The sequence below is a fragment of the Achromobacter sp. GD03932 genome (assembly GCF_029839485.1).
GTDB classification, from domain to species: Bacteria; Pseudomonadota; Gammaproteobacteria; order Burkholderiales; family Burkholderiaceae_B; genus Achromobacter; species Achromobacter bronchisepticus_A.
Map to the genome: position 1 here is coordinate 1 of NZ_JAOCAT010000030.1, position 55,266 is coordinate 55,266.

General features: G+C 66.6%; 57 protein-coding genes and 1 pseudogene (1 of these 58 only partly in view). 8 read left to right on the top strand and 50 right to left on the bottom strand.

Annotation, left to right across the window (positions count from 1 at the left end):
- Together N5C88_RS24285 and N5C88_RS24290 are read left to right on the top strand one after the other, a co-directional pair.
- Window positions 1–480: pseudogene (locus N5C88_RS24285) on the top strand (biotin/lipoate A/B protein ligase family protein); the annotation flags it as partial.
- Window positions 481–514: 34 nt separating this feature from the next.
- Entirely contained in the window at window positions 515–1,333 is an 819-nt protein-coding gene (locus N5C88_RS24290; protein WP_059380305.1) for an RsiV family protein, read from the top strand.
- 197 nt (window positions 1,334–1,530) lie between these two features.
- Here N5C88_RS24290 and N5C88_RS24295 read toward each other — a convergent pair whose 3' ends face one another.
- The 17 genes from N5C88_RS24295 to gabT form a co-directional block, all read right to left on the bottom strand.
- Window positions 1,531–2,640, bottom strand: coding sequence for a porin (locus tag N5C88_RS24295; RefSeq protein ID WP_059380306.1), 1,110 nt, complete (start codon window positions 2,638–2,640; stop codon window positions 1,531–1,533).
- A 346-nt stretch (window positions 2,641–2,986) separates the two neighbouring features.
- Window positions 2,987–4,276 (bottom strand): Glu/Leu/Phe/Val dehydrogenase, encoded by a 1,290-nt coding sequence (locus tag N5C88_RS24300; RefSeq protein WP_059380307.1) that lies wholly within the window; start codon window positions 4,274–4,276, stop codon window positions 2,987–2,989.
- Window positions 4,277–4,573: 297 nt separating this feature from the next.
- Complete coding sequence (gene hutG / locus N5C88_RS24305) at window positions 4,574–5,521, bottom strand: formimidoylglutamase (protein WP_059380308.1); 948 nt, start codon at window positions 5,519–5,521, stop codon at window positions 4,574–4,576.
- Complete coding sequence (locus N5C88_RS24310) at window positions 5,518–6,327, bottom strand: amino acid ABC transporter ATP-binding protein (RefSeq protein ID WP_059380309.1); 810 nt, start codon at window positions 6,325–6,327, stop codon at window positions 5,518–5,520. Before N5C88_RS24310 ends, hutG begins: the two co-directional genes overlap by 4 nt.
- The gene (locus tag N5C88_RS24315) at window positions 6,324–6,992 is read right to left on the bottom strand and encodes an amino acid ABC transporter permease (protein ID WP_013393489.1); all 669 of its coding nucleotides are present in this window, start codon (window positions 6,990–6,992) and stop codon (window positions 6,324–6,326) included. The genes N5C88_RS24310 and N5C88_RS24315 overlap by 4 nt, the downstream gene beginning before the upstream one ends.
- The gene (locus N5C88_RS24320; RefSeq protein WP_013393488.1) at window positions 6,989–7,732 is read right to left on the bottom strand and encodes a transporter substrate-binding domain-containing protein; all 744 of its coding nucleotides are present in this window, start codon (window positions 7,730–7,732) and stop codon (window positions 6,989–6,991) included. The genes N5C88_RS24315 and N5C88_RS24320 overlap by 4 nt, the downstream gene beginning before the upstream one ends.
- Before the next feature lie 74 nt (window positions 7,733–7,806).
- On the bottom strand, window positions 7,807–8,553 hold the full coding sequence (locus tag N5C88_RS24325; RefSeq protein ID WP_059380310.1) for an IclR family transcriptional regulator: 747 nt from the start codon (window positions 8,551–8,553) through the stop codon (window positions 7,807–7,809).
- A 184-nt stretch (window positions 8,554–8,737) separates the two neighbouring features.
- Window positions 8,738–10,090, bottom strand: a complete 1,353-nt coding sequence (locus N5C88_RS24330; protein WP_280016406.1) for an amidase — start codon at window positions 10,088–10,090, stop codon at window positions 8,738–8,740.
- A gap of 81 nt (window positions 10,091–10,171) precedes the next feature.
- The gene (locus N5C88_RS24335) at window positions 10,172–10,918 is read right to left on the bottom strand and encodes an ABC transporter ATP-binding protein (protein ID WP_059380312.1); all 747 of its coding nucleotides are present in this window, start codon (window positions 10,916–10,918) and stop codon (window positions 10,172–10,174) included.
- Complete coding sequence (locus tag N5C88_RS24340) at window positions 10,915–11,676, bottom strand: ABC transporter ATP-binding protein (protein WP_054456759.1); 762 nt, start codon at window positions 11,674–11,676, stop codon at window positions 10,915–10,917. Before N5C88_RS24340 ends, N5C88_RS24335 begins: the two co-directional genes overlap by 4 nt.
- Window positions 11,673–12,575, bottom strand: coding sequence for a branched-chain amino acid ABC transporter permease (locus N5C88_RS24345; protein WP_054456758.1), 903 nt, complete (start codon window positions 12,573–12,575; stop codon window positions 11,673–11,675). Before N5C88_RS24345 ends, N5C88_RS24340 begins: the two co-directional genes overlap by 4 nt.
- A gap of 4 nt (window positions 12,576–12,579) precedes the next feature.
- The gene (locus N5C88_RS24350; protein ID WP_059380313.1) at window positions 12,580–13,455 is read right to left on the bottom strand and encodes a branched-chain amino acid ABC transporter permease; all 876 of its coding nucleotides are present in this window, start codon (window positions 13,453–13,455) and stop codon (window positions 12,580–12,582) included.
- A 27-nt stretch (window positions 13,456–13,482) separates the two neighbouring features.
- Entirely contained in the window at window positions 13,483–14,718 is a 1,236-nt protein-coding gene (locus tag N5C88_RS24355; protein WP_223283476.1) for an ABC transporter substrate-binding protein, read from the bottom strand.
- 119 nt (window positions 14,719–14,837) lie between these two features.
- Window positions 14,838–16,037 (bottom strand): CoA transferase, encoded by a 1,200-nt coding sequence (locus N5C88_RS24360; RefSeq protein WP_059380315.1) that lies wholly within the window; start codon window positions 16,035–16,037, stop codon window positions 14,838–14,840.
- 29 nt (window positions 16,038–16,066) lie between these two features.
- Window positions 16,067–16,840, bottom strand: a complete 774-nt coding sequence (locus N5C88_RS24365) for an enoyl-CoA hydratase-related protein (protein ID WP_059380316.1) — start codon at window positions 16,838–16,840, stop codon at window positions 16,067–16,069.
- Complete coding sequence (locus N5C88_RS24370) at window positions 16,837–17,817, bottom strand: hypothetical protein (RefSeq protein WP_280016407.1); 981 nt, start codon at window positions 17,815–17,817, stop codon at window positions 16,837–16,839. Before N5C88_RS24370 ends, N5C88_RS24365 begins: the two co-directional genes overlap by 4 nt.
- Before the next feature lie 10 nt (window positions 17,818–17,827).
- On the bottom strand, window positions 17,828–19,186 hold the full coding sequence (gene gabT, locus N5C88_RS24375) for a 4-aminobutyrate--2-oxoglutarate transaminase (protein WP_280016408.1): 1,359 nt from the start codon (window positions 19,184–19,186) through the stop codon (window positions 17,828–17,830).
- A gap of 164 nt (window positions 19,187–19,350) precedes the next feature.
- Here gabT and N5C88_RS24380 point away from each other — a divergent pair, with 164 nt between their 5' ends.
- Complete coding sequence (locus tag N5C88_RS24380; protein ID WP_059380318.1) at window positions 19,351–20,049, top strand: GntR family transcriptional regulator; 699 nt, start codon at window positions 19,351–19,353, stop codon at window positions 20,047–20,049.
- A 44-nt stretch (window positions 20,050–20,093) separates the two neighbouring features.
- Here N5C88_RS24380 and N5C88_RS24385 read toward each other — a convergent pair whose 3' ends face one another.
- From N5C88_RS24385 to mltG, 5 genes are all read right to left on the bottom strand, one after another.
- Window positions 20,094–20,924 (bottom strand): ankyrin repeat domain-containing protein, encoded by an 831-nt coding sequence (locus N5C88_RS24385; RefSeq protein WP_262422104.1) that lies wholly within the window; start codon window positions 20,922–20,924, stop codon window positions 20,094–20,096.
- A gap of 110 nt (window positions 20,925–21,034) precedes the next feature.
- Complete coding sequence (locus tag N5C88_RS24390; RefSeq protein WP_059380320.1) at window positions 21,035–21,805, bottom strand: TatD family hydrolase; 771 nt, start codon at window positions 21,803–21,805, stop codon at window positions 21,035–21,037.
- 68 nt (window positions 21,806–21,873) lie between these two features.
- Complete coding sequence (holB, locus tag N5C88_RS24395) at window positions 21,874–22,965, bottom strand: DNA polymerase III subunit delta' (protein WP_118935232.1); 1,092 nt, start codon at window positions 22,963–22,965, stop codon at window positions 21,874–21,876.
- Complete coding sequence (tmk, locus tag N5C88_RS24400; RefSeq protein ID WP_059380322.1) at window positions 22,962–23,585, bottom strand: dTMP kinase; 624 nt, start codon at window positions 23,583–23,585, stop codon at window positions 22,962–22,964. The genes holB and tmk overlap by 4 nt, the downstream gene beginning before the upstream one ends.
- A complete protein-coding gene (gene mltG / locus N5C88_RS24405) occupies window positions 23,582–24,751 on the bottom strand; it encodes an endolytic transglycosylase MltG (protein ID WP_118935234.1) in 1,170 nt (389 codons plus the stop codon). Before mltG ends, tmk begins: the two co-directional genes overlap by 4 nt.
- Window positions 24,752–24,903: 152 nt before the next feature.
- Here mltG and N5C88_RS24410 point away from each other — a divergent pair, with 152 nt between their 5' ends.
- Window positions 24,904–25,902 carry a folate-binding protein gene (locus N5C88_RS24410; protein ID WP_280016409.1) on the top strand — a complete coding sequence of 333 codons (999 nt, stop codon included), beginning with the start codon at window positions 24,904–24,906 and terminating at the stop codon, window positions 25,900–25,902.
- Between the two features lie 30 nt (window positions 25,903–25,932).
- On the opposite strand, the gene N5C88_RS24415 is transcribed toward N5C88_RS24410, so the two are convergent.
- From N5C88_RS24415 to N5C88_RS24445, 7 genes are all read right to left on the bottom strand, one after another.
- The gene (locus tag N5C88_RS24415; protein WP_280016410.1) at window positions 25,933–26,622 is read right to left on the bottom strand and encodes a VIT family protein; all 690 of its coding nucleotides are present in this window, start codon (window positions 26,620–26,622) and stop codon (window positions 25,933–25,935) included.
- Window positions 26,623–26,695: 73 nt separating this feature from the next.
- Window positions 26,696–27,133 (bottom strand): PaaI family thioesterase, encoded by a 438-nt coding sequence (locus N5C88_RS24420; protein WP_059380326.1) that lies wholly within the window; start codon window positions 27,131–27,133, stop codon window positions 26,696–26,698.
- 1 nt (window position 27,134) lies between these two features.
- Window positions 27,135–28,025, bottom strand: coding sequence for a 3-hydroxyisobutyrate dehydrogenase (gene mmsB / locus N5C88_RS24425; RefSeq protein ID WP_059380327.1), 891 nt, complete (start codon window positions 28,023–28,025; stop codon window positions 27,135–27,137).
- Between the two features lie 100 nt (window positions 28,026–28,125).
- Window positions 28,126–29,301, bottom strand: a complete 1,176-nt coding sequence (locus N5C88_RS24430; RefSeq protein WP_280016411.1) for an enoyl-CoA hydratase/isomerase family protein — start codon at window positions 29,299–29,301, stop codon at window positions 28,126–28,128.
- Window positions 29,298–30,452 (bottom strand): acyl-CoA dehydrogenase family protein, encoded by a 1,155-nt coding sequence (locus N5C88_RS24435; RefSeq protein WP_059380329.1) that lies wholly within the window; start codon window positions 30,450–30,452, stop codon window positions 29,298–29,300. Before N5C88_RS24435 ends, N5C88_RS24430 begins: the two co-directional genes overlap by 4 nt.
- Before the next feature lie 195 nt (window positions 30,453–30,647).
- Complete coding sequence (locus N5C88_RS24440; RefSeq protein WP_059380330.1) at window positions 30,648–30,995, bottom strand: RnfH family protein; 348 nt, start codon at window positions 30,993–30,995, stop codon at window positions 30,648–30,650.
- A complete protein-coding gene (locus N5C88_RS24445) occupies window positions 30,985–31,419 on the bottom strand; it encodes a type II toxin-antitoxin system RatA family toxin (protein ID WP_042793335.1) in 435 nt (144 codons plus the stop codon). The genes N5C88_RS24440 and N5C88_RS24445 overlap by 11 nt, the downstream gene beginning before the upstream one ends.
- A gap of 106 nt (window positions 31,420–31,525) precedes the next feature.
- On the opposite strand from N5C88_RS24445, the gene smpB reads away from it, so the two are divergent.
- Window positions 31,526–31,999 (top strand): SsrA-binding protein SmpB, encoded by a 474-nt coding sequence (gene smpB, locus N5C88_RS24450; protein ID WP_059380331.1) that lies wholly within the window; start codon window positions 31,526–31,528, stop codon window positions 31,997–31,999.
- Here the strand turns inward: smpB and N5C88_RS24455 are convergent, their stop codons facing one another.
- From N5C88_RS24455 to N5C88_RS24465, 3 genes are all read right to left on the bottom strand, one after another.
- The gene (locus N5C88_RS24455) at window positions 32,000–33,187 is read right to left on the bottom strand and encodes a GGDEF domain-containing protein (RefSeq protein ID WP_280016412.1); all 1,188 of its coding nucleotides are present in this window, start codon (window positions 33,185–33,187) and stop codon (window positions 32,000–32,002) included.
- 25 nt (window positions 33,188–33,212) lie between these two features.
- Window positions 33,213–34,139, bottom strand: a complete 927-nt coding sequence (locus N5C88_RS24460) for an SPFH domain-containing protein (RefSeq protein ID WP_059380386.1) — start codon at window positions 34,137–34,139, stop codon at window positions 33,213–33,215.
- Window positions 34,140–34,208: 69 nt separating this feature from the next.
- Window positions 34,209–34,643 carry an NfeD family protein gene (locus tag N5C88_RS24465; RefSeq protein ID WP_059380333.1) on the bottom strand — a complete coding sequence of 145 codons (435 nt, stop codon included), beginning with the start codon at window positions 34,641–34,643 and terminating at the stop codon, window positions 34,209–34,211.
- A 169-nt stretch (window positions 34,644–34,812) separates the two neighbouring features.
- On the opposite strand from N5C88_RS24465, the gene N5C88_RS24470 reads away from it, so the two are divergent.
- Window positions 34,813–35,550 carry a glutamine amidotransferase gene (locus tag N5C88_RS24470; protein WP_059380334.1) on the top strand — a complete coding sequence of 246 codons (738 nt, stop codon included), beginning with the start codon at window positions 34,813–34,815 and terminating at the stop codon, window positions 35,548–35,550.
- A 101-nt stretch (window positions 35,551–35,651) separates the two neighbouring features.
- A complete protein-coding gene (locus tag N5C88_RS24475) occupies window positions 35,652–36,494 on the top strand; it encodes a methylated-DNA--[protein]-cysteine S-methyltransferase (RefSeq protein WP_118933674.1) in 843 nt (280 codons plus the stop codon).
- A 72-nt stretch (window positions 36,495–36,566) separates the two neighbouring features.
- Here N5C88_RS24475 and ppsA read toward each other — a convergent pair whose 3' ends face one another.
- Window positions 36,567–38,933 carry a phosphoenolpyruvate synthase gene (gene ppsA / locus N5C88_RS24480; RefSeq protein WP_059380336.1) on the bottom strand — a complete coding sequence of 789 codons (2,367 nt, stop codon included), beginning with the start codon at window positions 38,931–38,933 and terminating at the stop codon, window positions 36,567–36,569.
- Window positions 38,934–39,125: 192 nt separating this feature from the next.
- Here ppsA and N5C88_RS24485 point away from each other — a divergent pair, with 192 nt between their 5' ends.
- On the top strand, window positions 39,126–39,953 hold the full coding sequence (locus tag N5C88_RS24485) for a pyruvate, water dikinase regulatory protein (RefSeq protein WP_059380337.1): 828 nt from the start codon (window positions 39,126–39,128) through the stop codon (window positions 39,951–39,953).
- Between the two features lie 51 nt (window positions 39,954–40,004).
- On the opposite strand, the gene N5C88_RS24490 is transcribed toward N5C88_RS24485, so the two are convergent.
- From N5C88_RS24490 to tsf, 17 genes are all read right to left on the bottom strand, one after another.
- Window positions 40,005–40,484, bottom strand: coding sequence for a DUF2846 domain-containing protein (locus N5C88_RS24490; RefSeq protein ID WP_251880463.1), 480 nt, complete (start codon window positions 40,482–40,484; stop codon window positions 40,005–40,007).
- 95 nt (window positions 40,485–40,579) lie between these two features.
- Window positions 40,580–41,050, bottom strand: coding sequence for a DUF2846 domain-containing protein (locus N5C88_RS24495; RefSeq protein WP_059380339.1), 471 nt, complete (start codon window positions 41,048–41,050; stop codon window positions 40,580–40,582).
- A 133-nt stretch (window positions 41,051–41,183) separates the two neighbouring features.
- Window positions 41,184–41,972, bottom strand: a complete 789-nt coding sequence (locus tag N5C88_RS24500) for an RNA methyltransferase (protein ID WP_280016413.1) — start codon at window positions 41,970–41,972, stop codon at window positions 41,184–41,186.
- Window positions 41,969–42,535, bottom strand: a complete 567-nt coding sequence (gene rnhB / locus N5C88_RS24505) for a ribonuclease HII (protein ID WP_280016429.1) — start codon at window positions 42,533–42,535, stop codon at window positions 41,969–41,971. The genes N5C88_RS24500 and rnhB overlap by 4 nt, the downstream gene beginning before the upstream one ends.
- 28 nt (window positions 42,536–42,563) lie before the next feature.
- Window positions 42,564–43,760, bottom strand: coding sequence for a lipid-A-disaccharide synthase (gene lpxB / locus N5C88_RS24510; protein ID WP_280016414.1), 1,197 nt, complete (start codon window positions 43,758–43,760; stop codon window positions 42,564–42,566).
- The gene (gene lpxA / locus N5C88_RS24515) at window positions 43,757–44,551 is read right to left on the bottom strand and encodes an acyl-ACP--UDP-N-acetylglucosamine O-acyltransferase (protein WP_280016415.1); all 795 of its coding nucleotides are present in this window, start codon (window positions 44,549–44,551) and stop codon (window positions 43,757–43,759) included. Before lpxA ends, lpxB begins: the two co-directional genes overlap by 4 nt.
- Window positions 44,552–45,007 carry a 3-hydroxyacyl-ACP dehydratase FabZ gene (gene fabZ / locus N5C88_RS24520; protein ID WP_008167730.1) on the bottom strand — a complete coding sequence of 152 codons (456 nt, stop codon included), beginning with the start codon at window positions 45,005–45,007 and terminating at the stop codon, window positions 44,552–44,554.
- 70 nt (window positions 45,008–45,077) lie between these two features.
- Window positions 45,078–46,175 carry a UDP-3-O-(3-hydroxymyristoyl)glucosamine N-acyltransferase gene (gene lpxD, locus N5C88_RS24525; RefSeq protein ID WP_118933669.1) on the bottom strand — a complete coding sequence of 366 codons (1,098 nt, stop codon included), beginning with the start codon at window positions 46,173–46,175 and terminating at the stop codon, window positions 45,078–45,080.
- A 17-nt stretch (window positions 46,176–46,192) separates the two neighbouring features.
- A complete protein-coding gene (locus N5C88_RS24530; RefSeq protein WP_059380345.1) occupies window positions 46,193–46,753 on the bottom strand; it encodes an OmpH family outer membrane protein in 561 nt (186 codons plus the stop codon).
- Window positions 46,754–46,862: 109 nt separating this feature from the next.
- Window positions 46,863–49,196 carry an outer membrane protein assembly factor BamA gene (gene bamA, locus N5C88_RS24535; RefSeq protein ID WP_059380346.1) on the bottom strand — a complete coding sequence of 778 codons (2,334 nt, stop codon included), beginning with the start codon at window positions 49,194–49,196 and terminating at the stop codon, window positions 46,863–46,865.
- A gap of 53 nt (window positions 49,197–49,249) precedes the next feature.
- Window positions 49,250–50,581, bottom strand: a complete 1,332-nt coding sequence (rseP, locus tag N5C88_RS24540; protein WP_118933668.1) for an RIP metalloprotease RseP — start codon at window positions 50,579–50,581, stop codon at window positions 49,250–49,252.
- Between the two features lie 58 nt (window positions 50,582–50,639).
- Window positions 50,640–51,839, bottom strand: a complete 1,200-nt coding sequence (locus N5C88_RS24545) for a 1-deoxy-D-xylulose-5-phosphate reductoisomerase (protein ID WP_280016416.1) — start codon at window positions 51,837–51,839, stop codon at window positions 50,640–50,642.
- The gene (locus tag N5C88_RS24550; RefSeq protein ID WP_118933666.1) at window positions 51,836–52,693 is read right to left on the bottom strand and encodes a phosphatidate cytidylyltransferase; all 858 of its coding nucleotides are present in this window, start codon (window positions 52,691–52,693) and stop codon (window positions 51,836–51,838) included. Before N5C88_RS24550 ends, N5C88_RS24545 begins: the two co-directional genes overlap by 4 nt.
- Before the next feature lie 56 nt (window positions 52,694–52,749).
- Window positions 52,750–53,511 (bottom strand): polyprenyl diphosphate synthase, encoded by a 762-nt coding sequence (uppS, locus tag N5C88_RS24555; protein WP_118933665.1) that lies wholly within the window; start codon window positions 53,509–53,511, stop codon window positions 52,750–52,752.
- Window positions 53,512–53,690: 179 nt separating this feature from the next.
- Complete coding sequence (gene frr, locus N5C88_RS24560; RefSeq protein WP_059380351.1) at window positions 53,691–54,251, bottom strand: ribosome recycling factor; 561 nt, start codon at window positions 54,249–54,251, stop codon at window positions 53,691–53,693.
- A 15-nt stretch (window positions 54,252–54,266) separates the two neighbouring features.
- Entirely contained in the window at window positions 54,267–54,983 is a 717-nt protein-coding gene (gene pyrH / locus N5C88_RS24565) for a UMP kinase (protein WP_013393440.1), read from the bottom strand.
- Between the two features lie 97 nt (window positions 54,984–55,080).
- On the bottom strand, window positions 55,081–55,266 hold the final stretch of the coding sequence (tsf, locus tag N5C88_RS24570; protein ID WP_059380352.1) for a translation elongation factor Ts. 693 nt of this gene lie beyond the right edge of the window; the window shows 186 of its 879 coding nt (coding positions 694–879); its start codon lies off the right edge, out of view; the stop codon is at window positions 55,081–55,083.

A 55,266-nucleotide genomic window follows, 5' to 3' on the forward strand; every position in this document is an offset into this window, starting at 1 on the left:
CTCAGCGCCCCGCAGGCGCTGGTGCACGGCATGAGCTTCCAGGAGTCCTACGCCTTCCTGGACGCCTGGGTGCTGACCGCCTTGCAGGGCCTGGGCATCAAGGCCTGGTACCAGCCGCTCAACGACATCGCCTCGGACATCGGCAAGATCGGCGGCGCGGCGCAGGCCCGCCGCGGCGGCGCGGTGCTGCACCACGTCACCATGTCCTACGACATCGACGCGGATAAAATGGTCGAGGTCCTGCGCATCGGCCGCGAAAAACTGTCGGACAAAGGCACCACCAGCGCCAAGAAGCGCGTCGATCCCTTGCGCACCCAGACCGGGCTGGCGCGGGAAGTGATCATTGACCGCATGGTGGAAACTTTTGCCGGCCTGCACCGTCTCACCCCCGGGCAGATAGGCAGCGACACGCTGGCGCGCGCGCAAGCGCAGGCGGCCGAGAAGTTCTCCACGCCCGAATGGACCGGCGTGGTGCCCTGAACGGCCGCGCCCCGATTTTCTGGAGGTAGTTTCAATGCGTCGCACATTCACGCCGCAAGGCGCGATAAGCGGTCTCATCCTGGGCGCGGCCCTGCTGGCGCTGGCGGGCTGCGGCAGCACGCCGCCCGCCGACATCACCCTGGCCACGCAGGCGCCGGCCTCGGCGTCCACGCCGGAAAAAGTCGGCGACCTGTCCACCGAGCGCATCAAGTGGGCATCCAGCAAACCGGGCTGCGAGGGCGATTGCCCCCGCATCGAAATCGACAGCGTCGCGTTTCCGGGCATACCCAAGCTGACCGCGCTGGTGGACCACGTGCTGGCCTACATGACCGGCACCGACGCCAACCGCCGCGGCCCTTACGACACGCTGTCCGAATACACGCAGTATTTCTGGTCGGTCGCGCGTCCGCGCGACGCCACCTATTTCAAGGCCAGCGTGAAGGACACGGTGGGTGACGTCGTGGCCGTGGAACTGCACACCGAACAATTCATCACCGGCGCCGCGCACGGCATTCCGGCCACCCAGTACCTGAACTGGGAACGCAGCCGCGGCCGCGTGATGAGCCTGGAAGAAGCCTTGATACCGGGGCGCCATCCGCAATACGTGGCGGCGCTGCGCCAGGCGCACGCCAAGTGGCTGGCCGGCAATCCGGACGCGCGCCGCGATCCGGCGGCCTACAACAAGATGTGGCCGTTCCAGGAAAGCGACAACTACGCGCTGACGCGCGACGGCATCGTGGTCAAGTACGACGCCTATTCCATCGCGCCGTATTCGCACGGCGAACCCGAGCTGAGCATTCCCTATGCGGAACTGCGCGGGATCCTGAAGCCGGAACTGCTGCCGGCTTCGTAGGCCGCCCCCGGAAGCGCCCGCGGCCTGCGCGGGCGCTCCCTGCGGCAGCGAACCGGGGTTCGGTTGAGCGGACTGAGGATGGAGCTAGGGAGGTGGCCGCTTTTTTCGCGTCTGTGGCCGGGTAAGACGCCCAGTCCGCTCAGTGCAACCGCGGCGGCAGGGCGGCGTCCACGCGCCGCCCTTGCGCGCCTCTCGTCTTAGAAGCGGTGACGCACGCCCACCATGGCAACCGTGCTCTTCACGCCGTCGGTGAACGCGAAGTTGGTGGCATACGAACCCAAGGCGTACAGGTTGGTGCGCTTGGACAGGTTGTAGGTGTAGCCCAGGCTGTAGATGTTCATGGTGGCGTCGTCGCCGGTCAGCTTGGTGCTGTCCGTGTCGGCGCGCTGCCACGACGCCAGGAGGTTGCTGGCGCCGCCGATCGGCACGCTCAGGCCCACCAGGTAGGAATTGGCCTTGAAGCCCGACACCGCAACGTTGGTGCCAAAACCCTTGGCCGTGGGGCTGCCGCTGCCGAAGGCATTGGCGCCCTGGCCGGTGAACCAGCCGTCACGCGTCTGGCCGTAGGCCAGCGCCAGCTTCAGCACTTCGAAATCGTACGAACCGCCGATCATCCACGACTTGGGCGTGGCGTCGGCGTTCAACTGGTTCGCCGGGTTCAGCTGGTCATACGTCAGCGCCACATTCACCGGGCCGCTGACATAGCGCAGGCCGGTGGTGATGGCGCGGGTGTTGTCGGCGGTCTTGAAGCCGGTCTGCGTGGAAGTCGTGTCGGAGGCGTTGAACGAGTAGCCGATGCCGAACTGCAGGCCGCTGAACGACGGCGTCGAGTACTGCACCATGTTGTCGTAGCGGACCGTGTTGGCGGCGCTGAAGGCCACGCCGACGTTGGCCTGGCCGTAGCTGCCGCCGAACGGATCGATCGCGGCGAAGTACTTCGAGGCGATGTTGGTCTGACGGCCCAGTTCCAGAAGGCCCCACGAGGTGCTCTTCAGGCCGATGGTGGCTTGGCGGCCGAACAGGCGGCTGTTCTGGCCCGACGTGCCGTTGGCCGAGTTGAAGCCGCTTTCCAGCGTGAACACGGCGCTCAGGCCGTCGCCCAGGTCCTCGGCGCCGCGCAGGCCCCAGCGCGAACCGCTGGACACGCCATTGACCATGCCAACCTTGGACTCATGGTAACCGTCGCCCTTGATGCGCTGGTAGCCGATACCCGTATCGATCAGGCCGTAGAGCGTCACCGAGGTTTCCGCTTGCGCCGTTGCGCCGAAGGCAGCCAGCATCGCGGTGACGAACAAAGTCTTTTTCATTGCAAATTCCCATTGATTGAACAGACATGCGCATCCGGGCTGGCACGCATCGCGTGCGGCGCGCTCGGCGCATGGCAGGAACGAATTCTAGGGACGCAATGTGTCAGTTCTGGTTACGCAAGCTGGGAAAATCCCTAGGCTGCAAAAAAGCGCCCGGGATGTGGCGCACCGCCGACATCCCGCATGCCATCGCGCGGCGCCCGCAAGCCTGCAATACCGGTGTGCTATTCGTGCGCGTTGCGCTTGCGGACGCGCAAATGGAAATCGCCCCTTGCGGGGCGATTTCCGTTTTTGTCTCCCTGCCCTCCTCGGCGCGGCGTCCGGGGACGCCCCGCCGTATCCGGTATCAGGGGTACAGGCCGCGCACCTGGCGCGCTTGCAGGATGCGCGTGCAAGCGACGATGAACGCCGCCGTGCGCAGCGTGACCTTGTGTTCCTTGGCCACTTGCGACACCGACGCGTAGGCTTCGCGCATCAGGCGCTCCAGGCGCTGGTTGATCTCGTCCTCGCTCCAGAAGAAGCTGGAGAAGTCCTGCACCCATTCGAAGTAGCTGACCGTCACGCCGCCGGCGTTGGCCAGCACGTCCGGCACCACGTACACGCCGTGTTCGGCCAGGATGTCGTCCGCTTCCGGCGTGGTCGGGCCGTTGGCGCCTTCCACCACGATCTTCGCGCGCACCTTGGCGGCGTTGTCGGCGGTGATCTGGCTTTCCAGGGCGGCCGGGATCAGGAATTCGGTTTCCAGCGTCCAGAATTCAGCCTTGTCCATGGCCTGGCCGCCGGAGAAGCCGCCCACGCCGCCATGCTGCGACACATAGGACAGCAGCTTGTGCACGTCCAGGCCCGCCGGATTGTGGACGGTGCCGGTGTGGTCCTGCGCGGCGATGACCTTGGCGCCGGCTTCATGGAACAGACGGGCGGCGGTGCCGCCCACGTTGCCGAAGCCCTGCACCACCACGCGCGCCTTGGACACGTCGATGTTGAGGTCGCGCGCGGCTTCGCAGCCCACCACGAACACGCCGCGGCCGGTGGCCTCGACGCGGCCCAGGCTGCCGCCCAGCGCGATCGGCTTGCCGGTGACCACGCCCGTGGCGGTGGCGCCTTCGTTCATGGAGTACGTGTCCATCATCCAGGCCATGGTCTGGGCGTTGGTGTTCACGTCGGGCGCCGGGATGTCCTTGGACGGTCCGATGATGACGCCGATTTCCGAGGTGTAGCGGCGCGTCATGCGCTCGAGTTCGGAGGCCGACAGCTTGCGCGGATCGACGCGCACGCCGCCCTTGGCGCCGCCGTAGGGCAGGTTCACCGCGGCGTTCTTGATCGACATCCAGGCCGCCAGCGCCATCACTTCGGAGAGCGTGACGTCCTGGTGGAAACGCACGCCGCCCTTGCCGGGGCCGCGCGAGGTGTTGTGCTGGACGCGGTAGCCCTCGAAGTGGGCGATGCTGCCGTTGTCGAGTTCGATCGGCACGTCGACGATCAGGGAACGCTTCGGGCGCTTCAGGGTCTCGACCCAACGCGCCAGCGAACCAAGATACGGGGTGACCCGGTCGACTTGTTGCAGGTAGTTGCCCCAGGGACCGAGGTCCTCGGCGTTCAGATAAGACGGCAATGCGTGGGTGGGAGTTTGAGACATGAGCTGGCTCTCCTGACAAAGTTGCGCCATTTTATCCACGAAAGTTATAGCGTCCCCATTTAAAACGAAAATATTTTAATTAGGGACATATAACTGTTGCGGCGGTTGAACGGGCCGCAAACCCAAGCCTGATGCTGCCCTTATCCTAAGCCGCCAAATCGGCAGCGTCCAGCCTGCCAGCCATAAGCCGCAAGCCCTGCCGCCCGCCATAAGGGGGATGAAAAACGGGGCGGTTTCCTCCCAGGAAACCGCCCCGCCCGATCCTGCCCACATCCGAAGGATGAGGCGCCGGTCCGCTCAATCGTTCAACAACTGCCAGGCCAGGCGGGCGGCCGCCCGCGCGCCATGGCCGTCCTGGTCGAAACGCGGGTTGAACTCCGCCATGTCGGCCAGGCGCAGCTTGCCGCTGGCCTTGACCCGCAGCACGATTTCCTCGATCACCGGCAGCGGCACCCCATAGGGCGCCGGCGCCGATACCCCGGGCATGACCGCCGCGGGCAGCACGTCCAGGTCGATGGTCAGGTAGACGTGGCGCGCCCGGGCCAGCAAGGCGTCGACGTTGGCCAGGCGCGCCGCCAGGTGGCGCTCCTGCATGTCGCGGTCCTCGACCCAGACGGCGCCGACTTCAGCGGCGCGCGCATACAGCGCCGGCGTGTTGGCCAGCCGCGATACGCCCAGGCAGGCGTATTGCAGGGCCCGCCCGCGTTCCTCGCAATAGCGCGAAATCTGGTCGAACGGCGTGCCGGAGCTGCCGGGCCGTCCGGTGCGCAGGTCGAAGTGCGCGTCCAGGTTCAGCACCAGCACGGGCTCCGTGTCGCCGCGGGCGTCCAGCCAGCGCGCCAGCCCCTGGAAGCTGCCCCAGGCGATCTCGTGGCCGCCGCCCAGCACCAGCGGGCGGGCGCCCTGCTCCATCAGTTCCGCCACGCGCAGGCCCAGCTGTTCCTGGGCGTCTTCGAGCCGGTCGCCTTCGCAGGCCACGTCGCCCGCGTCCAGCAGGCGCGTGAGGCCGTGGGCCGGCAGGCCCGCCAGGAACTTGCGGATGGCCGACGGGCCTTCAGCCGCGCCGATGCGGCCCTGGTTGCGGGCCACGCCGGCGTCGCAGGCAAAGCCCAGCAGCACCGCCTCGCCTTTGCGGGCTTGGCCGGCGGCCGCTTCGACGATATGCGCCAGGCGGCGCGTGTCGCCTTGTTCGGCGCTGTCGTCGCGGGCCTTCCACAAGCTTCGGTCGAATTGCGCCACGCTCATGCCGCCCCCTGCCCCGCGTTCAGCACCGCCTGCAGGAACTCGCGGGTGCGCGGCTCCCGCGGTTGGGTGAAGATCACGTCGGGCGAGCCGGATTCCAGGATCACGCCGCCGTCCATCACCGCCACCACGTCGGCCACGTCGCGGGCGAAACCCATTTCGTGCGTGACCACCATCATGGTCATGCCTTCCTTGGCCAGCAGCTTCATGACCTGCAGCACTTCACCCACCAGCTCCGGGTCCAGCGCCGAGGTGGGCTCGTCGAACAGCATGACCTTGGGCTGCATGGCCAGCGCGCGCGCGATGGCGACGCGCTGCTTCTGCCCGCCGGACAGGCTGGCCGGCATGGCCGACATCTTCTGGCCCAGGCCGACCTTGTCCAGCAGGTCCGCCGCCAGCGCGTGGGCTTCTTCGCGGCCCATGCCGCGCAGCTTGCGCGGACCGACCGTCACGTTGTCCAGCACCGACAGGTGCGGGAACAGGTTGAAGCCCTGGAACACCATGCCCACCTGCATGCGCAGCTGGTTGAGCTCGGCCTCGGGCAACAGCTTGCCGTGGTCCAGCAAGGTCTGGCCGCAGATGTCGATGGTGCCGGTCTGCGCCACTTCCAGCCCGTTGCAGCAGCGCAGCAAGGTGCTCTTGCCCGAACCGCTGGGCCCGATCACCACCACCACCTGGGACGGCAGCACGTCGAAGTCGATGCCGCGCAGGACTTCGTGGTCGCCATAGGACTTGCGCAGGCCGCGGATGCGGATCATTTCTTGCGGGTCCGCGGCCCGGGTCGTAGCGGAGTTCATTGCGGAGTTCATTGCACCATCCCTCCCGCGCGCAGGCGGTGTTCAACCTTGCGCAGCACCAGCATGGTGGCCGTGGTCAGGATCAGATAAATCAGCGCCACCACCAGATAGGTTTCCAGCGAGCGATAGGACACGCTGATGATCTTCTGGCCTTCATGCATCAGGTCGTGGATCGTCAAGAGCGACACCAGGGCCGAGTTCTTGATCAGCGCGATGAATTCATTGCCCAGCGGCGGGATCATGCGCACCACCGCCTGCGGCAGCACGATGATGCGCATGGCCTGGCCGGACGACATGCCCAGCGAGCGCGCCGCTTCGGTCTGGCCGCGGTCCACCGACTGGATCGCGCCGCGCACGATTTCGGACACGTAGGCGCCGGAATACATGCCCAGCCCCAGCACGCCGCAGGCGAACGCCGGCAGGGTGATGCCGAAATGCGGCAGGCCGAAGAACCAGATGAACAGCTGCACCAGCAGCGGCGTGCCGCGGAACAGCAGCAGGTAGACGCTGCACAGGTTGTAGATGACGTAGCGCTTGGGGTTCAGGCGCCCCACGCCCACCAGCAGGCCGATGACGCAGGCCAGCAGCAAGGCGCCCGCGGTCACCTCGACGGTGACCACGGCGCCATTGATCAGCGCGCCGAAGTCGGCAAAGACGGGAGAAAAATCCAGGTTCATTTCGCGGGGGCCTCGAACCACTTGTTGACGATGGCCTGGTAGCTGCCGTCGGCCTTGAGCTTCTGCAGCGCGGCGTTCAGTTCACGGGTCAGCTCGGGCTTGTTCTTGGGCACGGCGATGCCGTAGTCCTCGGTGGTGATCTGGTCGTTCAGCACCGTCAGGTCCGGCGTGCTCTGGGCGAACAGCTTGGCGGCGGGCTTGCCGGTCACGGCGGCTTCGGCGCGGCCGATCTGCACCAGGTTGAACATTTCCTGGTTCTTCTCGACTTCCACGCGCTGCACCGCCGGGTAGTGTTCCTTCAGGTAGTTGACCGACTTGGTGCCGACCTGCACCGAGACCTTGCGGCCGTCCAGGTCCTTCAGCGTCTTGACCGGGCCGTCCTTCTTGGTCATCACGACCAGGCCGCCCGCGTAGTAGGGATCGGTGAAGTCCACCACCTTGGCGCGCTCGGGCGTGATGTAGATGGCGGACACGGCGATATCGGCGCGGCCGGCCTGCAGCGCGGGAATCAGGCCCTTGAAGTCGATGTCGATCCACTCGACCTTCTTGCCCATGGCGCCGGCCAGCGCTTCCACCAGTTCGATGTCGAACCCGGTGCGCTTGCCGTCCTTGACGAACTCCATCGGCGGGAAGGTCGCGTCGGTGACGGCGCGGATGGTTTCCTGGGCGAACGCCGGACCGGCGCTCCAGGCGAGGCCCAGCGTCAGGGCGGCGGTCAGCAGTGTGCGGCGAGTGGTCATGGTGGGTCCTCTATGGAATGGGGATACGGCGGTCGGGTGGGTATGGGTACGGCGTGGAATGGAAGAAGGCTGTTTCAATGAACCTGCAACTTCGCCGAGATGCGCCGGGCCGCGGCCACGGTCATTTCGGTCAATGCCTCGGGCCGCTGGGCGGCCCGGGTCGATGGCGCCATCAGCGTGATCGAGGCCACGGCCTGATTGGCGCGTTGAAAAATGGGGACGCTGACACCCCAGACGCCGGCATCGACTTCGCTGTCGGTGACGGCATAACCCTGGGCGCGGATGGCTTCCAGCTCGTGGCCCAACCGGCCGGCGTCCACGTCGGCCTCGGCCGCCAGATAAGCCAGCGCGGCCTGCTGCCGGGCCAGCGGCATGAAGGCCAGCAGCGACTTGGCCGACGCGCCGCGCGCCAGCGGCAGGCCGCGCCCCTTGGTGAAGGAACAGCGCAGCGGATGCTGGCTTTCGATCATGTCCAGGCAGACCGCCTGGTCCTTGACCGCCACCAGCAGGCCTATGGTCTCGCCGGAGGCGGCGGCCAGCGCGGCCATGTCGGGCTGCGCTTCATGGATCAGGAACGAGGACTGGTCAAAGCCCCAGGCCAGCTGCACGCATAGCGGGCCGGGGCCGTATTCACCGTCGTGCTCGGCGACAAAACCCCAGCGCTTGAGCAGCGCCACCTGGCGGTACAGGGTGCTTTGCGCCAGGCCGGTCTGCTCGGCCAACGCGGCAATGCTAAGGGGGCCGTCGTGCCTGGCCAAGGTGGCCAGCACATACAGCACGCGATCCGCGCCTGCCCCGACTGATAGATCCGCTTTCAACATGTGGCTCCAAGCTAACGGAGCGCAGATTATCAATTTATGGCTCTAACTCTGCTTTTTATTCCCGAATACTGAGAATAGCTGGGGAAAACCCCGAATGGCGGACGCAAAAAAAGCGCCCGAAGGCGCCAAAGCGTCCGCCGCGCCCCGGCGGCGCGCGTCGGACCTGACCCTGTCCTGGGGCCGGTCAGGGCTGGTGGGCGGTCGACCCCAGGATGCGCTCGGCGCAACGCGCCCAGTACAGCAGCCGCGCATCTTCCTTTACGAAGCCGACCATCTGGAAGCCCAGCGGCAGCCCGTTGGGGCCGCGCGCGACCGGCAAGGTGATGGACGGGTTGTGCAGCAACGACCAGATGCGGATGAAGGCCGAGCTGCCGGTCGAGCTGGCGAGCGGCGCCTCGCCCAGCGTGGACGGCATGGCCACTGCGTCGACCTCGCGCGCAACGTCGTAGAACGCCCGGCGGCAGGCGTCGGCGGCATCCAGCGCGCCGGCGTAATCGGCCGCGGACAGGCCCTCGCCCATCGTCAGGTACTCGATCAGCCCGGGATCGCACAGCGCCGCATGGTCGCGCTTGATGGCGGCATACTCGCGCGCCAGGTCGTAGGCCATGATCACGTCCTGCGCCTCGCCCATGGTGTCGAAGGCCGGCGGCATGACCAGCTCTGTGACCTTGACGCCGGCGGTCGACAAGGCGCGCAGATTGGCCTCGAAGCTCTCGCGCATGCAGGGTTCGGTGTCGGCCCAATCCTTGGGGCGCCACACGCCCAGACGGAAGTCGTTGCGCAACGAGGACGCCGGATCAAACCGGGGATCGCCCGTAAACGCACGCATGAACAAGGCCGCGTCGTCGGCCGAACGCGAGATCGGCCCGATCACGTCCAGTACCCGCGAATAGCGCCGGATCGCCACGTAGGGAATGGCGTCCAGCGTGGGCTTGAAGCCGACCGCGCCGCAGAATGCTGATGGCCGCAGGATGGAGCCCGCCGTCTGCGTGCCGATGGACAGCGGCGCCATGAAGTCGGCGACGGCCGCCGCCGAACCAGCCGAGGACGCGGCCGGCGTGCGGGTCAGGTCATGCGGGTTGCGCGCAGGCCCGGGCAGCATGATGGCGTGGCGCGACACGGTGTTCTTGCCCAGCACGTTGAAGCCCAGCTCCTGCGCCTGCGTCACCACGGGCGCATCGGCCTCGGGCTGGCGGCCGGGGAAGATCTCGGGGTCGCCCAATTCGGTGGGCATGGCCGCGGTGTCGATGGTGTCCTTGATGCCCAGCGGCACGCCGTCCAGCGCGCGCTGCCGGCCATGGCGGTCCCATTCGCGGGCGCGGGCCAGCGCGCCCTCGGCGTCGACCCGGACCCAGGCCTTGACGCCGCCGTTGCGCTCCTCGATGCGCTCCAGGCAGGCGCGCGCCCAGGCCTCGCAAGTCAGCTTGCCCTGCTCCAGCGCGGCCAGGCCCTCGGTGGCGGTCAAAGCGGCGATGGCGCCAGGCGCCGGACGGCGCGCAACGGGCGCCGGGGAAACCATGGTTTCGGAAATAGGCAAGATACGGCTCCTGCAAAGAGATATGGAAATATGGATTTGCCATCCGCGACGGCGGCTGCCGGCGGGATGACTCTGGCGCTTTCAAGCGGGAACGCTGCCGCTGGGCGGACGGTCCGCGCCCGCATGGCCGCCCCGCCCTATGTACAGATCGCTCATGTGCTGGTTGGCCAGCAGCGCCTGCCCCGTGTCGGTCAGCACGATGCGGCCGGAATCCAGGATGTAGCCGCGGTCGCTGAACGCCAGCGCCTGGCGCGCGCGCTGCTCCACCATCAGCACGCCCACGCCGATCTGGGGCAAGCGCCGCACTTCGGCGAACACCTGCTCGGTCAGCGCCGGCGACAAGGCGGCGGACGGTTCGTCCAGCACCATCAGGCGCGGCGAAGACATCAGCGCGCGGGCAAAGGCCAGCTGCTGGCGTTCGCCGCCGGAGAGGTTCTCGGCATGGGTCTTGCGCCGCCCGGCCAGCGCGGGAAACAGGTCGAACATGTCGCGGATGCGCTTTTCGCGCGCCTGCACGTGCTCCACCACCTGCAGGTTTTCCAGCACAGTCAGCGCGCCGAACACGTTGCGCACCTGCGGCACGTATGAGATGCCGATGCGCACGCGCTCCTCGACCGGCAGCGCGAGCAGGTCGCGGCCATCGAAGGTCATGGTGCCGGCGATGCGCGGCAACAAACCCATCACCGCCTTGACCAGCGTGGACTTGCCCGCGCCGTTGGTGCCGGCGATGGTGACGATCTCGCGCGGCGCCACGTGCATGTCGATGCCGGACACGATATCGACCTCGCCGTAGCCCCCGGACAGGCCTTGCATGACGAGCTGGCTCATATCACTCCCCCCATGTACGCTTCGCGCACCTGTTCATTGGCCAGCACGCTGTCGGGCGTGCCTTCGGCGATGACCCGGCCGCGGTCCATGACGTACATGCGCGGCACGATGCGCGACAGCTCTTCCAGGTTGTGTTCGATGATGGCGACGGTCAGGCCGCGCTGGTTCAGTTCCACGATGCGCGCCGACAGCTCTTCGATCAGCACCGGATTGACCCCGGCGAACGGCTCGTCCAGCAGGATGCAGCGCGGCTCCAGCATCAAGAGCCGCCCCAGCTCCAGCAGCTTCTTCTGCCCGCCCGACAACTTGCCGGCGGGCTCGTCCGCCACCCGGGACAGGTTCAGGAAGGCCAGCAGCTCGTGCACCCGCTCCGCGTTGCGCGCTTCTTCGCGGGCGACTTCGCGGCGGGCGAAGACCAGCGCCGCCAGCTTTTCGCCGCGCTGGTCCGGCGCGGCCGCCATCATGTTGTCAAAGACCGTCAGCTGGCTGAACTCGCGCGGCACCTGGAAGGTGCGCGCCAGGCCCCGGCGCACGCGCTGGTGCACGGCCACGCCCGTGATGTCCTCGTCGGCGAAGCGCACCGACCCGGAACTGGGCGGGATGTAGCCCGTGACCACCGAGAACAGCGTGCTCTTGCCCGCGCCGTTGGTGCCGATCACCCCGACCATTTCACCCTTGCGCACTTCCAGCGATACGTCGTCCAGCGCCTTGAAGCCGCCGAAGCTGGCGCTCAGCCCTTTGATGCAAAGCAGCGTCATGCCTTTCTCCTGCGCGTAGTGCCCGCGTTGCCGAAAATGCCCTGGGGCCGGTAAAGCACCACGCAGATGAGCGCCAGGCCGATGACGCCGATGCGCACGCTGGCCATCTGCACCTCCGAGATGCCGCCGACGAAGTCGCGCACGAAGCGCGAGCCTTCCAGGAATCCGACCAGCAGCACCGTGCCGGCCACCACGCCGCTCAGGCGCCCCACCCCGCCCAGGATGATGGCGATCCAGATGTAGAAGGTGATCAGCGGCACGAACTGCTCGGGGCTGATGAAGGTCAGGTAGTGCGCCTGGAAGGCGCCCGCCAGGCCGGCCAGGCCCGCGCCCAGCATCAGCGAACGGGTCTTGAAGCGGGCCGGGTCCTTGCCCAGCGCCCGCACCGCGACTTCGTTGTCCCGCACCGCCTCGATCACGCGGCCAAACGGGCTGCGTATCACCAGGTGGATGAGGAACAAGGCGCCGGCGTTGACCGCCAGAAGCAACAGCATGATCCACAGGTCCACCGTCTGCGGCGAGGCCCAGCCCGCGAACAGCCGCGGGATGCCCGGCAGGCCGTGCATCCCGCGCGTCAGCCATTCCTCGGTCTGCAGCATCATGCGCACCGACTCCGAGAAACCCAGCGTCACGATGGCGAGGTAGTCGCTGCCCAGCCGCAAGGCGATCATGCCCAGCGGCCACGCGGCCAGCGCCGCGAACGCCGCGGCCGCCGCCATGGAGATGGGTATGGGCACGCCCTTGAGCGACAGCAGGGCCGAGGTGTAGGCGCCGATGGCGAAGAAGCCGACGTGGCCGAAGTTGATCAGTCCGGTGAACCCGTAGTGCAGCGACAGGCCGAAGGCCAGCAGCATGTAGATCAGGATCCCGATGGCGATAGCAATCAGATAGGCTTCCATGATTTCACCTCGCCGCCATCGGACGGCCGAAGATGCCCTGGGGACGCAGCAGCAGCACGCACAGCAGCACCGCGAAGGCGAATACGATCTTGTAGGCAGGTCCCACCACCAGGCTGGCGACTTCCTGCGCAATGCTGAACACCATGATCCCGACGATGGCGCCCACCGGATTGCCGATGCCGCCCAGGATCACGGCCGCGAACATGGGCATCAGCAATTCCCAGCCCAGCTCGGGGATCACCACCGCCTTGATGCCCAGCAGTACGCCGCCCAGCCCGCAATAGGCGCCCGCGATGCTCCACAGCGTGATCATCACGCGCCGTCCGCGGATGCCGCTGGCCGCGGCCAGCTCGGGGTTGTCCGCCACCGCCCGCATGCGCCGCCCGGTGGGCGTCATGTGCATCAGGGCGAACACCAGCGCCAGCGCGGCCACCGCCGTGCCGACGATGTACAGGTCGGTAGGCAAAATGCGCACGCCGCCGAAATTCCAGGCGCGCGTGAGCGGCAGGTCGAAGGTGTACTGGTCCTGCCCGGCGAAGAAGGTGATCGTGCTGCGCAGCGCGAACGCCACGCCGATGGACGCGATCAGGCGCGACACGTTGGAGCGCGACTCCAGCGGCCGGAACACCCAGGCATAGAAGAACAGGCTGACCAGGGTGGTGCCGGCGACGGCGGCCAGGCCGCCCGCCAGCATCGAGCCGCCGGCCAGCGCCTGCGTGAAGACGGCGGCGTAGGCGCCCAACGTCATGTAGTCGCCGCTGGCGGCGTTGGGAAAGCGGGCGATGCCGAACACCAGCGTGATCGCCAGTGCCGGCAAGGCCAGCAGCATCCCGATCACAACGCCGTTGATCGCGGCGTTGATGACGGTGATTGCATCCATACTTGTGTTCCCCTAGTGTTTTTATCGTCAGACTTTGCCGGCGATGACTTCATTGAGCACCAGCTTGCCGTCGCGGATGTCGAAGACGCCAAAGTCCGGCACGGTCTCGCCCTGCTTGCCGAAGTCCAGGCGCGAGGACGCGCCGTCGTAGTCCACCGGCTTGCCGGCGCGCAGCAGCGCCTGGCCTTGCGCGAAGCCGCTGACCTTTTCGCCGCCGCCCTGCGCGGTCACGGCGCGGATCTTGCCGTTGATGGCAGCCACGTCCGCGGCAGCCCCCGCCGCCTCGATCGCCAGCGCCAGCGTGATCACCATGTCGTAGGACTGCGACGCGAAGATGTCCGGTTCGCGCTTGGTGCGCTTGCGGAATTCGGCGGCGAAGTGCTTGTAGGCCTGATGCTCGTGGGCGGCGACGTTGGAGATCGAGATGATGCCTTCGGTGGCCTCCTTGCCCAGCGCCTTCACCAGGTCTTCGTTGGCGGTCCAGCCCGGCATGATGAACTTGCAGTCCTGGCCGGTCTGGAACCACTCCTTCAGGATGATGGTGGCGTCGGGCCGGTAGGCGCTCAGCGAAATCACGTCGGGCTTGGAGGCCAGCACCTTGGTCAGTTCGGTGCGGTAGGTGGTCTGGTTGGGCTCGTAGATGGTGAAGGCGCTGACCTGTCCGCCCTTTTCCTGCCAGGCATCACGGAAGTAGTTGGCCTGCCCCACAAACGTGGAGTTATTGAAGGCCATGACCGCCGGCCGCTTGAAGCCGCGCTGGCGCGCCACTTCCGCGAAGGCGCGGCCGAACACCGCGTTGGAGGCCTGGAACATCCAGGCCAGCCCCTGCTTGTTCTCGGTCAGCATTTCCGGCGCGCCGCAGGTGTTCATGGTGATGAGGCCCGCGGCATTGGTGATGGGCATGGCGGCCAGGCCCACCGACGAGGGCCAGATGCCGACTACCGCCTCGACCTTGTTGATCTCGATCAGCTTCTTCACGGCCAGAACGGCCGCGTCGGGCTTGGTCTGGTCGTCTTCGGCGTAGAGCTGGATCTTGCGGCCGGCGGCGCCGCCGGCGGCGTTGACCTCATCGATGGCGATCTTGATGGCTTCCAGCATGGCCGGCCCGTAGGGACCGCCGACGCCGGTGATGGAATTGAGCGCCCCCAGGCGGAACGGCTGGGCCGACTGCGCCCGGACCAGGGAGGGCGCGGCGGCGCAAGCGGCCAGCGCGGCGCTGGCCGCGATAAAGCCGCGGCGGGAAAGATGGATGGGCTGTGTCATGAAGGTTCCTTGCGGCGTGAACATCTTTGTTCAACTTCGAATAGCCGCCGGCGTCAATAGCGCCGGCGTCCCCTTGGAGCTTGGATGCGACTTCGATACTGCCTGCTGCGGTTTGCCTGCTACGCGATGACTCCTCGGGCGCGCATGCCTGCAATTCTGTCTTCCGCCACGCCGAAGCGGCGCAGCACCTCGTCCGTGTGCTGCCCCATCAGCGGCGCCGCCGTGCGCAAGGCGCCGGGCGTTTTGGAAAACTTGGTCGGAATGCCGATGGTCTTCATCTTGCCCAGCGCGGGATGGTCCAGTTCCTGCACCATGCCGCGCGCCAGGTAATGCGGGTCCTGCATGGCCTGGCCGAAATCGTTGATCGGGCCGCAAGGCACGGAGGCCCGTTCGCAGCGCTCGATCCATTCAGCCGCGTCGGCACGCGCGAATTCGGCTTCCAGCAACGGCTCCAGCTCGGCGATGTTGGCCAGCCGGTCGGAGTTGGTGATGAAGCGCGGATCGGTGATCAGTTCGGGCCGCTCCAGCACGTCCGCGCACAGGCGCTCCCAGGTGCGCTGGTTGGCCGCGCCTATCATGATGAAGCCCTGGCGCGTGCCGAAGGCCTGGTATGGCGCCGACACGCGGTGGCGGCTGCCGGTGCCTTGCGGCACCGTGCCGTCGGCGAAATAGGCGGCGGCTTCCCAGACGAACCAGGGCAAGCCGCACTCGGCCAGCGCGATGTCGATGTGCTGGCCTTCGCCCGTCTTCATCTGGTGGATGCAGGCGGCCAGGATGGCGTAGACCGCGGTCAGCCCCGCCCCCACGTCATAAATGGCGATGCCCGACTTCAAGGGCCGCCCGTCGGGCTCGCCCGTCATGCTCATGATGCCGCTCATGCCCTGGGCCACCAGGTCGAAGCCGCCCTTGCCCGCGTAGGGTCCGGAATGGCCGTAGCCGGAGATGGAGCAATACACCAGGCGCGGATTGATGCGCGACAGCGTTTCGTAGTCCACGCCCAGCGACTTGGTCACGCCCACGCGGTAGTTCTCCACCACCACGTCGGCCCAGCGCGCCAGCTCGTACAGCACCTCGCGCGCCTCGGGATCCTTCAGGTTCAGCGCCACGCCCTGCTTGTTGCGATTGATCTGGGCGAAACAGGTGGATTCGCCGTTCACGTAGGGACCCATTTCGCGGGAGTCGTCGCCGGCGCCGGTCTTCTCGACCTTGATGACCTCGGCGCCCAGGTCGGCCAGCACCATGGTGCAGTACGGGCCGGCCATGATCTGCGAAAGATCCAGGATCTTGATGCCGGCAAGGGGGGATGCAGCTTGAGTCATATGCGGTCCGTCTTGGGTCGGTGGCCGGATCAGCGGCCGATGAATTCGGGAATGCGCTTGGCGGCAAAGGCCTCGCGGCCGCGCCGGTAGTCCTCGGTGCCGAAGCATTCGTAGGCTTCGCTGCGCTCTTGCGCGCTTAACGCGCGTCCTTCGCGCAACTGGCCCACGAAGCGCTTGTGCCAGCGGTTGACCAGCGGCGCCGCCGCAGCGATGCGGCGGGCGGTGGCGTAGGTTTGTTCCGCCACGCGCTCGTCATCCACCACGCGGGTCAGCAGGCCCTTGGACATGGCTTCTTCGGCGCCGAAGATGTTTCCTTCCAGCAGGATTTCCAGCACGCGCGCAGCGCCCACCACGCGGATCAGGTCGGCCAGTTCCTGGTGGTCCACGGTCAGCCCGATGCGATTCACCGGGATGCCATAGCGGCTGTTGCGCCCGCCGATGCGGATGTCGCACAAGGCGGCCAGTTCCAGCCCGCCGCCCACGCACACGCCTTCGATGCAGGCCACGGTGGGGTGGCGCAGGTGCTTGAGCGTGTCGGTCATGGAAAGCGTGAAGAGCGCGTACTCGGCCGCCTGCGCCGCGCCGTCGCGGTCTTCCTCGAAGCCGCCGATATCGCTGCCGGCGCAGAAGGCGCCGCCCGCGCCCCGCAGGACCACGCAGCGCACGCTATCGTCGGCATCGAGTTCACGCATGACCCGGCCGAATTCCCGGTACATGTCCAGCGTGAACGCATTGCGCTTTTCCGGGCGGTTCATCAGCACGGTGGCCACGCCGTCGGCGTCGCGGCTCAGGTCTATGCTCATGCCACGTCCTCCAGGCGCAGTTCGGTGCCCTTGAGCACCACCCTGCCGTCCAGTTCCAGCGTGGCGTCGGTGACGATGGTGTCGTAGTGGGCGGCGGCCTTGACGGTGCCGCCGATGTAGGCGCTGGTGCCCAGCGCCAACTGGATCGAGCCGTAGACCGATTCGTCGGACAGCATGGTGCCGTCCAGCTGGCAGCGCGGGTTCATGCCCACGCCCAGCTCGCCCAGGTTGTAGACCAGCGGATCGTTGAAGCTGGCCAGCAGATCGCGGAACTGGCGCGCCACCGCGCCGCCCTCGATCGCCACGGCCATGCCCTTTTCCATATGGATGCGCACGGGTTCGTCGCGGATCAGCGAGACGCCGGGAATGCTGGCGTTGACCACGATCACGCCTTCGGCCGTGCCTTCCACCGGCGCCAGGCTGGACTCCAGGCAATAGCCCGCCGAGATGTCGGTGGTGTTGGCGAAGCCGTGCAGCGCGCGGCCGCGGCGGCCGGCGATGCTCATGGTCACGTCGGTGCCGAGCTCGCTGGTGACGCGGGCCGTGTCGGCGCGGGTCAGCGCGTCGGCCAGCCCCTGGATCTGCGGGCGCAGCGCGTCGAAGTCGCAGTCCCAGCCTTCGGCCAGGAAGAAATCGGGCAGATGCGATTCGGGCAGCACGATCACGCCGACCCCGGCGCGCGTGGCCTGCTGGCGCGCATCGGTATGCGCGGCGTTGGCGCGGGTCAATGCAATCACCAGGTCGGCCGCCTGCATGGCCTGGGCCACCACCGGCGACAACTGCCGGCCATGGCGCGCGGAGCCGGCGATCTGCAGCAGGTGCAGGCCGGCGCCCGCCTCGTCCACCGCAATGGCCAGGGGCTCGACGTTGTGGTGGGTATGCAGGTCATACAGCACCAGCACTTCCATGCCTGGCTTGGCCGCGCCCAGCTGGCTGACCACCTTGCGCGCGTTCTTCAGTTTCAACAGCGTATGCATGGTGTGCTCCTCAAGCCGCTTGCGACGCGCGCGCGTCGGCGATGCGCTGGGCATCCGCCACCGCGCGCCCGAGGATGTCCAGGCCGCGGGCCAATTCCTCATCAGTAATGGAAAGCGGCGCCAAGAAGCGGATCACGTTGCCGTAAAAGCCCGCCTTCACCAGCACCAGCCCGCCCTGGTAGGCGGCCTGCACGATGTGGGCCGCCAGGTCGCCGGCGGGACTGTCGTCGCCCGCGCCGCGCACGACTTCGAACGCGACCATGGCGCCCAGGCCGCGCACGTCGCCCACGATGCCGTACTGGCCGGCCCAGTCCGCAAAGCGTGCGCGCACCCGGCCGCCGAGGTCGCGGGCGCGCGCCGCGTAGTCTTCACGCTGCATGGCCGCGATGGTGGCGAGCGCCGCGGCGCACGCCAGCGGGTTGCCGCCATAGGTGCCGCCCAGGCCGCCCACGGCCGGCGCGTCCATCAGGTCGGCGCGCCCCACCAGCGCCGCTATCGGCAGCCCCCCGCCCATGGACTTGGCCAGGGTGTAGAGGTCGGCTTCGATGCCGGCATGCTGGGTGGCGAACCATTCTCCGGTGCGGCAGAAGCCCGACTGAATCTCGTCGGCGATCAGCACGATGCCGTGTTGGGTGCAATAGGCGCGCAGCGCCTGCAGAAAGGCGGGCGGCGCGGCATGGAAGCCGCCCTCGCCCTGGACCGGCTCGATGATCACTGCGGCGACCTGCTCCGGCGTGACCTCGGTTTCGACCAGGCGGCGGAATTCATTGAAGGCGGCCTCGGCGCATTCGGCTTCGGTCAGCCCCGAGCGGTAGCGCACCGGGAACGGCGCGCGATAGATCTCGGACGCGAAGGGACCGAAGCCAGTCTTGTAGGCGGGCGCCTTGGCGGTCAGGGACAGCGCCATGTAGGTGCGGCCGTGGAAGGCGTTCTCGAAGGCCACCACCGCCTGCCGGCCGGTGGCGCGGCGGGCCACCTTGATGGCGTTTTCCACGGCCTCGGCGCCGGTGGTCTGCAGCATGGCCTTCTTCGGCCAGGATCCGGGCACCAGGCCGACCAGCGTTTCGGCCAGCTCGATGTATTCCGGATACATGACGATGTTGAAGCAGGTGTGCAGATAGCGCGCCGCCTGCGCCTGGACCGCGGCCACCACCTCGGGATGCGCGTGGCCCACGTTCAGGGTGCCGATGCCGCCGGCGAAATCGATGTAGGCGTTGCCGTCCAGGTCGGTCAGCGTGGCGCCGCGGGCAGCGGCCGCGAACACCGGGGGACCGTTGGCCACGCCCAGCGCGACGGCGGCATTGCGCCGGGCCAGATATGCCTGGCACTGCGGGCCGGGAAGTTGAGGGGACTGCACGGCGTCTTTCATTGCCCAGGGCTCCTTGAATGAGTGGGTACCGCGACGAAGTGGAGCCACTATATTCTTGTGCGTTTTATTGTGTCAATGCTGATTTACAACTACGCACTCTAAATTGTGCACAATCTTGCGTTCAAAATATGTTATGCTTTGCTCCACTCAACCCAGGTGCCTACATGCCCACTAAACGCGCGACTGCCTCTGCTGACGCCGCCGCCCCCGAAACACGCAAGGCGGCCTCCACCCACGAAGTCATACTCGATATGCGGGAACGCATTGCGTCGCAGGCCTTGCTGCCCGGAACTCGCGTGCCGGAAGAAGACCTGGCGCAGGCCTACGACATCCCGCGCGCCAAGGCGCGCGAAGTGCTGGCGACGCTGGAAGACCGCGCGCTGGTGGAACGGGTGCCCAACAAGGGCGCCGTGGTGGCCCTGGTCGACATGGAAACCACCTACCGCCTGTACCAGGTGCGCGAAGCCCTGGACGGATTGGCGGTACGGCTGGCCATGGCCAACGCCACCCCCGCCGACTGGGAAGCGATGCAGGCCCTGCTGGGCGAGCCTTTCGAACAAAGCCTGAAAAGCGGCGACATCGAGGCCCACGTGGCCACGATCGAACAGTTCCGCAACCACATCAAGAAACTGGCGCGCAATCCGGTGCTAAGCGACATGATCGAGCGCATCTACGACCGCACCCGCGTGTCGATGCGCCGCGTGGCCCTGCTGCCGGGCCGCTCAGAGATGGGGATCAAGCAATACCGCGCCCTGCTGGACGCCATGGTGCGCGGCGACGGCGACGAGGCCGAGCGCTGCGTGCGCGAACTGAACGGCAGCGCCCGCGACTACATCGAGCGCTACAAGAACTACGTGATCTGAATCGGGCCGGCCCCTTGCGGGCCGGCCTCGGGCAAGCCCGCGCCTCAGGGCGCGGCGGGCTCGTCGTAGTTGTTGAGCTTCACGCCCGAAACGCCCTGGACCGCGGACGACGCGGCCGGGGCTTTCTTTTCCGCGGCGGGAGCCTGCGCGGCTGCCGCCCCCTGCTCCGGGCTGGCCGGCGCGCCCACTGCCGCGCCTGCCTGCGCACCCGCCGCCTCGGCGCCCTCTTCGGCCGGCCGCGCCGCGCGCAGCTTGCGGCGCGCTTCCTCTTGCTGCGCGATCAGCTTGTCCAGTTCCGCCGCCACCGCCGTGGACTTGCCCGTCCTGGCCCAATCGGCCGGAGTCTGGCCCTTGGTATCACGCGAGCCCACATCCGCCCCTGCCTTGAGCAACAGGTCCACCATGGGCTTGCGGCCGGAAAGCGCCGCCATCATCAGCGGCGTTTCGCCATTGGGCGCGGGCGCGTTGACCATGGCCTTGTGCGCCAGCAACAGGCGCGCCATTTCCAGCTGCCCCTTCGAGGCCGCGTAGTGCAGCGGCGTCCAGCCCAGGCGGTTGACCTGGGCGCCGCGCGCGATCAGCTTCTTGGCGCGTTCGGTTTGGCCAGCAATGGCCAGATACATCAGCGGCGTCTCGCCCGCCGGGTTCTCGGCGTTGACGTCGGTGCGCTTGTCGGCCGCGATCACGTCGAACACCTTCCAGGCGCCGTCCACCACCGCGCGCATCAGGGCCGGCTGGCCGTTCTTGTAGCGCACGTTGGGATCCTCGCCGCGCGCCAGCAGTTCCTTGATGTCGTCCGGGTAGTCATTGGCGACATAGACCCACCAATCGCCCGGATTGGCGGCCTGCGCCGCGGCGGGAACCGCCATGCCCATGGCCAGCGCCAGCAGCGCTCCACGGCAACACGACAAGAGGGTGTTCTGGACGGAAGCGTTGCGGGCAGCCATGGGTTTCCTATAAATCACTTTAAATAAATTAGATTAGATTATTTCTTTATCTTATTGAAAAGACGGAAGAAATTATCCGTTGAAGCGCGCGCCACATCAGCCACCGGTATACCCCTGAGATCCGCGATCTTCTCGGCCACGTGAATCACCTTGGACGGATCGTTCAGCTTGCCGCGGTACGGCACAGGCGCCAGATACGGCGAATCGGTTTCGATCAGCAAACGGTCCAGCGGCACCTTGGCAGCCACTTCATGCACGATCTGCGCATTCTTGAAGGTCACGATGCCAGACAGCGAAATATAGAAGTTCTGGTCCAACGCAGCCTGTGCCACTTCCCAATTTTCGGTAAAGCAATGCATCACGCCGCCGACCTCGGCCGCTTGCTCTTCGCGCAACATGCGCACGGTGTCCTCGGCGGACGAGCGCGTGTGCACGATCAGGGGCAGGCCCGTATCGCGGGCGGCGCGGATGTGGCGGCGAAAGCGCTCGCGCTGCCAGTCCAGGGGTTCGGACAGGCGGTAATAGTCCAGCCCGGTCTCGCCGATGGCCACGACCTTGGGATGCTCGGACAGGCGCGCCAGCTCTTCGGGCGTGGGGTCCGGGGTGTCTTCGTAATCGGGATGCACGCCGACCGAGGCCCACAGATTGGCCTGCGGCTCGACCAGCGACATCAGGCCCGGCCATTCCGGCATGTTGACGCTGACGACCAGCGCGTGCGTGACCTGGTTGGCAGCCATCCGGTCAAGTATGGCCGGCAGGTCGGCGGCCAGTTCCGGGAAGTTCAAATGGCAGTGGGAATCGACGTACATGATGAGTCTGGATACAAGTGCCGCGGCGCCCCGCCCTTTACCGGACGAAGCGCCGCCGGATCAAGGGCTTACGCCAGGCAGGATAGCACCACGCGCTGCAAGGTCGCGTGGGCGAAGAGCTTGGCGTTCAAGGGGTGGGTGGCCAGCGCGCGCTGGCGCGTCAGCCAGCGCGCGGCCTCGGCCACCTTGGCCGGATTCATGCGCGCGGCGACTTGCGCAACCGCGCTGCCCAGGGCCGGGAAGTAGCGCGACGGCGCCCCCGCGCCGGCCAGCATCAGGTCCGTATATAGGCGCTGCAAGGCGTCGATCCATTCGCTGGCCGCCACTTTTTCCAGGGCCTCGGCCAGCGTGCCGACGTCGGGCGACTGGCCCTTGGACAGCGGCCCGACCAGCTGGGTCAGCCAGGGCGGACAAGCGGACTCGTTCGACTGGGCCAGCCTCAACGCCGCCAGCGGCGCGCCGCCGGCCGCCGCCAGCCATTCGCGGGCCGGTTCCACGTTCTGCTCGCGCAGCCATTGCAGCGCGGTGTCGGGGTCCGGCGCCGGCAGCGGCAAACGCCGGCAACGCGACACCAGCGTGGGCAAAAGGCGGTCCGGCGCATCCGCGACCAGCAGAAAGACCGTGTGCGGCGGCGGCTCTTCCAGCACTTTGAGCAAGGCGTTGGACGACACCACGTTCAGCGCATGGGCCGGGTACAGCAGCGCCACGCGCCAGCCGCCGCGGTGCGTGGCGGTGTTGAACCAGGATTCCAGCGAACGGATCTGGTCTATGCGTATTTCCTTGGACGGCGCGCGCTTGGCCGCGCCCGTGGCGGGTTCGGCGTCTTCCGAGGGCTCGGCGGCGTCCGCGCCCTCTTCCACCGCCACGGCCTCGGGGCGGATGCGGCGCAGGTCGGGATGATTGCCGCTGGCGAACCAGGCGCAGGCGGCGCAACGGCCGCAAGCCAGGCCATTGTCCGGCGTTTCGCACAGCAGGCTGGCCGCCGCGGCGACCGCGAAGTCCAGTTTGCCGATGCCGGCCAGCCCATGGATCAGCCAGGCATGAGCGAAGCGATCGCGGTTGCCGAGCCAGTTGCGCGCCGTCTCGGCCTGCCAGGGCAGGAACTGCGGCGCGTTGGACGCCTTGACGTCCTCGTCTTTGGCGGCGCGGGTCGCATTCATGCCGACTGCCCCAGCAGTTCGCGCAGTCCCGCCTCCAGGCCGGTGCGGATCTGGGCGATGGATTGGGTGGAATCGACGATGCGGATGCGCTGCGGATCAGCCTCGGCGCGGGCGTGGTAGGCCTCGCGGGTGCGTTCGAAAAAGGCCGCGCCCTCGCGCTCGAAGCGGTCCGGCTCGCGCGCGTCGGCCAGCCGGGCGCGCGCCACTTCCAGCGGCACGTCGAAGAGCCAGGTGCGGTCGGGCTGGCCGGCCTGCATCCAGGCCTCCAGCGCGGCCACGCGCGCCGCGCCCAGGCCGCGCCCGCCGCCCTGATAGGCATAGGTGGCATCGGTGTAGCGGTCGCAGACCACCCAGGCGCCGCGCGCCAGGGCTGGTTCAATGACCTGGTGCAGGTGCTCGCAACGGGCCGCGAACATCAGGAGCGTCTCGGTGTCCAGTCCCATGGAGTCGGTCAGCAGCAAGGCGCGCAGCTTCTCGCCCAGCGGCGTGCCGCCGGGTTCGCGGGTGGACACCACGTCCAGCCCCTGCGCACGCAGGAAATCGGCGATCCAGACGGTATGCGTGCTCTTGCCCGCGCCGTCCACGCCTTCCAGCGTGATAAAGCGTCCGCGCGTGGTCATTGGTCTTGTCCTTGTACTTGTGCCTGTCCCTGGTCCGGCTCGGGCGCGGCGTCCGGCGCCGGGCTGGCGCTGGGCGCGGCTGCGGGCGTGCCGTTGGCCGGATTACCATTGGCCGCGCCGCGGCTCGAAGCCGGGCTGGGCGCGGCATTCTGGCCTTGGCCCTGGCCCAGGATGTAGCGGGAAACGTTGCGGTTGTGCTCGTTCAGGTTGACCGAGAACTCGCTGGTGCCGTTGCCGCGGGAAACGAAAAAGAGGAACTTGTGCTGCTCCGGCTGCACCGCCGCCAGCAGCGCCGCGCGGCCAGGCGCCGCGATCGGCGTGGGCGGCAGGCCCGGACGCGTATAGGTGTTCCAGGGCGTGTCGGTCTGCAGGTCGCGCTTGCGGATGCGGCCTTGGTAGGCGTCGCCCATGCCGTAGATCACCGTCGGATCGGTTTGCAGCAGCATGCCGATCTTGAGCCGGTTGGTGAACACGCCTGCCACGCGGCGGCGGTCCGGCCCATGGCCTGTTTCCTTTTCAACGATCGATGCGAGCACCAGGGCCTCGTAGGGCGTGGTCACCGGCAGGTCCGGTTGGCGCTTGGCCCAGGTGTCCTGCAGGATGCGCTGGCCTTCCTGGTAGGCGCGGCGCAGCAAATCGTAATCGGTGCTGCCGGGCGTGAAGATGTAGGTGTCCGGGAAGAACAGCCCTTCCGGCTGCTTGATTTCCGAGCCCAGGCGTTCCATCAGTTCTTCATCGGTGGTTTCACCCAGCGTCTGCTTGACGTCGGGATTCGCGCGCAGCGCCTGGCGGATCTGGCGGTAGGTCCAGCCTTCCAGGAAGGTGATCTGCCGCTGCGTCATGTCGCCGCGCGCCAGGCGCTCCAGCAACTTCCAGGGCGAGTCGCCGTTGATGGCCTGGTAGCCGCCCGCCTTCATCTGCTTGTCGAGTTCGGACAGGCGCGCCATCCAGATGAAACCCGGCTCCCAGACCGGCACGCCGGCCTCGTTGAGCACCCGCGCGACCGTGCGCGGACTGCTGCCCGGATCCACCACGAAATCGATCCTGTCGGCTTTCAGTTGCATGGGCTTGTGGGCCCAATACCAAGCGCCGCCCACGGCTGCGGCGGCAGCCAGCGCGATCAACAGGAAAAACCACAGGACGTAAAAAAAGAGTCGCTTCTTCATAAGTGTCGGAAGTTTAATTGATCGCGCGGAACTCTTGCGGCTAAAGAGGGGCGGAACGTAGCGCGCGTCCCTGCGCGCGGCGGGGACATGGCCCAGCCCGGAGGGGAACGCGGCTATCATCAGCACTTTGATGACGCGATAACACCGCCTCCATGCACGCTTTCCATTCTTCGATTCCCGTCCGCGCAGAAGGTTGCGCGCAAATTGCGCCGCTGGACGATTTCCTGGTCTTCGCCGCATCCGGCGCGGACGCCCTCGGTTTCCTGCACGGCCAGCTCACGCAGGACGTCACCGGCCTGCCCCAGGACGCCGCCCGCCTGGCGGGCTACTGCACCGCCAAGGGCCGCCTGCTGGCCACCCTGGTGATGTGGCGCGCCGCCCCCGGCGCGGACGACGCGCCCCAGCTGTACGGCCTGGTGCCTCAGGATCTGGCGCAGGCGCTGCTCAAACGCCTGTCGATGTTCGTGCTGCGCGCCAAGGCCAAGCTCGCCGCCACGCCGCTGCATGTGGCGGGCGTGACGGCCTCGCCCGCGGACGCGGCGGCGCTGGAAGCCGCCGCCGGCGCGCTGCCGCGCGCGCCCTGGCAGCGCGTCGACCTGCCGTCCGGCACCTGGATCGCCGCGCCGTCCGCCGACGCGCATCTGCGCTGGTGGTGGATCGCATCGGACGAACAACTGGACCAGTCGGCCGCGCTGGCCGGCGCGCTGGGCCTGGCGCCCGCCGCGCAATGGCGCGCCGCAGACCTGGCAGCGGGCATCCCGTGGATCACTGCGGCCACGCAGGATGTCTTCATCCCGCAGACGGTCAACCTGGACCTGATCCAGGGCGTGAGCTTCACCAAGGGCTGTTACCCGGGCCAGGAAGTGGTGGCGCGCAGCCACTACCGCGGCACGGTCAAGCGGCGCATGGCCTACGGCACCATTGCCGACGCCGCCGTTCAAGGCCAGGCGCTGGCCGGCGTGGACGTCTATGACGCCACCCAGCCCGGCGAACCCACCGGACGGATCGTGGACGCGGCCGGCACGCAAGGCGTGATCTCGGTGCTATTCGAAACCACGCTGGCGGCCCTGCCGGAAGGCGACCTGCGGCTGGGCGCCGCGGACGGTCCGCGCATTGCGGCCGCCGCGCTGCCCTATTCCATCACGCCCTGAGCTCCCCGCCCCGCGCGGACCGTGGCGGTCCTAGGCCGCCACGCCGAACAACGCGCCCACGCCCGCCGTCACGGCCATGGCCAACGCGCCCAGAACCGTGACGCGCAACGCCGCCGGCCCCTTGGGCGCCCCGCCAGCCCCGGCGGCCAGGGCACCCAGAGCGGCCAGGCAAACCACCGATGCGCCGATTACCCAGCCGATGAGTTGCGGCCCTGGCGTCACGGCGGCCACCGCCAGCGGCAGCGCCGCGCCTGCGGCGAACGACGCGGCGGACGCCACGGCGGCCTGCACCGGACGGGCGCGGTTATGAAGAGAGATGCCCAATTCGTCGCGCGCGTGCGCGTCGAGGGCGTCGTGGCTGGTCAGTTGGCGCGCCACCTGCTCGGCCAGGTCGCGGGTCAGGCCGCGGTCCACGTAGATATCGACCAGCTCGGCCAGTTCCTCGCCGGAATTGCGCTTGAGCGAACGCTGCTCCATGCGCAGGTCCGCCGCCTCGATGTCGGCCTGCGACTTCACCGACACATACTCGCCCGCCGCCATCGACAGCGCGCCGGCCACCAGGCCAGCCAGCCCCGATGTCAGGATGGCGCCCTGCGTGGCCTGCGCCGCCGCGACGCCGGTGATGATGCTGGCGATGGACACGATACCGTCGTTTGCGCCCAGCACGGCCGCGCGCAGCCAGTTGCTGCGAAAAATCCGATGATGTTCTTTTGAAGGCATTGCCACAAACCCATGCGCCGCGTGATGAACGCGCGGCAGGTCCGGCTTGCGCAGGACCCGCCGCGCGCGGGATTCAGCGCGGCGTCACGCGCACCGCGGTAAGCAAGCCTATCACGCAAAGCGTAGCTTGCTCGCCGTCGTACGCATGCACCTCGACCTGGCAGACGGACAGGCGCTTGCCGGGTTTGACCACGCGGCCGCTGGCCACGTAGCGGCTGCCCTTGGCAGGCGCCAGGAAGTTCATCTTGAACTCCGAGGTCAGCACGTCCTCGCCTGGCGCGAACAAGGTATAGGCGGCATAGCCGCCGGCGCTGTCGGCGATGGTCGTGGAAATACCGGCGTGCAGAAAGCCGTTCTGCTGGCACAGGTCGGCGCGGTAAGGCAGCACGATGTCCACCCTGCCCGGCTCGACCACGTCCAGCGCCGCGCCCAGCAAGGTCATGATGCTTTGCCGGGCGAAGCTCTCCTGGACCCGTGCGGCTGGGTCCGGCTGCGCTTGCGATGCCGCCATGTCAGTCCTGCTCGCGCTTGACCAGGTTGACGATGCTGGAGAAGTCCAGCTTGCCCGAACCGCCGGAACTATGCAGCGAATACAGGTTGCGCGCCAGCTCGCCCAGCGGGATCGAGGCCCGCGCCGACAAGGCCGCTTCGGCCGCCAGGCCCAGGTCCTTCAGCATCAGGTCCACGCCGAAGCCGCCCGCATAGCCCTTGGAGGCCGGCGCATGCTCCATCACGCCGGGCCAGGGGTTGTACAGTTCCGTGGCCCAGTTGCGGCCCGAACTCTTGGCGATGATGTCCGACAGCACCTTGGGATCCAGCCCGTTGGCCACGCCCAGCGCCAGGGCTTCGGACGTGCCGGCCATCAGGATGCCCAACAGCATGTTGTTGCAGATCTTGGCCACCTGGCCGGCGCCGGCCGGACCGGCATGGAAGATGTTCTTGCCCATCTTTTCCAGGATTGGGCGGGCGCGCTCCAGCGCCGCGGCCTGACCGCCGACGATGAAGGTCAGCGTGCCTGCGGCCGCGCCGCCCGTGCCGCCGGACACCGGCGCGTCGATCATGGCGATGCCACGCACCTCGGCCGCCTGCGCCACCTTGCGCGCCGAGTCGGGCGCGATGGTGCTGCATTCGATGACCAGCGCGCTGGACGGGATCTTGCCCAGCAGGTCCTCGCCCAGATACAGACCTTCGACGTGCTTGCTGGCGGGCAGCATCGAAACCACCACCTCGGCGCCCTTGACTGCTTCCGAAGCGGACGCGGCAGCCTTGGCGCCGGCGTCCGTCAGGGTCTTCACCGCCGCCGGCACCAGATCGAAAACCGTCACGCTATGTCCGGCCTTGACCAGATTCAATGCCATGGGCGCGCCCATATTGCCCAAACCGATAAACGCGATGCTGCTCATGATGTCCTGTCTCCTGTTGCTATAGCTATAGGTGTGAAACCATCGTGGTACTAGCGTTGCCGCGCCGGCGGGCGGCGGCCGGTCCGCCGCCGCGTGGCGCCTAGCGGCCTTCCTGGCCCAGGTCCGCCAACGGGTGGGGCTCGCCCTCGGGCCAGGGTTCGTCAAAGAATTTCTGCACCCAGGCGTCGGTCGCCATGTCGATGACGGCGGGATTCCAGCGCGGCTTCTTGTCCTTGTCGATCAGCAAGGCGCGGATGCCCTCGGCGAAATCGCCATGGGCGGTGCAGGCCAGCGCCGCGATGTACTCGGCGCGGAACACGTCGTCCAGCGAACGCAGGCGCAGCCGCTGCTGCAGCGCGAACGACAGGCGCACCGATCCGGGCGAGCCGGCCAGCATCGTCTGGGCCGCGCGCGCCAGCCAAGGATCCTCGTGGTCCTTCAGCGCGGCCAACTCTTCGTAGATATCGTCCAGGCGGTTGCCGCTGCACAGGCTGTTGATCAGGAACGAGTGCTGGCGCAGGCTGCCAGGCGCCAACGGCGTCTTGGGCTCCAGCGCCGTCAGGGCGCGGCGCAGCAGGCCGTCGTTGATCGCGCGCGGAGGAATGGCATCCTCCGCCGTGCCGGCTGCCTGGCCGGCCCAGGGCTGCTCTTCCAGCGAAGCCAGCAGCTTGGGCCAATCCGCGTGATCCAGCCGGAAGTCCGCCAGGCCGGCGAAGAAAGCATCCGACGTGCCCAGCTGCGCCCCGGTCAAGGCCAGGAATAGTCCGATCCTGCCCGACATGCGATTCAGCAGCCAGCTGCCGCCGACGTCCGGGAACAGGCCTATCGTGACCTCCGGCATCGCCAGGCGCGAGGTCTCGCTGACCACGCGGTGGCTGGCGCCCATCATCAGGCCGATGCCGCCGCCCATGACGATGCCATGGCCCCAGCACAGCACCGGCTTGGGATAGGTATGGATGCGGTAGTCCAGCCGGTACTCGTGCTCGAAGAAGCGGCGCGCATAGGCGTTGTTCCAGCCCGGCTTGCCGGCGTTTTCCGTCATGCTGCGGTACAGGCCATGCAGGTCTCCGCCCGCGCAGAAGGCCTTGTCGCCCGCGCCCTGCAGGACCACCAGGGCCACGCCGGGATCACGGGCCCAGGCGTCCAGCCGTTCGGCCAGCAGATCCACCATTTCCAGCGACAGGCCATTCAGGGTCTGCGGCGAATTCAGCGTCGCGATCCCGAACCGTACTCCATTGGCAGCGGTTTTTTCTTCGAACAGCACCGGTGCATTCATCTTATGTCGGCTCCTTTTTCCAACAATTGGCGGGCGATGATCACGCGCATGATCTCGTTGGTCCCCTCCAGAATCTGATGAACGCGAGTATCGCGCACCAGACGCTCCAAGGGATAGTCCCGCAGGTATCCGTAGCCGCCGTGGATCTGCTGCGCGTCCAGGCAAATCTGGAAACCCATGTCGGTGGCGAAGCGCTTGGCCATGGCGCAGTAGGTCGCCGCGTCCGAAGCCCCCGCATCCAGCTTGCAGGCCGCCAGGCGCACCATCTGGCGCGCCGCCACCAGGTGCGTCGCCATGTCGGCCAGCTTGAATTGCAAGGCCTGGAACTCGGCCAGGCGGCGGTTGAACTGGCGCCGTTCGTCCATGTAGCGCCGGGCGGCATCGAGCGCGCCTTGCGCCGCGCCCACCGAGCAGGTGCCGATGTTGATGCGTCCGCCGTCCAGGCCCTTCATCGCGATCTTGAAGCCCTCGCCCTCCTGGCCCAGCATGTTGGCCGCCGGCACGCGCACGTTCTCGAAGGTGATGGGACGGGTGGACTGGCTGTTCCAGCCCATCTTCTCCTCCTTGCGGCCGTAGCCTATGCCCTCGCTGTCGGCCGGAATGGCGAACGCGCTGATGCCGCCCGCGCCCTCGCCGCCGGTGCGCGCCATGACCACCAGCAGGTCCGTGTCGCCACCGCCCGAAATGAAGGCCTTGGCGCCGTTGACGATATAGTCATCGCCCTGGCGCTGCGCGCGGGTCGACAGCGACGCCGCATCCGAACCGGCGCCCGGCTCGGTCAGGCAATAGGATGCCAACTTCTGGCCGCTGGCCAGCAACGGCCCCCAGGCTTCCCGCAGCGCGGGCTGGCCCCAGTTGCCGACCATCCAGGTAGCCATGTTGTGGATCGTGAGGAAAGCCGTGGTCGACGGATCCACCGCCGCCATTTCCTCGAACACCAGCGTGGCGTCCAGCCGCGGCAGGCCCAGGCCGCCGATGTCCTCGCTGGCATAGATGGCGCAGAAACCCATCTCGCCCGCCCGCGCGAAAGCCTCGCGCGGGAAGATGCCTTCGGCGTCCCAGCGCGCGGCGTTGGGCGCCAGTTCGCCCTCGGCGTAGTCGCGCGCCGCCTGCGCAAAAGCGCGTTGCTCGTCGGTCAGTTCAAAGTCCACAGCCTGTCTCCTGTTGTACTGAGTATTGTCTGTTGGCGTTGCTGCCGTCTCGTGAACGCCAGCCCGTCGATTTTGACATGACGTTGACGTAAACGTAAATGCGTGACGATGCTTATGTTACGCCGGAAGCGGCATGGGGATTTGTCCTATTTGCGACATTGTGCGGGGCGGCGCGCCGCCCCTCTGAGCGCAGCCCTACAGCAGCCCGGCCGGGCGGACCCTGCCGTTCTTCGCCGTCTTGGCGCGGCGGTGTTCGGCGCGGCGGCGCCGCGACTCCTTGGGATCGAAACTCAGGCCGCGGTAGATCTCTACCCGGTCACCATCGGCCAGCCTGGCCTGCGGCTCGGTGGCGCGGCCGAAAATGCCCACGCCCCGGGTCCAGGGTTCAACCACGGGAAAGGCCTCGCCAAAGCCGCTGGCCGCCAGCGCGTCGGCCACAGTGGCGCCGTCGGGCAGGCGCAACTCCCGCAGCCAGACATGGCCCGGCAAGGCGTAGCAGACGCTGACGCCGATCTGCGGCCCCGCGAACGGCTCATTCGCCATACTTGGCCTGCGCGCGCTTGGTGAAGGAATCGATGAAGCTGGTGGCGATGCGGTTGAACACCGGCCCCACCACCATTTCCAGCGCGCGGTTGGAAAACGCGTACTCCATGGTGAACAGGACCTTGCAGGCGTCCTCGGCCAGCGGCTGGAACTCCCAGTGTCCCACCAGGCTGGAGAACGGGCCGTCGACCAGCTCCAGGTCGATCCGGTCGGGATAGGCATGGGTGTTGCGGGTGGTGAAGCGCTGCTTCATGCCCGCGAAGCTGATCAGGATGGAGGCCTGCATGCCGTGCTCGTCGCGGGTTTGCACCTCGGCGCCGCCGCACCAGGGCATGAACTCGGGGTACTTCTCCACGTCGGCGACCAGATCGAACATCTGGGCGGCGCTGTAAGGCACCAGGACGGATCGTTGTACTTTGTGCATCGACTATCGCAAATGGCTAGAATGGCACGATTTTACCGGCACAACACGACCTGGGGCCAGAATACGCCTCTAGCCATAGCGCGCGGCACCCAGGCACAAGGGCTTTATGAGCATTATCGACAACCGCAAGGCCACGCACGACTATTTCATCGAAGACCGCTACGAGGCCGGCCTGGTGCTGCAAGGCTGGGAAGTCAAGGCGATCCGCGATGGCCGCGTGCAGCTCAAGGAAAGCTACGTCATCGTGCGCGACGGCGAGCTCTACCTGCTGGGCATGCACGTCAGCCCCCTGCCCACGGCCTCCACCCATATCCACCCCGACGCCATGCGCACGCGCAAGCTGCTGCTCAAGGCCGAGGAAATCAGCAAGCTCATCGGCAAGGTCGAGCAGCGCGGCTACACGCTGGTGCCGCTCAACCTGCACTACAAGAACGGGCGCATCAAGCTGGACTTCGCGCTGGGCCGCGGCAAGAAGCTGTTCGACAAGCGCGACACCGCGCGCGAAAAGGACTGGCAGCGCGAGAAAGAGCGCATCATGAAGCACGACACCCGCGCGCCGCGCAAAGGCAAGGACGACTGATCAGGCGGCCTCGGGCAGCATCTGGCGCTCGGCATCCTGCCCCGGTCCCGTGATGCGGTTGCGCCCGGCCGACTTGGACCTATACAGCTTGCGGTCGGCCCGCTCGAAAAACGCCTGCAGGCTCTCTCCGGGCATCCAGTCCGCCACCCCGGCGCTGAACGTATAGGACATGGTGCTGCCGCCGTGCGCACAAGGCGTGCGCCGCACCGAATCCAGCAGCCGCTCCGCCACATCCAGCACGGCATCGCTGCGCATATCCGGAAACAGCACCGCAAACTCCTCGCCGCCCACGCGTCCGACATGATCGCCGGTGCGCAGCGTGGCGGTCGCCAGCAGGCCGAAATGGCGCAGCACCGCATCGCCGGCTGCGTGGCCATGGGTGTCATTGATACGCTTGAAATGGTCGATGTCCAGCAACAGCAGCGTCAGCGGCCGCCGCGTGCGCAGCGCCTGGGCGCAATAGCGCTCGGCCTGCAGCCACCAGGCCTTGCGCGACATCAGGCCAGTCAGGAAGTCGGTGCTGGCCTCCTGTTCGCGGTCGGCCAGCATGCGGTCGTGGATGATCATGATGGTGCCCAGGGTCAGGCATGGCATCGTCAGCACGCCCAGCGTCATGAATGCGATGTTCCAGGCCGAGGGCAGCAACAGGGCCTGCGCGATGGCGATGTCGAACATGTAGACGACGGCCCGCGTCGCGCACACCAGCGCCGAGATCAGGGCGACCACGCACACGAAATGGTAGCTGTAGCGGGACCGGTTCATCGGCATGCCGCGCTTGACCGTCATGGCGATGGCCACCATGAACCCGAACATCAGCCAGGACATGACCACCATGCGCGGCCCGATCTGAGGATCGATGTAGGTGTAGTACGCCAGCGCCAGCAGCGTGGCACAGGACACCAGCGCCATCAGGCGCTTGGGCACGGTCAGGCCGACCAGCCGGCGCAATCCGGTGTAATAGGCACAGAGGGCCAGGGCAACGGCGGTGTTCGCCGCCATCACCGACACCCATAGCGGCGCCTCGGTGATCTGGAAGGCGTAGAGCCCGAACGCCGCCAGCGTCAGCAGGTTGGCGCGTATCGTCTCCTTGATGCCGGCCATGCCGCTGCGGGCCAGCGACCCCAGCACGCACAGCGCAAGCACTCCCGCCAATGCTGCTATCAAAAGCAAGTTAACGGGAGCGATCATCGTCAGGCGCCGCCGGGCGCGGTTATCAGCTGTTGCGAGTGGACTTCACGATGGTCATGGCGGAGGCGATCATGCCGCCCACGTCCGCCAGGTTCGCCGGCAGGATCAAGGTGTTGCCTTCCTTGGCGACATTGCCGAAGGCCTCGACGTAGCGCTCGGCGACCTTCAGGTTCACCGCTTCCATGCCGCCCGGCTGGCGCACGGAGTCCGCCACCTGGGTGATGGCCTTGGCGGTGGCCTCGGCGATCGCCAGCACCGCGGCGGCCTCGCCCTGGGCCTGGTTGATCTGAGCCTGCTTCTCGCCTTCGGAACGGGCGATGGCGGCTTCGCGCTCGCCGGTAGCGATGTTGATCTGTTCCTGGCGACGGCCTTCCGAGGCCGCGATCAGCGCGCGCTTCTCACGCTCGGCGGTGATCTGCGCCTGCATCGCGCGCAGGATCTCGTTGGGCGGGGTCAAGTCCTTGATCTCGTAGCGCAGCACCTTCACGCCCCAGTTCAGCGCCGCCTCGTCCAGCGAAGAAACGATGTTGCTGTTGATGGAGTCGCGCTCTTCAAAGGTGCGGTCCAGTTCCATCTTGCCGATGACCGAACGCAGGGTCGTCTGCGCCAGCTGCGTGATGGCCGAGATGTAATTGGACGAACCATAAGACGCGCGCATCGGATCGGTCACCTGGAAATACAACACGCCGTCGACCTGCAGCTGCGTGTTGTCGCGCGTGATGCAGACCTGGCTGGGCACGTCCAGCGGGATTTCCTTGAGCGAGTGCTTGTACGACACGCGTTCGATGAACGGAATGACGAAGCCCGCGCCGGGCGACAGGACCCGGTCGAACTTGCCCAGCCGTTCGACCACCCAGGCGTGCTGCTGAGGCACGATGGCGATCGACTTGATGACTATCAGTATCGCCAGCGCGACGATGACGAGCAGGACGATGGTGGATGTATCGATCATCATGATTCGGAGCCTCTCCTTCTGGTAAATAGGTGCACGGGCGCCGCGCGGAACTGGCGCGGGCGCTGCTTAGGCCGAGCCGGGCTTGCCCTTGGGGGTCAGAACCAGAGTCGAACCGCGCATTTCCGTAATGGTCTGTTCGCCCGCGACCGGCGCATGCCCCCGCGCCAGTTCCGCGTGCCAATGCGCGCCGCGATACCAGACGCGCGCGGTCCCCTGGCCGGACCAGGCCTCGACCGACACCGTCTGGCCGATGTCCAGATTGACGTCGGCATTGCGGGCGGAATTGACCTCGCGCTTTTTCAACACGCGGGTCTTGCGCAGCACCAGCAGCCCCAGCAGCAATACGATGCCGCAGCCCAGCAATTGCCACTCCAGGCCGGCGCCGAACCAGGCGGCCACGCCCCCGGCAGCCAGCCCCAGGGCCACCAGCAGCAGATAGAAAGTGCCGGTCGCCAATTCCCCGATCAGGGCCAGCGCGGCCAGTCCCAGCCAAATCCACATAGTCTTCGTTCGCCCGAAAGGATGAGTCTCTGAGCGCGATTGTACGTATTTCCGGGACGGAACGGAAAAGCGGCTTTCATCATGGATCCGGGCGCTGGATTATGATGTGCGCTGGCGGTGGATCCCCCCCTGGAACCCGGCGCCCGCATCCTTTACGCACTAGCCCCCAATGACCGCTGCAATACCCACCGTTCTCCCCGTTCTGATCCTGCACACCGGCGATCCGGACGACACGCTCAAAAGCCAGTTCGGCGGCTATGCCGAACAACTCGCGCAGGCCGCCGGCCTGACCGCCGAGGCCATGGAAATCGTGCCCGTCCACGAGGGCAAGCGGCCGCAGGCTCCCGCCCGCTATCGCGCCGCGCTGATCACGGGTTCGCCTGCCATGGTGACCGACAAGGAACCCTGGAGCGAGGACACCGCCGCCTGGCTGCGCGAAGCCGCCGCAACCGGCCTGCCCATGTTCGGCGTCTGCTACGGCCATCAGTTGCTGGCCTACGCGCTGGGCGGCAAGGTCGGCTACAACCCCGCCGGGCGCGAAGTCGGCACCCAGACCGTTGAGCTGCTGCCGCCCGCCGCTGGCGACAAGCTGCTGGCCGGACTGCCGTCCACCTTCCCCGCCCAGATGCTGCATGCGCAGACCGTGCTGCAACCCCCGCCCGGCGCCGCCGTGCTGGCGCGCTCGGATCTGGACGAACATCAGATGATCCGCATCGGCCGCAACGTGTTCTCGACCCAGTTCCATCCCGAATTCGGCCCTGACTTCATCCGCGCCCATCTGGAACGCTTCGGCCGTCGCTACGCGGCTGAAAACCTGGACGTCCCGGGGCTGTCCGCCAACGTCCGCGCCACGCCCGTCGCGGGCGGCCTGCTGCGGCGCTTTCTGGACGCCTACGCCCCCGCGTAGCGCCCTGCGCGGCCCCCGCGCAATATACGGAGTGCGGCGGCGGCAGGCTTTTGAGACGATGGGTCCAAGCGCGCGAATCCACGCGCAACAGGAGCTTTTTCATGAACCAAGCCGCCGCCCTGAGCAAACAGCACGCCGCCGCCGTCGAACGCGCCTGCCGCGCCCTGGAAGCCGAGCAGCCGCCGGATCTGTCCACCCTGGCCGAACAGGCCGGCATGAGCCGCTTCCATTTCCACCGCGTCTTCAAGGCGGCCACCGGCATCACCCCCAAGGCCTACGCCGACGCCCTGCGCGCCAGCCGCGCCCGCCAGCATCTCAAGCAAAGCGCCAGCGTCACGGACGCCATGTACGACGCCGGCTTCAATTCCAGCGGCCGCTTCTACGAAGCCGCCCCCGCCATCCTGGGCATGACGCCCACCGCCTTTCGCAAGAGCGGCGAGGGGGTGGATATCCGCTTCGCGGTGGCGCAATGCTCCCTGGGCGCGCTGCTGGTGGCGGCCAGCGACACCGGCATCTGCGAGATCGCGCTGCACGAAGACCCGGAACAACTGGTGCGCAACCTGCAGGACCGCTTCAAGGCCGCCCGCCTGATCGGCGCGGACTCGCAGTTCGAAGGCTGGGTGGCGGCCGTGGTGGGCTTCGTCGAAGACCCCTCCCGCGGCCTGGACCTGCCCTTGGACGTACGCGGCACGGCCTTCCAGCGCCAGGTATGGCAAGCCCTGCGCGAGATCCCCGTGGGTGAAACCGCCACCTACACCGATATCGCCGAACGCATAGGCTCGCCGCGAGCCGTGCGCGCCGTGGCCCGCGCCTGCGCCACCAACAACATCGCGCTGGCCATCCCCTGCCACCGGGTGGTGCGCACCGACGGCTCGCTGGCCGGCTACCGCTGGGGCATAGACCGCAAGCGCGAATTGATTGCGCGCGAAGCGCTGGCGGCATAGTCCTTTCCCGCTTGCACGCGTAAAAAAACCCCGCGCCCTTGCAGGCGCGGGGTTTTCACATCAGCAAGCCGATCAGTTCTTGGCCAGACGCTGCCAGGTATCGACAACGGTATCCGGGTTGAGCGACATCGACAGGATGCCCTCTTCCTTCAGCCATTGTGCGAAGTCCGGGTGGTCGCTGGGGCCTTGGCCGCAGATGCCCACGTACTTGTTGGCGGCCAGGCAAGCCTTGATCGCGCGGCGCAGCATGAACTTCACGGCCTCGTCGCGTTCGTCGAAATCGGCAGCCAGCAGTTCCATGCCCGAATCGCGGTCCAGGCCCAGCGTCAGCTGGGTCATGTCGTTCGAACCGATCGAGAAGCCGTCGAAGTACTGCAGGAACTCGTCGGCCAGGATGGCGTTGGACGGCACTTCGCACATCATGATGAGCTTCAGGCCGTTTTCGCCACGCGCCAGGCCGTGCTTGGCGAGCAGGTCCACCACCTTGGCCGCCTGGCCCAGGGTGCGCACGAAGGGCACCATGATCTCGACGTTGGTCAGGCCCATTTCATCGCGCACCTTCTTCAGCGCTTCGCATTCCATGCGGAAGCACTCGGCGAAGTCCTCGGCGATGTAGCGCGACGCGCCGCGGAAGCCCAGCATGGGGTTCTCTTCCTCGGGCTCGTAGCGCGAACCGCCGACCAGCTTGCGGTACTCGTTGGACTTGAAGTCCGACATGCGCACGATGACGGGCTTGGGGTAGAAGGCAGCGGCGATGGTCGCCACGCCTTCTGCCATCTTCTCGACGAAGAAGGCGCGCGGGCTGGCGTGGCCGCGAGCGGCCGATTCCACGGCTTTCTTCAGTTCGCCATCGACGTTCGGATAGTCCAGCACCGCCTTGGGGTGGATGCCGATGTTGTTGTTGATGATGAATTCCAGGCGGGCCAGACCCACGCCGCCGTTGGGGATCTGGGCGAAGTCGAAAGCCAGCTGCGGGTTGCCCACGTTCATCATGATCTTCAGATCGATGGGGGGCATGTCGCCGCGGCGCACTTCTTCCACTTCGGTTTCGATCAGGCCGTCATAGATGCGGCCTTCGTCGCCCTCGGCGCAAGACACGGTCACGGCTTGGCCTTCCTTCAGGAGGTCGGTCGCGTTGCCGCAGCCCACGACTGCCGGAATGCCCAGCTCGCGCGCGATGATCGCCGCGTGGCAGGTGCGGCCGCCGCGGTTGGTGACGATGGCGGAAGCGCGCTTCATCACGGGTTCCCAGTTGGGATCCGTCATGTCGGTGACCAGCACGTCGCCCGGCTGGACCTTGTCCATGTCGGAGATGTCGCCGACCACGCGCACCGGACCCGCGCCGATCTTCTGGCCGATCGCGCGGCCGGTGATCAGGACCTGGCCGGTGGCCTTCAGGCGGTAGCGCTGCTGCACGTCGTTGACGCCCTGCTGCGACTTCACGGTTTCCGGGCGCGCCTGCAGGATGTAGATCTTGCCGTCGATGCCGTCGCGGCCCCACTCGATGTCCATCGGGCGGCCGTAGTGCTTTTCAATGATGACGGCGTAGCGGGCCAGTTCGTTGACCTCGTCGTCGGTCAGCGAGTAGCGGTTGCGCTCGGACACCGGCACGTCGACCGTGCGCACGGCGCGGCCTTCGGGACGCTCGGGGTCGAACTCCATCTTGATCAGCTTGGAGCCGATGCGGCGGCCCACGATCGGGTAGTGGCCCTGGGCCAGCGTCGGCTTGAAGACGTAGAACTCGTCGGGGTTGACCGCGCCCTGCACCACGGTTTCGCCCAGACCGTAGGACGAGGTGATGAACACCACATCCTGGAAGCCCGATTCGGTATCGATGGTGAACATGACGCCGGCGCTGCCCTTGTCGGAACGCACCATGCGCTGGATGCCGGCCGACAGCGCGACGTCGGCGTGGGCGTAGCCCTTGTGCACGCGATAGGAAATGGCGCGGTCGTTGTACAGCGACGCGAACACGTGGCGGATCTTGTCCAGCACGTCGTCGATGCCGACGACGTTCAGGAAGGTTTCCTGCTGGCCGGCGAACGAGGCGTCGGGCAGGTCTTCGGCGGTGGCGGAGGAGCGCACGGCGAACGAACCCTTGCCATCAGCGTCGAGCTTGGCAAAGGCGGTACGGATCTGCGATTCGAACTCGGGCGAGAACGGCGCGTCGATGATCCATTGACGGATCTGCGAGCCGGCGTTGGCCAGTTCGCGCACGTCTTCGGGGTTCAGCGTGGTCAGACGTTCGGCGATGCGCTTGTCCAGGCCGGAGGCCTTGAGGAAGTCGCGGAAAGCATCAGCGGTCGTGGCAAAGCCGCCCGGCACGCGGACACCCGCGCCAGACAGCTGGCTGATCATTTCGCCTAGTGATGCGTTCTTGCCTCCTACCGAGTCCACGTCCGTCATGCGGAGCTGCTCGAACAAAACAACGTACGACATTGAAGTCACCTTTTACAATGGAATGAAAGCGAGTTTGGTCAATGCATCAGGAAGCTGGATCACAGTCGGATCGCAGCCCCAATTTACGCGCTGACCAAACTGGCCTTGGACCGCCCTTGGGGTGACTTATAGGGGCCTGATTGTACTCGGTGGAGTGCGTCCGGCCATCTGCCTGGTTGGAATTTTTTACACATGACATCTACCCCGATCATACGCACGGTATACATCGTTTCCGACAGTACCGGCATCACCGCAGAAACCTTCAGCCAGTCAGTGCTCTCACAGTTTGAAGAGGTCAATTTCAAGCCTGTCCGCCTGCCCTTCGTCGACACGCTGGAAAAGGCCGCGGAAGTGGCCATGCGGATCGACCGCAGCGCCCTGGAGGCCGGCGTTCCCCCGATCGTGTTCAGCACCCTGGTCAATCCGGACATCCTGGCGCGCGTTCGCCAGGCGAACGGAGTTTTCCTGGACCTGTTCGGCACCTTCGTCAGCCATATCGAGCAGGCGCTGGGCCTGAAGTCCAGCCATTCCATCGGCCGCTCGCACATGCAGGCCAACTCGGAAAAGTACCGCAACCGCATCGACGCCATCAACTTCAGCCTGGCGCATGACGACGGCCAGTTCGTGAACCAGCTGGACCAGGCGGACGTGATCCTGGTCGGCGTGTCGCGCTGCGGCAAGACGCCCACCAGCCTGTATCTGGCCATGCAATACGCCATCAAGGCGGCCAATTTCCCCCTGACGCCGGACGATTTCGAGCGCGGCACCCTGCCCTCCACCATCGCCCCGCACCGCGGCAAGCTGTTCGGCCTGTCGATCCAGCCCGAACGCCTGGCCGAAGTCCGCAACGAGCGCCGCCCCAACAGCCGCTATGCGCAACTGGAGCAATGCCGCTACGAAGTGGCCGAGGCCGAACGCATGATGCGCCGCGAGGGCATTTCCTGGCTGTCCAGCACCACCAAATCGATCGAGGAGATCGCCACGACGGTGTTGCAGGAAGTGGGCCTGGACCGGGGCTGAAAACGACAAGGGCGCGCCCATGGCGCGCCCTTCCTTGCAGCGTAGTCCGGATCAGGGACGCAGCTTGACGCGTTCGCGCGAGCCGGCGCCCCAGTACTTCAGCGGCCCCATCTCCTGCTGGGCGGTCGCCTCCGAGTCTTCCAGGCGCATATCCTGGCGGCCCATGTTGGACGAATTGCCGCTCACGCCCTCGATGCTCAAGCGCACGTAACGGGTCTGGCCCGGGGCCAGCGTGAACGACAGTTGCTCGTCGTCGCGCAACGTGTCGACCACGTACTTGCCGGCAGGCCGGTTCACATAGAAGAAGCTGCCCGGCTTGGAACGGCCGACCTTCAGACCGTTCACGCGCAGGTACGGCTGGGCCGACACCACGCCAACCGGCGCCGGCGGCTGATAGAAATAGATGCGCCCGGTTTCCGGCACCATCATGGGGATGGTGCTGGCAACGTCCTTGTACCGGGGACCGCCGCAACCCGCCAACAAGGCCGCGCCCAGCACGGCGGCAGCCACCATCTTGAACCTGCGCTTCATTCCGTCTTCTCCGATGTGCCAGCCCCACAGGCCATCAGCTCGATGGATCCCGCGAGAACGTATATGGATGAGTCTAAAACCTACACATTGTAATTTTACTCATAGCGCAGCGGCTCTCGCTCGCGCCGTCCGGCGCCCCAGTAGCGCAGGTCCGACATCGCCTGCACGGCGACGTCAGCAGAGGCCTCCAGCCGCAGAACCTGCCTGCCGCCCGCAACATCCACGCGCACGTATTGGGTCTGCCCGCCAGCCAGCGGAACCTTGAGCGCGTCCTTGCGCTCCTTGCGGTCGGTGGCGGTGATGACTTCCACCTCGCCGGGCGCGCGGTCCACGAAGAAGAAACGGCCGGATTTGGAGCGGCCGACCTTGCGGCCGTCGACCAGGATCGCGGGCTGCGCGACCTTGTCGCCATTGGGCGTTGCGGGCTGGTAGAAGTAAATCCGGCCTTCGGCAGCCTCCAGCGCCGGGATGCGGTCCGCCACATCGCCATACCGGGGGCCGGCGCAAGCGGAAAGCAACACCGCCGCGCCCAGCGCGGCAAGACTCGATTTGATCCAGCTTTTCATGTCCCGTCCTTGATCGGATCCTGGCCTCGAGGCGCGGCTCAAGACCGCCCGGCTCGGGCAAACGGGGCAGTATAAACAGGGGACGGTGCCTGCAATCGGCGGAAAAGCGGCGAAACGATGGCCAGATCGGCGTTCAGTCCAGCTTGCCGCGCAAGGCTTGGCGCCGCTGCTCGAACAGGCAGATCGCGGCTGCGGCGCCCACATTGAGCGATTCCACCGCCGCCATGTCGTGCGGTATGCGCACCTTGAGGCGCGCCGCGGAAAGCAGTTCCGCGGCCACGCCCTGGCCTTCGTGACCGAATACCCAGGCGCAGCGTTGCGGCAACGCGTCCTCGTACAGGTCGCGCGCGCCATCCAGCGCGGTCGCCACCAGCGGCACCCTCAATCTGGGCAGCAAGGCAGCCAGATCGACGTGTTCGTGGATGGCCAAGGCGAAATGGGCGCCCTGGCCGCTGCGCAACACCTTGGGCGACCAGGCCGCGGCCGTGCCCGTCGCCAGAAAGACGCGCTTCACGCCCGCCGCCGCGCAGGTGCGCAGCAGCGTACCGACATTGCCGGGATCCTGGATGCGGTCGAACAGCACGCAGTTTTCGTCCACCGCATCCGGCAGGTCCAGGACGGGCGGCGTCACCTGAAAAGCCACGCCCTGCCCGCTTTCCACGGCCACCAGGGACTGCATCAGCCGCGCGTCCAAGGCCAGGCAGTCGCGGTCCGGCACGGCGGCTGCCAGCGCCGCGATGTCGGGCTGGGACAGGCGCTCCACGTCGAAGATCGCCTGATCGGGCGCGCCGTGATGCTGCAGCCACGCCTGGCACAGGTGCACGCCGTCCAGCAGCACCGGCGCGCCGCGCTTGCCCGCCGTGCCGGCCAGCTTGGCCAGCGCCTTGACTGCGGGATTGTCGCGAGAACTGATGTGCTTCATGGATTCAGGCCGAAGGCCTTGATGGGTGCGAAGCTGCGCCGGTGCTCGGCGCATGGGCCGTGCTCGCGCAGCATCTCCAGATGCAGCGGGGTGCCGTAACCCTTGTGCTGATCGAAGGCATATTGGGGATACAGGGCATGCAGGCGCAGCAGGTCCGCGTCGCGCGCGGTCTTGGCAAGAATGGAAGCCGCGGAAATCGCGGGCACCAGCGCATCGCCCTTGATGACGGTCTGCACGGTGCAGCCCAGTTTGGGAGCCTGGTTGCCGTCCACCAGCGCCAACTGCGGCATGGTGGCGAGGCCCTGTACCGCACGCTGCATCGCCAGCATCGTGGCGCGCAGGATGTTCATGCTGTCGATCTCGGCCACGCTGGCGCTGGCGATGCACCAGGCCAGCGCGAATTCCTGGATTTCGAGCGCCAGCGCCTCGCGCGTGGCAGCCTTGAGCACCTTGGAATCCGCCAGCCCGGCGATCGGTCGGGCGGGATTCAGAATGACGGCCGCGGCGTACACGGCGCCCGCCAGCGGGCCGCGGCCCGCCTCGTCCACGCCTGCCGTAATCATGGCAGGCTGCTCAGGCGCCGCGAACAGGTCAGGCTGCTCCACCGGCCACCTCCAGGATCGCCTGCGCAGCCAGCGCGGGCGTGTCGCGCAGCAGCTCCTGATGCAGGGCGGTAAAGCGGGCTTCGATGCGCGCCCTGCCCGCGTCGTCGGTCAGGGACGTCCAGGTCGCCTCCGCGAGTTTCTCGGGCGTGGCATCGTCCTGCAGCAGCTCAGGCACGGCGAAATCGCGCAGCAGCACGTTCGGCAGGCCCACCCAGGGCAGATAGGGACGCTGCTGGCCGGACTTCCAGGCCATGATGCGGCGCATCCAGGGCGACAGCACGTAGGAAATCACCATGGGCCGCTTGTACAGCGCCGTTTCCAGCGTGGCCGTGCCGCTGGCCACCAGCACCGCCGTGGCCGCTTCCATGACGGACCAGGCGACGGGCGCCTGGCGCTCTCCGCCCTCGCCGTGCAGATCATTCGCGGTGACGCAGCGCAGCCCCGGTACGGGGTACTGGGCCAGAATGGACTGGAACTCCGCGCGCCGCTGGTCGTTGACCATGGGGACGACGCATTGCAGGGCCGGGTCCTTTTTCTGCAGGATCTGCGCGGCTTGCAGGAAGCGCGGCGCCAGCAGACGAATCTCGGACGAGCGGCTGCCCGGCAGGATCGCCAGCACGCGCGCATTCTGGTCGATGTCCAGGCGCGCGCGCGCCGCGGCGCGGTCCGGCTGCATGGGCACGGCCCCGGCCAGCGGATGGCCCACATAAGTGACCGGAATCCCTTCCTTGCGGTAGATCTCTTCCTCGAACGGGAACAGCACCAGCATGTGCGATACCGACTCGCGGATCTTGTGGATGCGCTCATAGCGCCAGGCCCAGATCGACGGCCCAACGAAGTGCACCGTGGGCGTGCCTGCCTGGCGTAGCTGGTGCTCCAGCCGCAGATTGAAGTCCGGCGCGTCGATGCCGACGAACACGGCGGGCGGCTCCGCCAGCCAGCGCCGCTTGACGTCGCGATAGGTGCCAAGCAGGCTGGGCAGGCGCTTGAGCGCGTCGACATAGCCGAACACGGTCAAGGCATGCATGGGGTGCCAGGTATCGAAACCATGGGCCTGCATCTGCGGCCCGCCGATACCCTCGCAGCGTACGCTGGCGTCGCGCGCTTGCAGACCGGCAATGATGCGACCAGCCAGCAGGTCGCCCGAAGGCTCGCCGGCCACCATGCCGATCCGAGCGTTCATGGGCGGATGATGCCGCGGCTTGCGACGTCCAGGAAGTCGAGCAGGGTCTGCAGGTGCGGGGCCACCTCGGGCTCCGCCTCTTGGCGGGCGCGCAGTTCGGCCCGCGCCGCGTCCAGGGACAGGCCACGGCGGTAGATGATCTTGTAGGCGTCGCGCAGCGCCGAAATGTCGGCGGCCGTAAAGCCGCGGCGCTTCAGCCCTTCGACGTTGACGCCCACCGGACGGCACGGATTGCCCGCGGCCAGCACGAACGGCGGCGTGTCCTGCATCAGGGAGCTGTTGCCGCCCGTCATGCTGTGCGCGCCGATGCGCGAAAACTGGTGCACGCCGGTCAGGCCGCCCACGATGGCCCAATCGCCAACATGGACGTGGCCGCCCAGCTGCACCGAATTGGCCAGGATGGTGTTGCTGCCGATGTGGCAATCGTGTGCAACGTGCACGTACGCCATGACCCAGTTGTCGTCGGCAATCGTCGTGACGCCGCCGTCCTGCACGGTGCCCGTGTTGAGCGTGACGAATTCCCGGAACGTATTGCGGTCGCCGATTTCCAGGCGCGTAGGCTCGCCCTGGTACTTCTTGTCCTGCGGCATGCCGCCAATCGAGCAGTACCGATAGAAACGGTTGTCGCGCCCGATGGTCGTCACCCCGTCCACCATGCAGTACGGGCCGATCTCGGTGCCCGCGCCTATGGTCACGTTGGGACCGATGGTCGCGAACGGACCGACCACGACGGTCGGGTCGAGCTTTGCCGCCGGATCAACGACGGCGGAGGGGTGAATGTTTCCTGCCATTTACTCTTCCAGGCTGCGAATCGCGCACATCAGCTTGGCCGAAGCGACTTCCTGGCCATCCACCGTCGCGCGCGCTTGGTACTTACAGATGCTGCGGCTCAGGCGTTCGGCTTCGACCTCGATGCGCAACTGGTCGCCCGGCACCACGGGGCGGCGGAAACGCGCGCCGTCGATGCCGACCAGGTAATACGCGGTCTTGGAACCTTCGCACTTCAGCCCGCCATTTTCGTCGGTGAACGAGAACAGGGCGGAGGCCTGAGCCATGGCTTCCACGATGAGCACACCCGGCATCACCGGGTGGTGCGGGAAATGGCCGTTGAAAAACGGTTCATTGATCGAGACGTTCTTGATGGCCACGATGGACTTGCCAGGCACCATTTCGACGACGCGGTCAATCAGCAGCATCGGATAACGATGCGGCAGTCTCTCCATGATCCCCTTGATGTCGAGTTCCATTTTTCTATGCTTTCCTGCGAAGTAAAGTAATCATGCGGCGCGGACGCGCCAGGGGCGGCAGTGCGCCGCCCTAGTCTTTTTCCAGCGTCCGCACGCGCCGGCGCAATTGCGCCAACTGTTGTATCACGGCGGCGTTGCGCTGCCATTCGCCATGTTCCGCGTACGGGAAGACCCCGGTATAGCGGCCAGGCTTCGAAATGCTGGACGTCACCGCGGTGCCGCCGGAAACATGCACATCGTCGCCCAGCGTGAGGTGCCCGGACAGCATGGCGGCGCCGCCTATGGTGCAGCGCTCACCGATAGTGGTCGAGCCGGCCACGCCCACGCAGGCCGCAATCGCGGTATGCGCGCCGATCCGGCAGTTGTGCGCCACCATGATCTGGTTGTCCAGCTTCACCCCGTCGGCCAGGACGGTGTCTTCCAGCGCGCCCCGGTCAACGGTGGTGTTGGCGCCGATTTCGACGTCGTCACCGACGGTCACGCCGCCGAGCTGCGGAATCTTGCCCCAGGCGCCCTTGCCCAGCGTGGGATCGGGCGCGAAGCCGAAGCCGTCCGCGCCCAGCACCGCGCCGCTATGGATGATGGCGCGCGCGCCCACCTTGACCCCGTCATACAAGGTGACGTGGGCGTACAGGCGGCTGCCGGGACCGACGGACGAGCCTGCGCCGATGACGCAGCCAGGTCCGAGCACGGTATCGCGGCCAATGCGGGCGCCGGATTCGACGACGCAATTCGGGCCGATGCGCACGCCTTCTTCGATGATGGCGTCAGCAGCGACCACGGCGGAAGGATGCGTGGATGCGGGCAGCTCGGGCCGTCTCGCGGCATCGAACCATTGCGCCACGCGGGCATAAAGCAGATAGGGATGCTGACAGACGACCAGCGCGAATGGCGGCCGGGCGTTGCCCTCGGCCTCCAGAGCCTGCGCCACGTCCGGCGAGACGATGACCGCCCCCGCCTGCGTGGCGCCTAACTGGCTCTGGTAGCGGGGGTTGGCCAGGAAAGCGATTTCCTGCCGACCCGCCGATGACAGGGTTCCGATGCCGCAGACCCGCATGGGGTCCGCGCCGGGAACCGCGCTGATACGCCAGTCCATCCCCTGGGTGTTGGCGGCGCTCAACAGTGTTTCCAGCGTTGGCGCGCGGGCAAGATCCAGTAGAACCGGCATAACGTGACGGGTGCTGCTTACTTGCCCAGGCTCTGGATCACCTTGTCGGTGATGTCGATGCGCGGGTTGACGGTCACTGCGTCCTGGATGATCAGGTCGTAGCTTTCCTGTTCGGCGATGCGCTTGATGGCGTCGTTGGCCTTCGTCACGATGCCCGAGAACTCTTCGTTGCGGCGGCGGTTGAAGTCTTCCTGGAACTCGCGGCGCTTGCGCTGCAGGTCGGTATCCAGGTTGGACAGTTCACGCTGGCGCTTGACGCGATCGGACTCCGACAGGACAGGCGCGTCCTTGTCGAACTTCTCGGCTTGCGAACGCAGGCTGTTGTTCAGGCGCTGAAGCTCATCGTCGCGCTTCTTGAATTCGGCTTCGATCTTGCTTTGCGCAGCCTTGGCCGGACCCGACTCGCGCAGGATCCGCTCGGTATTGACGAAACCGATCTTCGTGCCTTGGGCCTGCGCGGGAATCGCAGCAGCCGAACCGAGAATGAGCGCACCTACCAGGGCAATGGAGCCGCCCAGTTTGCCGCGGCGCATGGTGCGCAGCGATTTCGAGGTTTTAAGTGCGGAATCAGACATCATGAAAATCTCACCTTCCAGTAAGGCAAAGCCAAAGTGTGTATTGTGCCACTAAACAGCAAGGGAGCCGGCCGTACGCCCTTCTCCCTTGTTTTCAAGCGTAACGAGGCGCTTAGAAACCGGTCCCGATCTGGAACTGGAAGCTTTGCTTGTCGTCGCCAGGCTTCGAATTGAGCGGACGCGCATAAGACAACTGCAGCGGCCCCATCGGCGACTGCCACGACAGCCCGATACCTGCCGAGAACCTCCAGCCGCAAGGATCCTCGACCTCGCTGCCAGGCTTGCCGCCGGTGCATTGCAAGCCGCTGCCCGACGAAACCTGGCCGGCATCCGAGAAGATGAACCAGCGCAAGGTGCGGTCCTTCGAGGCGCCAGGGAACGGCAGGTAAAGCTGCGCGTTGGCGATGACGCGCCGCGTACCGCCCAGGTAGTCGCCCGTCTTCGTGTCGCGCGGACCCAGCGACGAGCCCTCGTAGCCGCGAACCGTGCCGATACCGCCGGCATAGACGTTCTTGATGACCGGGTAGTCCTTGCCGCCGTAGCTCTGGCCCCAATCGACCATGCCGTTCAAGGCCAGGGTGTAGGAGCCGCCCAGCGGCACAAAGTACTGTTGCTGAGCCGTCAACATCGTGTACTTCAGGTCCACGGTCGACAGGTCCGCCTTCAGGCGGGTGTAGCCGCCCTTGGTCGGCGCCAGGCCGCTGTCGCGGGTATCCTTGGTCCAGCCGGTGGTGAAGATCACCGAGTTGGTCGAATCGCCGTAATCGTTGACGAATTTCTCGTAGGCTGCCGGCGAGTTGTTGAACAGATCGATCTGGTTGCGTTCGAAGTTCGCGCCCAGCATGATGCGGTCATACTCGGAAATCGGCACGCCGAAGTTCATGCCCAGGCCCATGGCCTTGACACGGTAGTCGCCGTCGTTGTTGTTCCAGGGCTCGGTCACGCGGTAGTAGGCGGACGTGGTGCGGCTGATGCCGTCCTTGGTCCAGTACGGGTCGGTGTGCGACAGCACCACGGCGCGGTTGGTCTTGCTGGTGTTCAGCTGCAGGGTCAGGTTGGTGCCGCTGCCAAAGACGTTGTCTTCGCTGATACCGGCCGACAGAATGGCCTTTTCGGACGAGCCGTACCCCACGCCCAGGTTGATCATGCCGGTGGGCTTTTCCTTGACGTCGACGTTGACGTCGACCTGGTCGGGCGAACCCGGGACCGGATCGGTCTTGACGTTGACGTCGCTGAAATAGCCCAGGCGGTCGACGCGGTCGCGCGAGGTCTTGATGTCCTTGGCGTCGTACCAGGCGGCTTCCTGCTGGCGCATTTCGCGGCGCACGACTTCGTCGCGGGTGCGGGTATTGCCGCCGATCTGGATACGGCGCACGTACACGCGGCGGCTGGGGTCGACGTAGAACGTCAGGTCGGCCTCATGCTTGGCGCGATCCAGCTGCGGGTTCGGGTTGACGTTGGCAAACGCGTAGCCCAGTTCGCCCAGGTAGTCGGTGATGGCCTTGGCCGAGCCGTTGGCCTTGGCGGCCGAGAACGTCTCTTCCGGCTTGATTTCCAGCAGCGCGTTGATTTCCTTGTCCAGGCCCAGCAGATTGCCGGCCAGCTTCACGCTGCGCACCTTGTAAGGCTCGCCTTCGTGCACGGTAATCGTGATGCGGATGTCCTTGCGGTCCGGCGAAATCGTGACCTGCGGCGGCTCGACCGAGAACTCGAGATAGCCGCGATCCAGGTAGAACGAGCGCAGGCGCTCCAGATCGCCCTCGAGCTTTTCGCGCGAGTACTTGTCGGTATCCGTATACCAGGTCAGCCAGCCCGGCGTGGTCAGCTTGAACTCGTCGAGCAGATCGCTTTCGGAGAAAGCCTTGTTGCCCACGAAGCGGATTTCCTGGATGCGCGCGACCGAGCCTTCGAACACGTCAAAGCTCACGCCCACGCGGTTGCGCGGCAGCGGGGTCACGGTGGAAGTCACTTCGATGCCGTACTTGCCCTTGGACAGGTACTGCTGCTTCAGTTCGTATTCGGCGCGCTCGAGCATGGAGCGGTCGAAGATGCGGCCTTCGGCGAAGCCGACCTGCGCCAGCGACGTGGTGATCGCCTTGGAGTCGAACTCGCGCATGCCGTTGAAGTTCACCGACGCAATCGTGGGGCGTTCCTGCACGACCACCACGACGACGTTGTTGTCCGTCTGGATCTGTACGTCGGTGAAAAAGCCTGTGCCGTACAAGCGGCGGATGGCTTCAGTGGCTTCTTCTTCGGTGAACTTTTCGCCCACTTTGACGGGGAGATAGCCGAAGACGGTGCCGGCGTCAGTTCGTTGAATACCCTCTACGCGGATATCCCGCACGACAAAAGGGTCGAAGGCGTGGGCGATGGCCGGAACCAGCAGTGCGGCGATCAAACCCGGCAGTACACCCTTTTTGTGATGAAACATCCGGCGAAAAGACATCCTTGAGTATCCTCGGTCGTGCAAATGGCGGGGGATTTTATGCTAAATCGCGTTCAAGTGAACAAACGCGTGAAATCATTGAACAGCGCAAGCCCCATCAGGCTTGCCAATAAACCTATGCCGGCGCGCTGTCCGATATCGATCCACCTTGCTGGCGGCGGGCTACCCCGCACAATTTCGACGAGATAGTACAGCAGATGGCCACCGTCCAGCATGGGAATGGGCAGCAAATTTAGTACGCCCAGGCTGATACTGATCAAGGCGATATAAGCGATGTACGCAACAATTCCGATTCTGGCGGTCTGGCCGGCGTAATCCGCGATGGTCACGGGACCGCTGACATTGCGCCAGGAAACGTCGCCCGTGACCATGCGCCCCATCATGCGCAGGGAGAACCAGGCGGTGTCCCAGGTGCGCACGGCGCCCTTCCACAGGCTTTCGAATACGCCGTAGCGCACGGTCACCATGGGAATGTCGCCGCCCAGCTGGACGCCCAGGCGGCCTATTACCTGGCCGTTGACCGTCTCGGCACGGGGCGTGACGTTCAGGGAAACATTGGCGCCGTCGCGCGCCAGGGTCATGGCCAGGGTCTTGCCGGCGCTTTCCTGGATCTGCCGGACCAGCGCGCTGGTGTCCGGGGTGGGAACGCCGTTCACGGCCAGCACCAGGTCACCCGCCCGCAGGCCGGCCGCCTGCCCTTCGCCGCCGTCGTTGACGACGCGCACAGCGGGCTTGGGCTGGGCCAGGCGCACGCCGGCTGCGGCCAGCGGGTCGCCGCCAGCCGGATCCATCGTGTTCGACGGCAGCACCAGTTCGCGCTGCTGGACCGCGCCCGCAGGCGTCTTGACCTCGATCCTGGCGCTGCCGCCGGTAGCCATGACGTCCATCAGGCGCCAGCGCGCGTCGGACCAGGAGGCCACCTCTTCGCCGTCGATGGCCAGGATGCGGTCGCCCGACAAAAGGCCGGCGCGCGCGGCCGGCGTGTCGGCCGCGGGCTGGGCGATGACGGCCACGGGCTCTTCGGTGCCGGCCATGTTCAGGCCGGCGTAGAGGAAGACCGCGAGTATCAGGTTGAAAATGGGGCCGGCGGCGACGATGGCGATACGCTGGCCGACGGGCTTGCTGTTGAAGGCCCCTGCCACTTCCGCCGGGCTCGCGCCGGCGGGAGGATCGTCCTGCATCTTGACGTAGCCGCCCAGCGGCAGGGCCGAAACAGCCCATTCCGTGCCGTGGCGGTCGGTGCGGCGCAGGATGACCTTGCCGAATCCCACCGAGAAGCGCAGCACCTTCACGCCGCACAGACGGGCCACCCAATAGTGCCCCAGTTCATGGAAGATGATCAGGGAGCCAAGCGCAACCGCAAAGGCCAGCAGGGTGAAAAGCATCGGAATCGGAGAAATCTAGGAAATCAGAGGCAGGCGAACGGTGGCGACCGAGCCTGCGTCAGGCCAGGCCCAGGTTGCCCGCGAAGACGCGCGCGTCGGAATCAAGCGCGAGCACGTCGTCAAGACTGTTGAGCGTAACAGATGCTTGCCGCGCCTGCCACTCCAGGGAAGCCTCGATTACCCGCGGAATCCAGGTATAGGGCAGCCGACCGCTCAGGAAGGCCTCCACGGCGATCTCGTTGGCGGCGTTCAGCGCCACGCAGGCTCCCTGCCCGGCGCGCAGCGCCGCGAACGACAGGGCCAGGCACGGAAAGCGGGCCAGATCCGGCTTTTCGAAGTCCAGCCGCCCCAGGCGCGTCAGGTCCAGCGGACCGACGCCGCTGTCCAGGCGTTCGGGAAAGCCCAGGCCGTAGGCGATGGGCGTGCGCATGTCGGGCTGGCCAAGCTGAGCCAGCACCGAGCCGTCGTCGTACTCGACCATGGAATGCACCACGCTCTGGGGATGCACCACCACCTCGATGCGGTCAGCAGGCATCGCGAACAGCCAATGCGCCTCGATCACCTCCAGGCCCTTGTTGAGCATGGTGGCGGAATCGACCGAGATCTTGCGGCCCATGCTCCAGTTGGGATGAGCGCAAGCCTGGGCCGGCGTCACATCGTGCAGGTCTTCCAGGTCGCGTCCGCGGAAAGGGCCGCCGGAGGCGGTCAGCAGCAGACGGCGCACGCCGGGCGCCGGGCGATCCGGCGCGACGGCTCGCCCGCCATGAGGCAGGCATTGGAAAATGGCGTTATGTTCGCTGTCGATAGGCAGCAGTTCGGCGCCGTTGTCGCGTACGGCCTGCATGAAGAGCGAGCCCGCGGCAACCAGCGCTTCCTTGTTGGCCAGCAATACGCGCTTGCCGCTGCGGGCGGCCGCCAGGGCAGCGGGCAGTCCCGCAGCCCCCACGATGGCCGCCATGACGGAGTCGCATTGGGGATCGGCGGCGGTATCGGCCAACGCCTGAGCGCCGACCCGGATTTCCGGCATGGGCTGGCCGTCCGCCCATGCGGCAATGAATTTCTCGCGGGCCGCCGAGTCCGGCACCACCACCACGGCAGCGCGGCTGGCCTGCGCCTGCTCCGCCAAGCGCGCCATCCGGCTGTACGCCGACAGCGCGTAAACCGCCAGGCGCTCGGGGTGGCGGGCGATCACATCCAGCGTGCTTTCACCGATCGAACCGGTCGATCCCAGCACGACGACGCGTTGAAAAGCCGTCAAAACAACACTCCAGACAAAAGTAGCGCAAACGGCGCGACCGGGAGAATCGCGTCGATGCGGTCATAGACCCCGCCGTGGCCAGGCAGCAGCGTGCTGGAATCCTTGCGGCCGGCGCGCCGCTTGAGCAGCGATTCGAACAGGTCGCCCACGATCGACAGCACGCCGAGCACGGCGGCAATGGGCAGCGCCAGCCAGAAGCTCCAGCGCTCGACCAGCGCATGGCCGTAAGTGCCTTCCCACAGGCTGGAAAGACCGATCCAGACCACCGCGCCCAGGACGCCGGCGACCGCGCCCGCGACCGTCTTGCCCGGGCTGACCCGCGGGGCCAGTTTACGCTTGCCAAAGGCTCTGCCGGCAAAATAGGCGGCAATGTCGGCGACCCAGACCAGCGCCAGCAGCGACACCACGAAACCGGCGCCATGCGCCACGAACATCTGCGCCAGCACGGCCCAGGCGGCAAACGCCGCGGGCACGGAAAAAACCGACCAGCCCAAGCTGGCGGGAGGCGCATCGGAGCGCCCGCGCACCACCGCCGTCAGACCGCCGAACAGCCAAACCGCGGCCACCGCCGGCACCACGTAACGCAGCACCCAGACGGGATCCGCGATGCCGGCATTCTGCCCCGCGAGCCAGGCGGACGCCAACGCCAGCATGCCCCCGAACAGCAGGACGGCGACGCCGACGGCAATGAGAGGGGAAGGCGGTTGCGGCAGGGTCAGGCGCAGCCACTCCCAATTGGCGCAGGCGGCAGCCAGGGCCAGAAGCGCAACGAACCACCAGGGGTTCGCGCTGACCATCGCGGCGGCCAGAACGGCCAACAGAACGACTGCGGTAACGATACGCTGGCCCAACATTTGACGGTCTCCTCGTGTACAGCCCTGGAAAGACGCGCTAGTCGCCGTCCGTTTTATTACGCGCCGTTTTCGCTGACTTGCGCGCTGGTACGGCCAAAGCGGCGTTCGCGCGTGCGGTACCAGTCAAAGGCGGCCGCGAGCTCGGCGGCGCCGAAATCCGGCCAGTAGCGATCCGTGAAGTAGAACTCCGCGTAAGCCATCTGCCAGATCAGGAAATTGGAAATGCGCTGTTCGCCGCCGGTGCGGATGAACAGATCGGGTTCTGGCGCCCAGGACATGGACAGATGGCGCGCCAGGCGCTCCTCGTCCACCAGCTGGGGCTGGGTGGCCAGTGCGGGCTCGGCGGCCAGCATGGCGCGGGTCGCCTGCAGGATGTCCCAGCGACCGCCATAGTTGGCGGCGACCGTCAGGTGCAGGCGGTCGTTGTGGGCCGTGCGCTCCTGGGCCGCGAAGATCAGCTCCTGCAAACGGGGCTCGAAGGCCGACAGGTCGCCGATGACGTGCAGGCGCACGCCCTGCTCTTCCAGCTTGCCGATCTCGCGCTCCAGCGCCTGCACGAACAGGCGCATGAGCAGCGACACTTCCTCGGCCGGACGGCGCCAGTTCTCGGAACTGAAGGCGAACAGGGTCAGATAGCGCACGCCGGCGCGGCCGCAGGCCTCGACCACGCGCCGCACCGCCTGCACGCCCTTGGCGTGGCCCGCGGTGCGCGGCAGCAGCCGCCTAGTCGCCCACCGGCCATTGCCATCCATGATGATGGCCACGTGCTCGGGAATGTCGCGGGTAGCGGGAACCGCCTGGGTCGAACTGGTTGCCATTGGTCTGGGGCTGCGCGCGGTGAAACGGCGAAAACGGAATTACGTGAAGAAAAGCCTGCGCCGTCGTTCCACCGCTAGGCAGCAAGGCTGCGAATCAATGGACAGGACGGCGCTCAGGCAGGATATCCCGGTCGCCAGGGAGATAGGGGCTAGCCTGTCACCCTGACGGCATCCAGGAATTATACGGTCATGATTTCCGCTTCTTTCTGCGTGACCATCTTGTCGATGTCAGCCACGCTGCGGTCGGTCAGCTTCTGGACGTCGTCCTGCGAACGGCGTTCGTCGTCCTCGGAGATTTCCTTGTCCTTGACCAGCTTCTTCAGCGCTTCGTTGGCTTCGCGGCGCAGGTTGCGCACGGCCACCTTGGCGTCCTCGCCTTCGCTGCGGACCACCTTGGTCAGGTCGCGGCGGCGCTCTTCGGTCAGCGCAGGCATCGGCACGCGGATCGTGTCGCCCATCGACATGGGGTTCAGACCCAGATCCGATTCGCGGATCGCCTTTTCGATCGCGGAGGCCATGCTCTTCTCGTAGGGCTGCACGCTGATGGTGCGGGCGTCCACGAGGTTCACGTTGCCAACCTGGCTGATCGGCACGGGCGAGCCGTAGTACTCGACCTGCACGTGGTCCAGGATGCCGGTGTGGGCGCGGCCCGTACGGATCTTGGCCAGGTTGGTCTTGAGCGTGTCAAGCGACTTGGCCATCCTGGCTTCGGCGGATTTGCGGATTTCTGCGACGCTCATGGAATTTCCTTTTCTTTAGACGTGTACCAAGGTGCCTTCGTCTTCGCCGCTGACGACCCGCTTGAGGGCGCCGGACTTATTGATCGAAAACACTTTGATCGGCAGCTTCTGGTCACGGCACAGCGCGAAGGCGGTGGCATCCATGACTTCCAGCCGGCGGACGATCGCTTCGTCGAAGCTGATGCGCGAGTAACGCGTGGCGGTGGGATCCTTGTTGGGATCCGCGCTGTAGATGCCGTCGACCTTGGTGGCCTTCAGCACGATCTCCGCCCCGATCTCGGCGCCGCGCAACGCAGCAGCCGTGTCCGTGGTGAAGAAGGGATTGCCGGTACCTGCCGCGAAGATGACGACCTTGCCCTCTTCGAGGTAGCGCAGCGCCTTCGGGCGGATGTACGGTTCGACGACCTGATCGATATTCAAGGCCGATTGCACGCGGGTGTCGACACCCTTGTGCTTGAGCGCGTCTTGCAGCGCAAGCGCGTTCATGATGGTGGCCATCATGCCCATGTAGTCGGCGGTCGCGCGGTCCATGCCCTGCGCGCCCGGGGCGACGCCACGGAAAATATTGCCCCCGCCGATGACGATGGCCAGCTCGACGCCCGTGGCGGCGACTTCAGCGACCTCATCGGTCATGCGGACGATGGTGGAGCGGTTGATGCCGAATGCATCGTCGCCCATCAGCGCCTCGCCGGAAAGTTTGAGAAGAACCCGTTTGTATGCTCTGCTGCTCATAGGTGATATCCCGAAGAACAATCCGACGAAAGTGTAAGACAAGAAATAGGCCGGACTAGAATTTAATCTAGCGCCGGCCCTTAAGCACTACCCTGGGTCAGGCGCGGCCGGCGGCGGCAGCGGCGACCTCAGCGGCGAAATCGCTGGTCTTCTTCTCGATACCTTCGCCGACAACGAACAGCACGAACTTGCTGATCGAAGCGCCCTTTTCCTTGAGCATCTGCTCAACGCTGTGCTTGTCGCTCTTGACGAACGGCTGCGACAGCAGGGTGACTTCCTTCAG

Coding starts and splice junctions, on each gene's coding strand:
- N5C88_RS24290 (WP_059380305.1), top strand. CDS start 515: ATGCGTCGCACATTCACGCCGCAAGGCGCGATAAGCGGTCTCATCCTG.
- N5C88_RS24295 (WP_059380306.1), bottom strand. CDS start 2,640: ATGAAAAAGACTTTGTTCGTCACCGCGATGCTGGCTGCCTTCGGCGCA.
- N5C88_RS24300 (WP_059380307.1), bottom strand. CDS start 4,276: ATGTCTCAAACTCCCACCCACGCATTGCCGTCTTATCTGAACGCCGAG.
- hutG (WP_059380308.1), bottom strand. CDS start 5,521: ATGAGCGTGGCGCAATTCGACCGAAGCTTGTGGAAGGCCCGCGACGAC.
- N5C88_RS24310 (WP_059380309.1), bottom strand. CDS start 6,327: ATGAACTCCGCAATGAACTCCGCTACGACCCGGGCCGCGGACCCGCAA.
- N5C88_RS24315 (WP_013393489.1), bottom strand. CDS start 6,992: ATGAACCTGGATTTTTCTCCCGTCTTTGCCGACTTCGGCGCGCTGATC.
- N5C88_RS24320 (WP_013393488.1), bottom strand. CDS start 7,732: ATGACCACTCGCCGCACACTGCTGACCGCCGCCCTGACGCTGGGCCTC.
- N5C88_RS24325 (WP_059380310.1), bottom strand. CDS start 8,553: ATGTTGAAAGCGGATCTATCAGTCGGGGCAGGCGCGGATCGCGTGCTG.
- N5C88_RS24335 (WP_059380312.1), bottom strand. CDS start 10,918: ATGAGCCAGCTCGTCATGCAAGGCCTGTCCGGGGGCTACGGCGAGGTC.
- N5C88_RS24340 (WP_054456759.1), bottom strand. CDS start 11,676: ATGACGCTGCTTTGCATCAAAGGGCTGAGCGCCAGCTTCGGCGGCTTC.
- N5C88_RS24345 (WP_054456758.1), bottom strand. CDS start 12,575: ATGGAAGCCTATCTGATTGCTATCGCCATCGGGATCCTGATCTACATG.
- N5C88_RS24350 (WP_059380313.1), bottom strand. CDS start 13,455: ATGGATGCAATCACCGTCATCAACGCCGCGATCAACGGCGTTGTGATC.
- N5C88_RS24355 (WP_223283476.1), bottom strand. CDS start 14,718: ATGACACAGCCCATCCATCTTTCCCGCCGCGGCTTTATCGCGGCCAGC.
- N5C88_RS24360 (WP_059380315.1), bottom strand. CDS start 16,037: ATGACTCAAGCTGCATCCCCCCTTGCCGGCATCAAGATCCTGGATCTT.
- N5C88_RS24365 (WP_059380316.1), bottom strand. CDS start 16,840: ATGAGCATAGACCTGAGCCGCGACGCCGACGGCGTGGCCACCGTGCTG.
- N5C88_RS24370 (WP_280016407.1), bottom strand. CDS start 17,817: ATGCATACGCTGTTGAAACTGAAGAACGCGCGCAAGGTGGTCAGCCAG.
- gabT (WP_280016408.1), bottom strand. CDS start 19,186: ATGAAAGACGCCGTGCAGTCCCCTCAACTTCCCGGCCCGCAGTGCCAG.
- N5C88_RS24380 (WP_059380318.1), top strand. CDS start 19,351: ATGCCCACTAAACGCGCGACTGCCTCTGCTGACGCCGCCGCCCCCGAA.
- N5C88_RS24385 (WP_262422104.1), bottom strand. CDS start 20,924: ATGGGCATGGCGGTTCCCGCCGCGGCGCAGGCCGCCAATCCGGGCGAT.
- N5C88_RS24390 (WP_059380320.1), bottom strand. CDS start 21,805: ATGTACGTCGATTCCCACTGCCATTTGAACTTCCCGGAACTGGCCGCC.
- holB (WP_118935232.1), bottom strand. CDS start 22,965: ATGAATGCGACCCGCGCCGCCAAAGACGAGGACGTCAAGGCGTCCAAC.
- tmk (WP_059380322.1), bottom strand. CDS start 23,585: ATGACCACGCGCGGACGCTTTATCACGCTGGAAGGCGTGGACGGCGCG.
- mltG (WP_118935234.1), bottom strand. CDS start 24,751: ATGAAGAAGCGACTCTTTTTTTACGTCCTGTGGTTTTTCCTGTTGATC.
- N5C88_RS24410 (WP_280016409.1), top strand. CDS start 24,904: ATGCACGCTTTCCATTCTTCGATTCCCGTCCGCGCAGAAGGTTGCGCG.
- N5C88_RS24415 (WP_280016410.1), bottom strand. CDS start 26,622: ATGCCTTCAAAAGAACATCATCGGATTTTTCGCAGCAACTGGCTGCGC.
- N5C88_RS24420 (WP_059380326.1), bottom strand. CDS start 27,133: ATGGCGGCATCGCAAGCGCAGCCGGACCCAGCCGCACGGGTCCAGGAG.
- mmsB (WP_059380327.1), bottom strand. CDS start 28,025: ATGAGCAGCATCGCGTTTATCGGTTTGGGCAATATGGGCGCGCCCATG.
- N5C88_RS24430 (WP_280016411.1), bottom strand. CDS start 29,301: ATGAATGCACCGGTGCTGTTCGAAGAAAAAACCGCTGCCAATGGAGTA.
- N5C88_RS24440 (WP_059380330.1), bottom strand. CDS start 30,995: ATGGCGAATGAGCCGTTCGCGGGGCCGCAGATCGGCGTCAGCGTCTGC.
- N5C88_RS24445 (WP_042793335.1), bottom strand. CDS start 31,419: ATGCACAAAGTACAACGATCCGTCCTGGTGCCTTACAGCGCCGCCCAG.
- smpB (WP_059380331.1), top strand. CDS start 31,526: ATGAGCATTATCGACAACCGCAAGGCCACGCACGACTATTTCATCGAA.
- N5C88_RS24455 (WP_280016412.1), bottom strand. CDS start 33,187: ATGATCGCTCCCGTTAACTTGCTTTTGATAGCAGCATTGGCGGGAGTG.
- N5C88_RS24460 (WP_059380386.1), bottom strand. CDS start 34,139: ATGATCGATACATCCACCATCGTCCTGCTCGTCATCGTCGCGCTGGCG.
- N5C88_RS24465 (WP_059380333.1), bottom strand. CDS start 34,643: ATGTGGATTTGGCTGGGACTGGCCGCGCTGGCCCTGATCGGGGAATTG.
- N5C88_RS24470 (WP_059380334.1), top strand. CDS start 34,813: ATGACCGCTGCAATACCCACCGTTCTCCCCGTTCTGATCCTGCACACC.
- N5C88_RS24475 (WP_118933674.1), top strand. CDS start 35,652: ATGAACCAAGCCGCCGCCCTGAGCAAACAGCACGCCGCCGCCGTCGAA.
- ppsA (WP_059380336.1), bottom strand. CDS start 38,933: ATGTCGTACGTTGTTTTGTTCGAGCAGCTCCGCATGACGGACGTGGAC.
- N5C88_RS24485 (WP_059380337.1), top strand. CDS start 39,126: ATGACATCTACCCCGATCATACGCACGGTATACATCGTTTCCGACAGT.
- N5C88_RS24490 (WP_251880463.1), bottom strand. CDS start 40,484: ATGAAGCGCAGGTTCAAGATGGTGGCTGCCGCCGTGCTGGGCGCGGCC.
- N5C88_RS24495 (WP_059380339.1), bottom strand. CDS start 41,050: ATGAAAAGCTGGATCAAATCGAGTCTTGCCGCGCTGGGCGCGGCGGTG.
- N5C88_RS24500 (WP_280016413.1), bottom strand. CDS start 41,972: ATGAAGCACATCAGTTCTCGCGACAATCCCGCAGTCAAGGCGCTGGCC.
- rnhB (WP_280016429.1), bottom strand. CDS start 42,535: ATGATTACGGCAGGCGTGGACGAGGCGGGCCGCGGCCCGCTGGCGGGC.
- lpxB (WP_280016414.1), bottom strand. CDS start 43,760: ATGAACGCTCGGATCGGCATGGTGGCCGGCGAGCCTTCGGGCGACCTG.
- lpxA (WP_280016415.1), bottom strand. CDS start 44,551: ATGGCAGGAAACATTCACCCCTCCGCCGTCGTTGATCCGGCGGCAAAG.
- fabZ (WP_008167730.1), bottom strand. CDS start 45,007: ATGGAACTCGACATCAAGGGGATCATGGAGAGACTGCCGCATCGTTAT.
- lpxD (WP_118933669.1), bottom strand. CDS start 46,175: ATGCCGGTTCTACTGGATCTTGCCCGCGCGCCAACGCTGGAAACACTG.
- N5C88_RS24530 (WP_059380345.1), bottom strand. CDS start 46,753: ATGATGTCTGATTCCGCACTTAAAACCTCGAAATCGCTGCGCACCATG.
- bamA (WP_059380346.1), bottom strand. CDS start 49,196: ATGTCTTTTCGCCGGATGTTTCATCACAAAAAGGGTGTACTGCCGGGT.
- rseP (WP_118933668.1), bottom strand. CDS start 50,581: ATGCTTTTCACCCTGCTGGCCTTTGCGGTTGCGCTTGGCTCCCTGATC.
- N5C88_RS24550 (WP_118933666.1), bottom strand. CDS start 52,693: ATGTTGGGCCAGCGTATCGTTACCGCAGTCGTTCTGTTGGCCGTTCTG.
- uppS (WP_118933665.1), bottom strand. CDS start 53,511: ATGGCAACCAGTTCGACCCAGGCGGTTCCCGCTACCCGCGACATTCCC.
- frr (WP_059380351.1), bottom strand. CDS start 54,251: ATGAGCGTCGCAGAAATCCGCAAATCCGCCGAAGCCAGGATGGCCAAG.
- pyrH (WP_013393440.1), bottom strand. CDS start 54,983: ATGAGCAGCAGAGCATACAAACGGGTTCTTCTCAAACTTTCCGGCGAG.